A 41774-nucleotide genomic window follows, 5' to 3' on the forward strand; every position below is an offset into this window, starting at 1 on the left:
AGAGCGCACCGAACCTCATTCGGCCCAGCCACATTTCGAGCGGCGGGCCCACGACGTACAGCGCCCACATGTTGAGCAGCAGATGGGTCGCCCCGTAATGCAGGAACATCGACGTCAGCAGCCGATACAGCTCGCCGTCGGCGACCGCCGGTGGCCACAGCGCCAGCTGCTTTTCCAGCCCCCCCGACGCCAGCTGCACCACGAAGGCCACCACATTGATCGCGATCAGCGCGTAGGTGACCACCGGCGTGTCCGATCGTTGCGGCGCGCCGAAGCGGGTCCGAGGCTGCCGGATCGTGCGGGCGCCCGCCTGCACGCACTCCACACACTGGTGACCGACCGCGGCGGCGCGCATGCAGTCCGCGCAGATGTAGCGTTCGCAGCGGTTGCAGCGGAGGTAGGTGCGACGACCGGGATGCCGGTAGCAAATCGGGGCATCGGCCGGTGACTCCGGGGCGCTGGGTGCGCTCATCGCATCATTCTCGCCCGTGTCGCCGCGTTGCTCGACATTTTCTGGGCCGCCCCCGTGCCTTACTGTGTTTTCCGTGGAGTCACCGAGGTGACCGGCGCCGGCGTTGTCGAGCGCTACCTGGACTGCCTGGCCGGACACGACTGGGACGGCCTGGCCGCGACGATCGCCGACGAGGGCCTGGTCCGTGAGGGCCCGTTCTGCGACGTCGTCGAGGGCAAGCAGCGCTACGTCGCCTTTCTGCGCAAGGTATGCACCGACCTGAAGGGCCACCGGCTGGAGGTGCGGCGGGTTTCGCACGTGGACTCCCGGGTGTCGTACGCCGAATTGACGGAGGCGTTCGAGATCGACGGGGTCACCGCGACGTGGCCCGAATGCATCCTCTTCGAGCAGGGCGACGACGGGCTGATCCGTCACGTCAGCGTGTTCTTCAAACAGCCCGGCGCCGGCGCGGGTCAGTAGGCCGAGCGTCGACTTGTTGTCGTGATTTCGGCTCTATTCGTCAAACAACTCGACGTTCGACCTGCGAAGTGTTCCTTCCCTGATCCACCGAATTGACCTAACGTGTCATGGATGGAGGCAGACGGAACACCGGAGTCGGTGCCGGTCGAGAAATTGCACTCGGGCGACCCGATCACCGATTGTGGTCAGCGATACATAGTCCTCGAATCGAAAACCGTTGGCGACGGCTGCGTGGTTCTCGAGCTCGAATCCAGGGTGGACCACCAGCTGCAGGTCATCGAGAAGTCCTTCCCGACCGGCTACCAGGTCGGTAGGGCGAACCACCGGATTTTATAGCCGAATTCCCGACGCCAGAAATGCGCGAGTAGCCGGTCGACGGCTACCGCGCATTTGTGTTTTAAGGGCGTGTCACACGAGGTAGTAGTAGCGCTGGCGATCCCCGTTGCCCGACACGGCGCCGGCGGGCAGCGACTCACCCGGTTCGTGGATGCCTAGTTCGGCGTGCGCGTAGCGGACGGCCTTCAGGGTCGCCGAGAATTCCTCGTCCTCTTCGGGGAAGACGTGCTCGCTGGAGAACCACCTGTCGAGTCCGACGTTCTTCAGCACGGTCCACATGTCGGGCTGCACGCCGGCCAGCAGAACCGTGACGCCTTGCGCGGTTTCCTCGCGCAGGAAGTGCTCGATCCGCTCGACCACGACGGCATCGGGGTGGCGCACCCGCTTGAGCCGCAGCACCACGAAGCTGATGCCGTCCTGTTTGACCCTGTCCCGCAGCGCATCCAGGTAGCGGTCGAGTTCCGGTGCGGCACCGAAGAACAGCTCGCCTTCGAGGTCGTAGATGATCGTCGAGGGATCCACCGGATCACCGGGGACGCGCTCGCGGACCACCCGTTCGGGCGTGACGATCAGCTCCTTGGCCTTCAGCTTCGCCGCGCGCGGAACGAACAGCAGGATCGACAACGCGACGCCCAGCAGCACGGCGGTGTCCAAGTCGATCAACACCCCCGTCAGCGCCGTGACGATCACCAGTCCCGCGTCGTAGCGCGACGCCTTCAGCATGTAGAACAGCCGCTTGTAGTCGATGAGGCGCGCGGCGGTGATCAGCAGCAGGCCGGCCAGCGCGGCCCGCGGCATGTAGTGCAGGAGCGGTGCGCAGAGCAGCACCACCACGGCGACGCCGGCCGAAGCCACCACCCCGGAGAACCGCGACGCCGCACCGGCCTGGAAGTTGATCGGCGAGCGCGACATCGAGCCCGATCCCGGCACGGACTGAAAGAAGCCGCCGGTCAGGTTCGCCAGGCCCTCGGCGAGGATCTGCCGGTTGTAATCGATCCGCTGGCCGCTCTGGTGGGCGATGGCCTTGGCGATCGACAGCGCCTCGATCAGTCCGATGAAGGCGATGGCGAAGGCGCCTTCCGACAGCTGGCCCACTAAGCCGAGTTGCACATCCGGGATGTGCGGTGTGGGCAGGCTCTGCGGGATTTTCGCGGTCAGGGCCACCGCGGTGTTACCGCCGCGATCGGTGGTGGACCATCCCGCCGCATACGCGATGACTGCCGCGGTGACGAGCACCGCCAGCAGGTCGAGCTGCGGGAGCCCGTACCGCTTGACCAGCCAGCGCAGGATGACCGCCAGCGCGACGGTGACGACGGTGAGGACCAGCGCGCGGTAGTTGACGGCGTCGCCGTGCAGCAGGGTGAGGTAGGTGCGCTTCAGCACCGGCATCCGCCCGGTCCCCTTGTCCTTCACACCGAGCGCGTTACCCAGCTGGCCGAGCGCGATCAGCAGCGCCGCGGCCACCAGGAAGCCGATGATCACCGACTCCGAGATGTACCGGGTCAGGTCGCCGAGCTTGAACACCGCGATGAGGATCTGGAACGCGCCGACGAGCACCCCGAGCAGAAACAACGCGTCGAAAAGGACGGTGCGGTTCTCGGGATCCAGAAAGGCCAGGGAACTGAAGACGAGGAGCGATATGGCGCTCGTCGGGCCGTTGATGAGATGTGAGGAGGATCCGAAGACCGCGGCGACGAAGGTCACCACGATCGCGGAGTACACACCGAATTTGGGATCGACGCCGGCGACGAGTGCGTAGGTGATGCTCTGCGGCAGCGAAACGGCCGCGACGGTGAGCCCGGCGACGACGTCGCGGCGCGCCTTCGTCGTGTCGTAGTTCAGATTCTTCAGGCTTGCCGGAATGCTCATGGCCGCTTGGCCTTTCGTCGCGGATGCGCGGACGCGGCCCTGGCTTGCCCTGGCGATGAGACCGTGTCGTAGATGCCGTTGTCGCCGAAGAACTTTTGTCGCGCGTCGTTCCAGTCGCTGGCGATCGCGTTGATCGGGAACAGGTTGATGTCCGGCAACTTGTCGGCGTGCCTGTCGAGGATTTCCCGTTTCACCGGCCGGTAGCCCAGTTGGGCGATGATTTCCTGCGCCGCGTCGCTGTAGAGGTATTCCAGATAGGCCTTCGCGTATGACGCGGTCCTCTTGTCGGTGACATTCGCGTCGACCCAGGCGACGGCCGGTTCGGCGCGGATGCTGATCGGCGGGTAGACGATCTCGAGTTCGTCCTTGTTCTCGGCGACCTCGCGCAGGGCTTCGTTCTCCCAGGTGAGGTGCACGTCGCCGATCCGCTCGACCGCGAAGCTGATGGCGGCGCCGCGCGCCCCGGAGTCGGCGACGACGACATGGCGGACGAGCGCCCGGACAAAGTCGGACGCCTGGGCGTCGGTACCGCCGCGGGTCGTCACCGAACCCCAGGCCGCGAGGATGCTCAACTTGCCGTTGCCCGAGGAGCGCGGGTTGGGCGACACGATGGCAACACCATCCTTGACCAGATCCGGCCAGTCGCGAATTGCCTTCGGATTGCCCCGATGGACGACGAAGACGATGGTCGATGTGTAGGGGATCGAATTGTTCGGCAGGCGTTTCTGCCAGTCGGGGGCGATCAGCCCGCGCTTGCGCAGTCCGTCGACGTCACTCACCAGCGCGAGCGATACAACGTTGGCCTTCTGCTTGCCCTCGATGACCTCGCCGGCCTGGCGTCCCGAACCACCGTGGGACTGCTTGATTTCCAGCGTCACGCCGGTCTGCCGACGAAACTGCTCTACGAAGGCCTTGTCGACCGCCGCATAAAGCTCCCGGGTGGGGTCGTAGGAAACGTTGAGGATCTGGTTTGGCGACGCTTGGCCGTGCAGGTTCTTCAGCGTGATCAGGCCCGCTGCCAAGACGATGGCGAGGACGCCGACGATATTGAGCCAGGGAACGCGAAATCGAAGCTTGCGGCGGTCCGCCGACACCTGCGGGGGCTCTGTCATCGCCGCCTCCATATCCATCACCGGGCTCGTCGAAGTTGCCAATCACCGCCGGTTCGCTGGAGGCAGACTGTCGACGTCGGATGTTAGCCACCGGGCCGCGGCAAGACAGCGGTGTGAATCAGCCTGATCGCAACGGCCTGCGCAACCGTTGTGCACCAACCGGTTCCCGCCGACGACGTCTGGCCGAGCCCGCCGGACGGCTCACGCCCACCAGGCGAAATACGGCCTCCTGCAGGATGGTTCAGCCGGAGACCCATCCGCGCGGCGGCGACGATGCCGGGACGGATCCAACCGCCGCCAACGGGTAAACCGCCGTGCCGACAACCGGCGCGACGCCGATCCCCGTGCGTCACGCTCACCGCGCTGCGCGACGCGTGACGGCTCTTCCAGGTTTGGTCCGGCGCCAACCCGGTAACCTTTCTGCGAGGAAGCGATTGCACCCCTGGTTACCGAGCGAATCGCGACGCGCCGCGCTCGTCGGTGTCATCGGTGTGCCGTCCGCGCAGCCCAGCTGTGGACAGGCCCCTGACACGCCAGGATCATTAGGCGCGGCAGATGTAGGTGAAGGGTGACGGAATGAGGATTCCGGGCGTGGCCGGCGTCGTCGCCGGCGTGACCGGCGGGGCCGCGCAGGTGGTCCGGGCCGGCGTCTCGACGGCGGCCGGCGCCGCCGGGGCGGTGCAGATGCTCGCCAGCCCGGTGGTGGAACTGGCCGGCCCGGTGGTTCAGTCGATGGCGCAGACGACCGGCCGGGCGGTCGGCATTGGCTCCCCGTCGGACGGCTCGCCGAACGGCGTCGCGCCGCCGGTGCGCTGGCAGAGCGGGCTGCGGGTCCATTTCGATCTCGATCCCTTATTGCCCTTCCCCCGCTGGCACGAGCACGCGGCGGTGGTGGAGGAACCGGTGCGCAGGATTCCCGGGGTGGCCGCCGCCCACGTCGAGGGCGCGCTCGGCCGGTTAGTGGTCGAACTCGAGAGCGACGCCGACGGCGACGCCGTCCTCGACGAGGTGCGGGAAGCGGTTTGTCAGGTGGCCGCCGACCTGAACCTGACCGGCCCGAAGTCCGCGCCCCGGACGGCGCCGTTCGCCGACCCGGGCAACCCGTTGGCGATCCTGGTCCCGATGACGGCGGCGGCGATGGACGTGGCGGCGATCGGCGCGGCGGTCACCGGCTGGCTGGGCCGGCTGCCCGTCGCGCCGCGCAGCGCCCGCGCGGCGGCCGCGCTGCTCAATCATCAGCCGCGGGTGGTGGCCGTGCTGGAGTCCCGGCTCGGTCGCGTCGGCACCGACATCGCGCTGAGCGCCTCGACGGCGGTGGCCAACGGGCTCACCCATGCCGTCGGGACACCGCTGATCGACCTGGCGCAGCGCAGCCTGCAGATCTCGGAGGCATCGGCGCATCGGCAGCGCTGGCGAGAGCGCGAGCCCGAGCTCGCATCCCCGAAGCGGCCGCAGGCCCCGGTGGTTCCCGTCATCTCCTCGGCGGGTCCGAAATCGCAGGCGCCCCGGCACAATTGGGCCGCCGCGGCCGCGGGTGAGGTGTCCCACGTCGTCGTCGGCGGGGCCATCGACGCGGCGATCGACACGGCAAAGGGGTCGATGGCCGGACCTGTCGAGGAGTATGTCGACCAGTCGGCCAACGCTTCGTTGATCGCCGCGGCCGGCGCGCTGCTGGCCGGCGGGGGCACCGAGGACGCGGCCGGCGCGCTGCTGGCCGGCGTGCCGCGGGCCGCCCACGCGGGCCGGCAGGCGTTCGCCGCCGTGCTGGGCCGCGGGCTGGCCAACGCCGGGCAGCTGGTCCTCGATCCGGGCGCGCTGCGCCGGATGGATCGGGTGAAGGTGGTGGTCATCGACGGGGCGGCGCTGCGGGGCGACAACCGCGCGGTGCTGCGCGCGCAGGGAGACATCCCCGGCTGGGACGAGGATCGCGTCTACGAGGTCGCCGACGCGCTGCTGCACGGCGAGGAGGCACCCGAGCCGGACCCCGACGAGTTGCCGGCCACCGGGGCGCGCCTGCACTGGATCCGGGCGCAGGACCCGGCGGCGCCCGCGCAGGGACTCGAGCACGCCGACCTCATCGTCGACGGCGAACGCGTCGGCAGCGTCGACGTGGGGTGGGAGGTCGACCCCTTCGCGATCCCGCTGCTGCAGACCGCCGCCCGTACCGGGGCACGGGTGGTGCTGCGCCACGTCGCCGGCACCGAGGACCTGACCGCCAGCGTCGCGGTGAGCCACCCGCCGGGAACCCCGTTGCTGCAGGTGGTTCGCGACCTCCGCACGGATCGCGGGCCGGTGTTGCTGATCACCGCCCTGCACCGGGATTTCGCGTCGACGGACACGTTGGCGGCGCTCGCCATCGCCGACGTCGCGGTGGCGCTCGACGATCCGCAGGCGGCGACGCCCTGGACCGCGGACATCATCACCGGCACCGATCTGGCCGCGGCGGTGCGGATCCTTTCGGCGCTGCCGGTGGCGCGGCAGGCCACGGAATCCGCGGTGCGCCTTGCCAAGGGCGGCAGCACCCTGGCGGGCCTGCTGCTGGTCACCGGCGAACCCGGCTCGGCGAACCCGGTTGCCTTGCAGCGCTGGCTCAATCCGGTCAACGCCGCTGCCGCGGCGGCGTTGATCCAGGGAACCTTCTCGGCCAGCAGGGTCTTGCGGCTGGCGGACCCCACGCCCCAGCCGCTGACCGCCTGGCATGCGCTGGACCCCGAGATCGTCTACTCCCGCCTGACCAGCCGCACGCGGCCGCTGGCCGTCGAGCCCGGCACCGCGCCCTGGCGGCAGATGCTGGACGACCTGTCCTACAACCCGGTCATCGCACCGCTGCGGGGTCCGGCGACCCGGGTGGGGCGGCTGCTGTCGGCGACGCGGGCCGAGCTCGCCGACCCGCTGACGCCGATCCTCGCGGTGGGGGCGGCGGCGTCGGCGATCGTCGGCAGCAATGTCGACGCGCTGCTGGTGGCCGGCGTGATGACCGCCAACGCGATCGCCGGCGGCGTGCAGCGCCTGCGCGCCGAGGCCGCGGTCGCCGAGCTGTTCGCCGAGCAGGAGAAGCACGCGCGGCGCGTCGTGCTGCCCACGGTGGCGACCGCGCACCGGCGGCTCGAGGCGGCGCGCACCACCGAGCGAACGGTCACGGTGAGCGCGAAATCGCTGCGCCCGGGCGACATCATCGACCTCGCCGCCCCGGAGGTGGTGCCGGCGGACGCGCGCCTGCTGGTGGCCGAGGACCTGGAGGTCGACGAGTCCTTCCTCACCGGGGAATCGCTGCCGGTGGACAAGCAGGTCGAGCCCGTCGCAGCCGCCGACTCCGACCGGGCCAGCATGCTGTTCGAGGGCAGCACCATCGTCGCCGGGCGGGCCCGGGCGATCGTCGTCGCCACCGGCGCCGGCACCGCCGCGCAACGCGCGCTGACGGCGATCGCCGACGTCGAGTCCGCCGCCGGCGTGCAGGCCCGGTTGCGGGAGCTGACCAGCAAGGTGCTTCCCCTGACGCTGGCCGGCGGCGCCACAGTGACCGGGCTGGCGCTGGCACACCGCGGGTCGCTGCGGCAAGCGGTCGCCGACGGTGTCGCCATCGCCGTCGCCGCCGTCCCCGAGGGCCTGCCGCTGGTGGCCACCCTGGCCCAGCTCGCCGCCGCCCAGCGGTTGTCGCGACGCGGGGCGCTGGTCCGCACGCCGCGCGCGATCGAGGCGCTGGGGCGCGTCCAGACGGTGTGTTTCGACAAGACCGGCACGCTCACCGAGAACCATCTGCGCGTCGTGTGCAGCGTGCCGCACGAGACGAGTCCGGACGGCCCGTTCCCCGATCCGGCCGATCCCGGGGCCGCCGAGGTGTTGCGGGCCGCCGCCCGCAGCAGCACCCAGCCCCATAACGGCGGAGGACACGCGCACGCCACCGACGAGGCCATCCTCGGCGCAGCCAATGCCCTTGAGGGCCAATGGGTTTCGGGGTGGAACGTGCTCGCGGAGGTCCCGTTCGAGTCCAGCCGCGGCTACTCCGCCGCGATCGGCGCCGACGAGGCGGCGGGCACGATGCTGATGGTGAAAGGCGCCCCCGAGGAGATTTTGCCGCGCTGCCGGTTCACCGATCAGGACGCCGCGCTGGAGCATGCGGACGCGTTGGTGATGCGCCTCGCCGAGCAAGGCCTGCGCGTGCTGGCCGTCGCGCAGCGACGCTGGGACGGCGGCACCAGCGAGGACGACACCGACACCGACAACGTCGACGCCGCGGCGCACGACCTGGAGCTGATCGGCTACGTCGGATTGGCGGACACCGCTCGGGCGTCGGCGCGGCCACTGATCGAGACGCTGGTGGAGGCGGGTCGCAGGGTGGTGCTGATCACCGGCGACCACCCGGTCACGGCCCGCGCGATCGCGCGCCAGCTCGGCCTGCCGTCCGACGCGCGTGAGGTCACCGGCGCCGAGCTCACCGCCCTCGACGAGGACGCCCGGGCCAAACTCGCCGCCGACGTCCAGGTTTTCGCGCGCGTCAGCCCGGAACAGAAGGTGCAGATCGTCGCGGCGCTGCAGCACAGCGGGCAGGCTGTCGCGATGGTCGGCGACGGGGCCAACGATGCCGCCGCCATTCGGATGGCCGACGTCGGCATCGGGGTCAGCGGTCGCGGTTCGTCGGCCGCGCGCGGCGCCGCCGATATCGTCTTGACCGACAACGATCTCGGCGTGCTGGTCGACGCGTTGGTCGAGGGCCGCGGCATGTGGGGCGGGGTGCGGGATGCGGTCAGCATTCTGGTCGGCGGCAACGTGGGTGAGGTGCTGTTCACCATCATCGGCACGGCCCTGGGCACCGGCCGCGCGCCGGTGGGCACGCGCCAGCTGCTGTTGGTGAACCTGCTCACCGACATGTTTCCCGCGCTGGCGGTCGCCGTCACCCCGCAGTACCCCCAGCCCGACGAGTACGAGGAGGCCGCGGACCGCGACGCCGACGAGGTGCAGCGCGCCTTCCAGCTTGCGGCGCTCTCCGAACCCTCGCCGTCGCTCGACGCGCCGCTCATGCGCCAGATCGTCACGCGCGGCGCCGTCACCGCCGCCGGCGCGACGGCGGCCTGGGCCATCGGGCGTTGGACGCCGGGCACCGAACGCCGCACCTCGACAATGGGTCTCACCGCGCTGGTGACCACGCAGCTCGCGCAGACGCTGCTGACGCGCCGCCACAGCCCGCTGGTCATCGCCACGGCGCTGGGCAGCGCCGGCGTCCTGGTCGCCATCGTCCAGACCCCCGGTGTCAGCCAGTTCTTCGGCTGCACACCGCTGGGGCCCGTCGCCTGGTCCGGCGTGATCGGCGCGACGGCCGGCACCACCGCGGTGTCGGTGCTGGCGCCCAATTGGCTGGCCAGGAGGGTCGCAGCTCTGGAACCCAAGCGACTCGAGCCCGGGGACGGCTCAGGTCGATAGCTCCTTGCGCACGACCTTGCCCGCCGGATTGCGCGGAATGCTGCCCACGATGTTGATGTCTCGCGGCTGCTCGAACCGGGAAACCCTGTCCTTCAAGTAATCCCGCAATGCCGGCGGATCGACGCCGCTCCCGGGCTGCGGGACCACGAAGGCGGCCAGCCGATGGCCGAACTGCTCGTCGGGAACGCCGATGACCGCGCTGTCCGCGACGCCGGGGTGCTCGGCGAGCGCGTTCTCCACCGCGCGCGGATAGACGTTCTCTCCCCCGGAGATGATCATGTCGTCCTCACGGCCGACGATGAACAGCCGTCCCGCGTTGTCGAGGTAGCCCATGTCCCCGGTGCTGGTCATGTTCTCGACGACGGCCTTGGCCTCCCCGGAGCCCTCCGTGTAGCCCTCGCTCGCCAGCTCGCCGCCGACGAAGATGCGTCCGGTGACCCGCGGGCCGACGGGCCGGTTCTTCTTGTCGAAGATCCGCACCGGGCAGCCGGCGACCGGTTTCCCGACCGTCTCCGGGGCCTCCCGCAGGTCGGCCGGTGTGGCCAGCGCGCCGATGCCGACTTCGGTTGAGCCGTAACCGTTGTAGAGGACGTCGCCGTAGGCATCCATGAACCGCTGCCCCAGGCTCGGATCCAGCCGATCCCCGCTGGACAACACCACGCGCAGGTAGGGCAACGGGTTTCGTGCCCGCACCCGCTGCGGCAGGTCCAGGATGCGCGCCAGCACGACCGGCACCGCGGTGAACGCGTCGGCGCGGTGCAGCGACGCCTGCGCCAGCGCGGCTTCGGCGTCGAAGTGGCGATGCGTGAGCACGGTGCCGCCCAGGGCCACCGTCAGCATCAGCATGCCGAGGCCCAGCCCGTGAAACATGGGCATCGCCACCGAGATCCGCGAACCGGCGCGCAGGCCGGTGCGGTCGAGGATCGTCACCCAGACGCCCACCGCCGAACGCAGCTGCGGGGTCCGGGGCACGCCCTTGGGTTTGCCGGTGGTGCCCGACGTCAGCAGCACGATGCGGCCGGGCGCGGTCACTCCGGGGCGGGGGGCTCGCGGCCGGCGGTCGCGCGCGTCGACCGTCGCCGGATCGACGACGGTGACCGGCGCCTGGGCTTCAGCGGCGGCGCGCACCCGCTCCGTGAACTCGTCGTCGGCGACGACCGTGGTGATCCGGTGCGCGCTCAAGGCGACGGCCAGCGCATCGGTGCGGAAGTCCGTGTTGACGAGGACGACGTCGGCGCCGACCAGGGCCGCTGCGAAGAACGCCTTGACGAATCCCCGGCCGTTGCGGCACATGACCCCGACCGCGCGACCGGGTCCCGCCCCGGCGGCGGACAGCTCGCGGGCCAGCGCCTCGGCCTCTGACCGCAGGTCCCGGTAGGTGAGGGCGCCGTCGTCGTCGACGACCGCCGCCCGGTTGGGCCACCGGGCCGCGGTGACGCCCAACAGGGTGTAGGGATTCGTGCCGCCGCGGCGCGCCTCGTGCAGCACCCGCACCACCGCGGCCGGCGAGGGCGGGCCGAGCAGCCCGGACCGCAGCAGCGCCCGCGCCGCGGTGGCGACCACACCGTCCCGGGACACCAGCGGGCTCATCGCCGGGCCTCGCGCGCACCGGAATTGGCGAAGAACCAGCGGTGCCACAACCGGGCCGCGCGCTCGGCCGGCCCGGCCAGCAGCACCGACGCCAGTTCGGCCGGCCACACCCACGGCGGTTCGTTGGTGCGGGGCCGCTCGATGACCGCCTTGGCGATCGCGTCGGCGGCCTCGTCCGCGGACATGCCGGGAAGCCGGCCCAGGATCGGTGTGGGCGCGATCATCCGGGTGCGCACCAGCGCGAAGTAGACCGTCGTGACGTCCACGCCGTCCATGTGCAATTCCGGTGCCACGCTGCGCAGCCAGCGGTCGAAGGCACCCTTGGACGCCTGGTAGGCGCCCCACTGCGGCCCGGGAACGACCCGGACCCCGACGCTCGACACGTTCACGATGTGCCCGCAGCCGCGCTCGCGCATGGCCGGCAGCAGCCCGAGCAGCAGCCAGATCGGTCCCAGGTAATTGATGTCGATGGTGCGCTGGAAGTCGTGCGGGCGGTCGTACTGGTCGTGCAGCGAACGGCGCAACGACTTGCCGGCGTTGCTCACCACGATGTCGATCGCGCCGTGGTTCTCGGTGACCTCCTTGGTCAACGCGCCGACGGCGGCCTCGTCGGTGAGGTCGGTCGGGTAGGCGACCGCCCGGCCGCCGCCCGCGTTGATCGCCGCCGCAAGGTCCTCCAGCCGTTCCGCCGACCGGGCGACGACCAGCACCGTCGCTCCCGCCGCGGCCAGCCGGCGGGCCGTGGCCTCGCCGATGCCGTAGGACGCGCCGGTCACCAACACCGTCCTGCCCGAAACGATGTCGCGCAGCTTGTCGGGGTCGTCGACCCGCGCCGGGTTGGCCACTCGGTCGGTGGCCGCCGCCAGGGCTCGCTGGAAGGGCTGTGCTATCACGTTCAGGTTCACGTTCGCCGCCGCATTCGCTCCGAACTGCGCGCGAGGGTGCGGCTCTGGCTTAACCGTAGGCCTCGACTCGGGTTACAGCTAGCAGACCACACCGGGGTCTGTCGCCGCCGTCCGGCCCGGCGTTCAGGCTGTTCGGCCGCGCGCGGGCCGGCCGGAGCGTGGCCGACGGGACGTTTTACGATTCCGAAACATTTGCCAGAGAATTCTCTGTTTAGGCAACGGTTTACAAGGGCACAATTGCGGCATGATCGCACGTCACCTCGCTCGTTTCCTTGGTCCCGCGGTAGTCGCGGCGTCGGGGCTCAGCGCCTCGGTCCTCGCGCCTGCCCTCCCCTTCGCCTCCGCCCAATGCCCGGACGTGCAAGTGGTTTACGCCCGCGGCACCGGTGAGCCCCCGGGGGTCGGCCCGACCGGGCAGGCGTTCGTCGACGACCTGCGCTCGCGCATCGGCGGCAAGTCGCTCGACGTCTACCCGGTCAACTACCCCGCCAGCAACGACTGGGACACCGGCCTCGACGGCATCCGCGACGCCGGCGCCCACGTCGTGTCCATGGCCCACGACTGCCCCAACACCAAGATGGTGCTCAGCGGCTACTCCCAGGGCGCGGCCGTGATGGGCTTCGTCACCTCCGCCGCCGTGCCCGACGGCGTCGACCCCAACACCGTGCCCAAGCCCATGGACCCCTCGGTCGCCGACCACGTGTCCTCGGTCGTGCTCTTCGGCATGCCCAACGTCCGCGCGATGAACTTCCTCAACGAGCCCCCGGTCGCCATCGGCCCGCTGTATCAGCCCAAGACGATCAAGGTCTGCGCCCCCGAGGATCCGGTGTGCTCAGACGGCATGAACTTCGCCGCGCACGACACCTACGCCTCCGACGGCCAGATGATCGACAAGGGCGCGGCCTTCGCGGCCAGCCACCTCGGCGGGAGCGGCGCCACGACGGTCGGGGCGCCCGGCGGGGGCTTCGGCAGCTGACCGGGTCGCGCCGCGCTAGTCGCTGATGAAGCCCTTGTTGCACATCAGGTGATCCGCGAGGAAGCCGCTGTGCGGGATCTCGGGCGCCGCGTAAAAGGTCGGGTGCCGGCCGCGGTACACGTTGGTGATCGTCGGTTCGGCGAGCAGGTCGTCGACCAGCAGGTCGTCGCCGGTGATCGCGGTGACGACCAGTGATCGCCGCAGCGGCTCCGTACCGGCGGCGCGCGTCCACGGCGACACCCACACGCACGGGAACGGCAACTCGACGTTGAGCTTGTCGACATCGGCCTCGGCCAGCAGGTGCACGGCCGGGCGCAGCGCGGCGTAGCTGGTCGGGCCATCCCCGAACGGCGCGACCACCTGGTCGGCGCCGAGCAGCGCCGTCGTCCCGGCGGCCTTGGCCGCCAGGTATTGCGCCAGCGCCCGCGCCTGCCCGAGGGGCTGGGTGGGCAGTACCGCGCACTCGTCGTCGGTGGGCAGCGGGGGGATCGTCGCCAGCCGCTCGGCGATCGCGTGTGCCAGCGGGGCCGGGTCGCCCTCGTAGAGCACCGCGGTGGTGTTGACGCACGCCATCCCGCCCAGGTTGGCGATCGAGTCTACGACGAGGTCGATGTGGTCACGCCAGTCCTGGTCCGCCGTGATCAGGATCTTGGTGCGCCCGGGCCCGTTCACCACCACCCCGGGGTCACCGGCGTACTTGTCCACCACGTCTTGCCCGCCATAGACCATGGCGAAATCGGCGCACCGGATGATCTCGTCCGCGCCGCCATGGTCGGTGGGCAGATACACCGCGTCTTCGGGGCGAAATCCCGCCTGCCGCAGGGCATTCACCAGCCGGTGTGCGGTCAGCGGCTCGCGGCGCGACGGCCGCACCGCCACGCGGTATCCCAGCGCGAGCGCCTGAGGCCACAGGCCGTGCACGCCCGGGCCGTTTCCGGCCGCGTGCACGGCGAACACCTCCCCGCGCCGCGCCCACACCGCGCCGCCGCCGCGGGCGGGCTCCTCCCTCCAGTCGAGCGCGGCGCCCGCGGGTCGGGCCGGTCGCACGGCGTCGAAGGCGGTGGCGACGGCGCGGGCCACGCCGCGCGCCCCGGCCCGCGTCACGGCGATCGGGAGCCCGGATATGCCGCTGGCCAGGCGCACGTAGTCGTCGAAGCCGAGGCCGCCGATGGTCGCGGTGGCGAAGACGTCGGCCGCATCGCCCAGCGCCGCCTCGCGCCGCGCGATCGGCAGCGGCCGGGTTTTGCGCTGCGCTCCGATGGTGCGCGAAACATACAGCGGCGGAACAATGCTGAGCTCGGCGACCGCGACGCCGGTGGTGCTCGTGATGACCTCGCGGTTGCGGGTGCGGTAATCGCCACCAGCGCCGAGCGCGTCGATGCACACCAACTCGGTTGCGGCGCCGGCTCCTTCGCCCACCACGCTCAGTACACGCCCTCGATGACGGCCTCGCCGTCGAAGGTGGTCACGGGCCGCACCTCGCTGACCGAATCACTGAGTTGCCCCGCCGGGCCGGGCAGCCGGATCGCCAGATCGCGCTCCAAATTGTTGGGTATGAACATGCCCTTGCTGATGTGGTTCATCACCACCTGGCCCCGCTGCCCGTAGGGCACTCGTTCCCCGGTGTCGGGATCGACCACCCAGAACACGACATACGGCGTCCGCGGATCGAACACGAACGAGTCGCCGTCCGTTCGGGTGACCGCCTGCGAGAGCACCATGGTGCTGCCGAAGGCCATCGTGATCGTCGTGTTCGGGAAGATCTCGCGAAGCACGTCGAGCGTGTCGGCGTCCACGTGCGCACCGCTGAGCAACAGGTAGCGGATCTTGTCGTTCACCAGCCCCGCCACCCGGTCGTCGCGGGCGATGGCCTCGATCAGCGGCGGGGTCGTGTGCAGGTTGGCGACGTTCTGCGTCCGCAGGACGAACACCGCTTGCTCGATGACATGGTCGACGTAGGCGGCCACCTCGGCGGCCGCGTTGCGGGCGGCGACCTTCTTCACCCAGCGCGGGTCGAGGTCGACCGCATGGAAGACCGCGCCCAGCCGCTCGGAGACCAGGCGGGAGAAGTAGCCGACGCCGTGCGGGCCGCCGGGCATCAGGCACAGGAAGCCCCGCCCCCGGACAAAGCCGCCCGTGGCGAAATCCTCGGTCTGCCACTGCACGACCTGCGCGATCCAGTCCGGCATCTGCACCGTCCGCTTCGGCGCCCCGGTGGTACCGCCGGACTCGAAAATCTGGGGCGTCGGCGGTGACGATCCGTAACCGCGCGGAACGAGATCCTCCACGGGCACGGCGCGCAACTCGTTGACCAGATTGGGGAACAGGCGCAGGTCCGCAAAGCCTTTGACATCGGTCAGCGGGTCGAAGTCCAGCGTCCGGGCGGTCCGCAGCCAGAACGCGGAACCGGTGTCCTCGCCGAAGTGCCAGGCCATCGCGGCGGCCAGATAGGCTTCGGGGTCTTCGACCGGGACGGACCGGGGAACGTCCAGCAGCGAAAAATCGCCCATGCCACCGATCCTGTCACAGGACCGGTCCGGTAACCGCGCGCGCCGGAACGCCGGGCACACGGGCGGTGAACGTTGCCCCACGGCGCGGGGAACGCTTGGTGGCCAACCGGTTTCAGCCGTCGCGCGCCTGGCGGACGGCTTCGGTGATCGCCTCGTTGAAGGCGGGGTACATCTCCTCGTAGCGGCCGTCGCGTTCGGCATACCGGAACGGCTTGACCCGCTCCACCAGGATCTCCCCGGCCTCCGGCTGCGCCTGCAGGAGGGCCATCGTCTCGGTGATGTACTCGTCCAGCGGCATCGCCCGCGGGTCGCTGGCGTCGAATCCCCGCCCACGCTGCAGCCCCGTCTGCACGTGCGGCGGAACGATCTCGATCACCTGCACCGCGGCGCCGCGGAGCTGAAAACGCAGCGACTCGGTGTAGGAATGCAGCGCCGCCTTGGTCGCGCAATACGTCGGCGTGACGGCGCTGGGCATGAAGGCCAGGCCAGACGTGACGTTGAGGATCGCCGCCCGCGGCTTCTTCAGCAGCGACGGCAGCAGCGCCGCCGTGAGCCGGATCGGGCCCAGCAGATTGATCGCGACCGTCAGCTCCGCCACGCTGGGGCCGGTCGTGGTGAGGTCCTCGAAGCGCTGGACGCCGGCGTTGTTGACGAGGACGTTGAGGTCCGGGTAGTGGTCGGTCGCCTCGGTGGCGAAGCGGCGGATGTCGGCGGGGTCGCCCTGATCCAGCGACAGCACCTGGATGCCGGGGTTGGCCTTCGCGACGTCGGCCAGCGGCTCACGCCGCCGGCCCGCGATGACGACCGTGTTGCCGAGCCGATGGAACGCCTCCGCCAGGCCGCGGCCGATCCCGCTGCCGCCTCCGGTCACCAGCACCGTGTTGCCCGTCATCTGCATGGCCGCTCCCCTCGTCGGATCCAGTCCTGTGTAACCGCCGATCAGTCGTACCAACCCCCCACTTTCGTCCCTTCGGCGACCGCTGGGTAGAGCCGGGGCCATACCGCGCGTCGCCGGTCGTCGATGCGCAGCAGGGGATACGGACTGTTCATTTCCCACAGGCGCGGGTGCGGCGCACAGTCGAAGGCGACAGCGACGATGACGGCGGTAACGACAGTGAGGACGGCCGATGCGCTACATCGCTTTGGAGGAAGCGTTTTTCATTCCGGAGTTGGCCGACCTGCTGCCCGCCCATCGGCAGCTGATGCGGCTGTTGAGGCCCGACGTCGCCGAGCGGTATGAACGCCGGCTGCCCGATTTCACCGAATACCGGCTGGCGGAGATGGACGACGCGGGCGTCGACATCCAGGTTCTCTCGCTGACCTCGCCCGGCCTGCAGGTGGAGCTCGACGCCGAGCGGGCGGTCAACAATGCGCGGCTCGCCAACGACCACCTGGTGAAGATCATCGCCCGGCATCCCGATCGGTTCCGCGGGTTCGCCGCCTTGCCGCTGCAGGATCCCGCCGCCGCCGCGAAGGAACTCGAGCGCGCCGTCACCGAGGGCGGACTTTGCGGAGGGCTGGTCAACGACTGCATCAGCGGGCCGGGCGGGCGCTATCTGGACGCGCCCGCATACGACGAACTGTGGTCTGCGGTGGAATCCCTGGGCGTCCCGTTGTACCTGCATCCCGGGTCGCCGCCCGCTGATCGCTGGCGCGTCCTCGACGGCCGCCCGGAACTTTACGGGGCGACCTGGAGTTGGGCGGCCGAGGTCAGCGGGCACGCGCTGCGGCTGTTGTTCGGCGGCGTGTTCGACCGTCATCCGGGAGCGACGCTGATCTTGGGGCACATGGGCGAGTTCTTGCCGTTTCAGCGCAGCCGGCTGGATTCCCGCTACGCCACCATCGCTCCCGCCGCGCCGCTGCGGCGCGCGCCCTCGGCGTACCTGGGCACCAACATCGTCTTCACCAACAGCGGGGTGTTCTCGCCTGCGGTCATGCTGGGGGCGGTGCTCGAGTGCGGCGCCGACGCGGTGATGTTCTCGGTCGACTATCCCTACGAGTCCTCCCGCGAGGCGGTCGACGGATTCGAGCGGACGACGCTGTCGGCCACCGACCGGGAGAAAATCGCCCACGGCAACGCCGAACGGCTGCTGCGCATCGGCTGAGCCGGGTGGTTGTGCAGCCCGCGCGGGTCGACGCCCGCCCGCCGCCACGCCTCGGCCGCCCAGGGCAGGTAGACGAACGCCAGCGGCAGCCGGTTGATGAGAGGGTTCAGCGCGCGCACCGCGGCGGCGAACCGCTGAAACCGCTTCTCCTTCTTCGCATTCCACTCCAGTCCGCACACGTCGCGCATCTGCTGGGGCAGGGTTCCGACGAGAACGAGTCGGGTGTAGGCGTTGAGCGGTGCGGACAGTATCTTCCAGACCGGCCTGGGAATCCACCGCGGGCCCGGTATCCCTTTTCGGATGTAGCCGGTGCCGTACAGGACGGTTTTGTGCGGGACGAACCGCTCGAGCATCTCGTCCCAGTAGGTGAGGAACTCGTCATAGGTCTGCGGCTGCCCGCGGTCGCTGACACCGTAGAGCCCGAACCAGACCTTGCCCTCGTTGAAGATCTGCTCCTTCTCCGCGCGCGACAGCCGGCGGATGAAGGTGTCGGCGGTGTAGAGGACCTGGTCGACGAACGTGGCGTGCGCCCAATAGAACAACTCCGGATTGAGCGCGTGATACCGGGAGCCGTCGCTGATGGTGCCCTTGATCGGCTTGTGGAAATCCCGGACCTTGCGACCCCACTCGTGCGGGTCGTCGGAGTAGACGGTCTTCATCAGCGGCGGTGCGGTCCGCTTGGCCCGCCCCAACGTGTCGCTGAAGATCACCGAGTGATCGAGCACGCCCTGGGCCAGTTGCTCGATGCAGTTCTCCACGCCGGCCGTGCGCTGGAACCCGAAGAACTGGGTGCGATGGTCGCCGTAGAACTTCCAGATCAACGACTCGGGCCCCAGCCGCGCACCGTCCGTTCCGTCGCCGGGTATCGGCACCGCTTCCCGGACGCCGGTGTCGAAATCGTGGCGCGCCGGCCGCGCTGTCATATCTCCCCCAACCCGCTTGTGGTGCAAAGAAACAAAATCGTATCTTTGTGTCATGTTAGCAGTGGTGCGCCGAGATCGCCGAGGGGGGTCCGCCATTCATGCAGAATCGCAACCTTGACGGCGATCTGGACGACAAGATCCTGGACACCGCGCGGGCGGTGTTCGAGACCTACGGTGTGCGTCGCGCCAACATCGAAGACGTGGCCGTCCGCGCGGGCGTCAGCCGCAGCACGATCTATCGGCGGTTTCCCAGCAAGGACGCCCTGTTCGAGCGCGTGGTGCGCCGCGAGGCCGAACTGTTCTTCAGAACGCTCGACCAGGCCACCGCGGGCCGCGACCCGCAACAGGCCGTGATCGAGGCGTTCGCCCTCGGGGTGCGCCTGGTCCACGACTCGCCGCTGTACTCCCGCATCGCCGAGAGCGAGCCGGAGCTGCTGGGCCTGTTCTCCCGGTCGCAGGCGTTCCCCATTCGCCAATTCGCCGACGGGATCGCGCATACCCTGCGCCGCTGCGGGGCCGACGCCGCGGACGCCGACCTGGCCAACATCGCCGACATCCTGTTGCGCGTCGCCCTGGGGATCATCGTGTTTCCCACCGACCGGCTCGACATTTCGAACGAGGCGGCCGTGCGTGCCTACGCGGCGCGCTACCTGGTCCCGATCATCGGTCGCTAGCGGCTTCGGCTCGGCGCCGCCGTTCAGCGACGTGTCACAGCGCTGAATTAGCCTGATAGCCGTGGCGGGGTTTTCTGGCGCACCGCGAACCCGATACGCCAGTTGCGGCGACACGGACATCGCTTACCAGGTGTTCGGCGATGGAGCGATCGACCTGGTGCTGCTGCCGGGACCGTCGATACCGATCGACTCGGTCGACGCCGAGCCGTCGATGTACCGCTTTCATCGGAGGCTCGCGTCGTACGCCCGGGTAATCCGGCTCGACCAGCGCGGCATCGGGCTGTCGTCCCGCGTCCCCTCGACAGACGTGATCGGGCCGGAATTCTGGGCGAAGGACGTCGTCTCGGTGATGGACGCGGTGGGATGCGAGCGGGCGACGATCGTGGCGCCGGGCTTCACCTCGATGACCGCCCTCGTGCTGGCCGCCGAGTATCCCGAGCGCGTCTGCAGCCTCGTGATCATCAACGGCGCGGCCCGCACCCTGTATGCGCCGGACTACCCGATGGGCGCCAAGATCGAGACCCTCGATCCCTACACGACCCTGGCGACCGACCCGGACGCCGTCGACCAGGGCTTCGACATGCTCGGCATCATCGCTCCCAGCGTCGCGCGCGACGACGCCTTCCGGGCCTGGTGGGACGCCGCCGGCAACCGGGCTGCCTCGCCCAGCATGGCGCGCGCGATGATCATCGCCGTCCGCCAGGCCGACGTGCGCGACACGCTGCCGCGCGTCTCGGCGCCGACGCTGATCCTGCACCGCACCGGCTCCGAGTTCACCCCCGTAGCGCACGGCCGGTACCTCGCCGAGCACATCGCCGGTTCACGCTTCGTGGAGCTACCGGGCGACGACACCCTGTACTGGGTCGGCAACACCGGGCCGATGCTCGACGAGATCGAGGAGTTCATCACCGGCATGCGGGGCGGTTCGGACGCCGAGCGCCTGCTGACCACGATCGTGTTCACCGACATCGTCGGCTCCACCGAACGGGCCGCCGAGCTGGGCGACGGCCGGTGGCGCGACGTGCTGGACAACCACGACACCATCATTCGCCACGAACTGCAGCGGTTCGGGGGGCGAGAAGTCAACACCGCGGGTGACGGATTCGTCGCCACGTTCTCCAGCCCCAGCGCCGCGCTCGCCTGCGCTGACGACATCGTCGACGCGGTGCGGGTGCTCGGCGTCGAGGTGCGGGTGGGCGTTCACGCCGGCGAGGTCGAGGTGCGCGGCGCCCTGAAGAACGACATCGCCGGGATGGCCGTGCACATCGGCGCGCGGGTGGCCGCGCTCGCCGAGCCGAGCGAGGTGCTGGTCTCCTCGACGGTGCGCGACATCGTCACCGGCTCGCGGCACCGGTTCGCCGACCGCGGCGAGAGCGCGCTCAAAGGGGTGCCGGGTCACTGGCGCCTGCACTCGCTGGTGCGCGAGCGCGCCGCCGTGCGGCGGTAACCGACGGCTCGGCGTAGGCTGCCACCGGGAGCGTGCCGAAGCCGGAGGGCATCCGGCCGCATCGATTCCTGTTGTCCGGCTTGACTTTTGACCGAAGGAGCATGCGTGACCGACGTGCACGTCTCGATGTCGCCCGCGTTGCGCCGAGCGCTGGATCTGCTCACCGATCCGCCGGCGGATCCGTACGTGAGCAAGGGCTACCTGGATCTGCTCGGCGCCCGGCCTGCCGTGGACGACGTCCCGAGGAACACCGGTCCGATCCAGGCGGCCTGGGCCTCACCGCTCGGGTCGATGCTCTACGACAACGCACAAGCCCTGTCGCGCCGGCTGATCAGCGCATGGCAGGTGCCCGTCGAGTGGTTGGACATCCCGCCCGGCGGCGTGGCGCTGGACGTCGGCTCGGGGCCCGGCAACGTCACCGCGTCGCTGGCACGCGCGGCCGGTCCCGACGGTCTGGCCCTGGGCGTCGACATCTCCGAGCCGATGCTGGCCCGTGCGGTGCGCAACGAGGCGGGGCCGCAGGTCGGGTTCATCAAGGCCGACGCGCAGCGGCTGCCGCTGCGCGACAACACCGTTGACGCGGTGATCTCGACCGCCGCGCTGCAGCTGGTGCCGAATCCGGCGGCGGCCCTCGCCGAGATGGCGCGGGTACTGAGGCCGGGCGGCCGGCTGGCCATCATGGTTCCGACCGTCGGCCGGGCGGCGCGGTTCTGGCAGAAGCTGCCGAACGTCGGGGCGCACGTGTTCGATGACGACGAAATCGGCGACATCCTGGAAAGCAACGGATTCGTCAGCGTGCGAGTCAAGAACTACGGCACGTTTCAGTGGGTGCGGGGCAAGAACGGCTGAGTCAGTTCCGTTTCAGCGCCGGGTGGCCACGGGCGAGCACCGGCAGCAGCAGTTCGGGCGGCGCGACCCGGAACAACGCCGACGCGACCCGGTTGACGCGACCCGGGACGACGACGGCCTTGCCCGCCGCGAGCCCGTCGATCCCGGCACGCGCGACCTTGGCCGCGGGCACCCACATCACCCGCGGGAGGGCAGATTCGGCCTCCTCCTTGGAGAAGCCGGCCGCCTCGCCGAAACCCGTGTCGACCGGACCGGGGCACAGCGCGGTCGCGCTGACCCCGGTGCCTCGCAGCTCGCCGCGCAGGCTGTGGGTGTAGGACAACACGAACGCCTTGGCGGCGCCGTACGCCGCCTGTCCCGGTAGCGGACCGAACCCGGCCACCGACGCCACGTTCAGGACGGCGCCGCGATGGCGGTCAACCATGCCCGGCAGGAACCGGCTGCACAGGTCCACCACGGCGGCCACGTCGACCTCGACGAGGTTGACCTCCTGCTCCGGAACGGATTTTGCGACGAGGCCCAGCGTCGAGAACCCGGCGTTGTTGATCAGGATGTCCGGAACCAGGCCGAGTGCGGCCACGCCGTCGGGCAACGCCGCCCGTGCGGCTCGGTCGGACAGGTCGGCCGGCAGCGGGTGAGCCTGCGGGCCCAGCCGTCCGGCGAGCGCTTCGAGGCGCTCGGCGCTGCGGGCCACCAGCACCACCTGATAGCCGCGCCGGGCAAGGATCTCGGCGAACTGTTCGCCGATGCCTGACGATGCCCCGGTGACGATGGCGGCACGGTCGTTGGCAGGGGGCGGCAGGGCCATGTCACCCCTCGCCGGCCTGGGCGAGCGTGGCGAGCCGGTCGATCGACTCGCGCAGCATCCCGGGCGTGGTCGAACTGGCCCTGGCCACCCGGGCGCTGTCGGTCAGCGCCGTCCAGTCATAGGTGTGGGTCACGCTGGTCAGGCCGGCGTTGATCGGGTGGAGCTCCCAGCGCCACAGGTGGCCGGGCGGCAGCTTTTTCGGTTCCGCCGGCTGCCACGCGATCGTGCTGCCCTCGATGAATTCCACCACGTGGTTCTCGCGCACGGCGCCGTTCGTCAGCGTCGTCTTGAACACGTCACCCACCTGCCGGACGCGCTGCCCCGGCGCGGCCGATGCGAGGTTGTTGTTGCCGTCCCAGCTCGGCTGCTGGGCGGGATCGGCGATCAGCTCGAAGATCCGCTCGGCGCTCGCCGAGATCACGCGGGTGGCGCTCACGATGCGTTCCGGTTCCATGTCGCTATCCAAACACGCCCGCCGATGCCGCGGGATGTGACTTTCGGCGGGCCCGGCGGGGACCTTCGGCCGTCGAAGCGCCCGCCGGCCGGGCGCGATGATGGTCTCGCCGGGTTCGCCCGGCGGCCTGTCCGAAGTGCAGCAAGCCCATTTTTGGGTGAGGCCCCCACGGCCTGCTTGACCTACCGTCACGAGACGGGGATCTGCCTTCGGACAGGCCATTCAACGTCGGTCGGTCCGTCATCCCACCCGAAGCGCCTCGACCGGCCCGGACAGCGCCGACTTCATGTAGCGGGTGTCGTCGTCGGCGAGCACCTCGGTGTCGCCCCGCTCGATGCCGTCCACGATCTGCCGCGCCACGTCCTGCGGGGTGTTCTTCGGCACGTCGAAACCCGACGCCATTTCCGTGTCCGTGAAGCTCAGGTGCACGCCGGTGACCAGGGTGCCCTGCTTTTCCAGCTCCACGCGCAACGAGTTCGTCGCCGACCACAGGGCCGCCTTCGAGTCGCCGTAGCCGCCGAAGCCGGCCACCCAGGACAGGATCGAGGCGATGTCGACCAGCGCCCCGCCGCCGTTGTCGGCCAGGATCGGGGCGAACGCCTGGGCGACGCGAAGTGCGCCGAAGTAGTTCGTCTCGAACACCGCCCGGACTTCCTCGATGTCGCTGCCCAGCAGCGTGCGCCCACTGATGATGCCGGCATTGTTGACGACGATGCCGGCGTCGGTCGCCGTAGCAGCCAGCGCGGCAACGGAATCCGGCTTGGTGACGTCGAGCTCGACGCTCACCACGCGCGGATCCTCGCTGGGCCTTGGCGACCGCGCCGTGGCGTACACCTTGGCCGCCCCCCGCCGCAGGAATTCGTCCACGATGGCCTTGCCGAGCCCGCGCTGCCCTCCGGTGACGACGACCGTCGAACCCTTGATGTTGACCATGATGATCCTTTCTGACGTAGTCAAAACTTCTTTGCCTCTGTCACCGTAGTTGACTGTCACGACATAAGCAAGTATCGTTTGAATATGTCTTCACCATGGCGTGCGTCACAGCGGTACCAGCTCGTCCCGGCCCCCGGCGGCCTGGCCCTGGTTCAGGATTTCCTCAATACGGCGGGCATCGAGGGCTACGGGCCGGACCTGTTGTCCGAGGGCGCGCTCACCGACGACTGGGTCGCCGGGGCGGTGCGGGCGTGGTCAGCCGCGCGCGGGCTGGACGCGCAGCCACCGCCGCTCGGTGACGCGGACCTGTCCAAGCTTCGGGCGCTGCGCGAGACGATCGCCCAGCTCGTCGCCGGGGAACCGCCGACGGGGCGCGGCCCGGGTGCAGTCGCGGCTTCCCTGACGCTGTCAAACAAAGGTGAGATGCACCTGGAACCCACCGGCTCGGGCTGGCGCTGGCTTGCGTCGGCGCTGTGGGGTGAGATTCTGCTCAGCCAGCGCGACGGCACCTGGCGGCGGATCAAGCGATGCCACAACCCCCAGTGCGCGTCCACCTTCTACGACCGCTCGAAGAACAACAGCGGGGTGTGGCACGACGTGAAGACATGCGGCAACGCCGCCAACCTGCGGGCTTCCCGCGCCCGTCGACGCGAACGCGCGGCGCGCGGATAGGCACCCGGCCCGGTGCGCCGGCCGTCAGCAGCGCTCGACGCCCCTGGGCATGATCCGGGGGCCGGAGGCCCCTTGCCGTCGGGCGCCTTTCAGCACGGCCTGTAGGGCGTCGCACGCGCGTGCCGCGATCGGGGCGACCATGTCGCGGTTGATGGGGCGCGGACCAATCCGGTCCTGCAGTGTTGGCACGGTTCTAAAATCCCTTGTCCGTTCGGCCGGTTCGCCGATTCATTGAATTGCACCCCGGCCGTTTTACGGCCGCGCCGCGCCGGGGTAAACGTCACGAAAAGGCATCTTGTGGCCTCACCCACATTCGCGGCGCCACGCGCGGCTCGTCACACCTTGCCCCGGAAACGGCGCAGATAGCCGAACAGCCGGTGCGCGGGCACCGGCTTGGGCCAGTCGTCGGCACGGAAGTACGCGTCGGTGCCGCCGTCGACGAAAATCAGGCTCCCGCAAAGGAAGTCGGCGGAATCCGACAGCATGAAACACATCCACTCGGCCAGCTGTCGGGCGTCGCCGAAGCCGCCCACCGGGACCGGGAACGACCGGACCGCCTTGGCCTGCCTGGGATCGGCCAGCTGTTCTTCCAGCAACGGCGTCATGATGGCGCCCGGCGCGATGGCGTTCAGGCGCACCCCCGAACCGGCCCACTCGGGCAGCACCGCATTCCGCCGCACCCAGCGGGCGACGGCGATCTTTGAGGCCGCGTACATCATCGTCGGCGCGGCCGGTCCGAACGGCCGCACGGACCGCAGCGCCCTGTCGGCATCGTGCGCGAGTAGCGCGCGCACGGTCCGCCGGGGCACCGCGGGCACCGTCGTCGTCGAATTGCTGGAGACGACCACCACTTTGGCGCGTTCGGCCGTGACCAGCGCCGGTCGCAAGGCGGCGAGTAGATCCACCACCCCGAGATAGTTGACCTGAGCGATCTGGCGGGGTCGATCGCGGCCGGGGCTCGGGCCCAGACCGGCGGCCAGCACCGCGCCCTCCAGCCTGCCGCCGCAGGCCGCCAGGATGCCGTCGGCGGCGGCCGTGCGGCCGTGCGGCGTCGACAGGTCCGCGACGATGTCGGCGTCTTTGACGTCGACGCCAATCACGGTGTGCCCCTCGGCCCGCAGCCGCTGCGCGGTTTCGCGGCCCATCCCGGACGCGGACCCGCTTATCGCGTAGGTGCCCATCGAAGACCTCCGTTCCTCGTCGGGCAGTATGCCTGTCAGCCGGCGGCGGCGCGCTCGACGTCGAGCAACTGCTCGCCGCGGCGCTCCTCGTCGTAGGCCTTGCGGCCACCGCGCAGGCCGAACAGGCGCTTCGATATCAGCAGGTAGATCACGGCGGCCACGTTGATCGTGAAGGTCACCAGCCGGGTCATCGTGATGCCCTTGGCCAGGTCGTAAATTTCCAACGGCAGGAACACCGAGGTTGCGATGACCGCGAAGTACTCGCCCCAACGCTTCAGCAACCACAGGCCGACGCCCTCGACCACCTCGATCAGCGCGTAGCCGACCAGCATCGCGGTCAGCAGGGCCAGCGTGGATGGTTTGGCGGCGAGCGCCTTCTCCAGCTCGTGCACGAGCGTCATCTGATCGACCTTGAAACCCGCCGCGCGAAAGATGGGCAGGTCGCGGTCCAGCGTGGCCTGGATCGCCCCGCGCGCGCCGCGGAACTTCCACACGGCATACGCCGCCAGCCCGATCACCACCGCGCGGAACAGCCGTTCCACCGCGAGCGCGCGGATGATGATGGCCTGACGTAAGGCCTTGCCGCGCATGACCATCGGCGCGTCCTCGGCGCGGCCCCGCCCGTGTGGCGCACCGACGGTGAATTCGGCGCACCGCAGGCAGCGCCAGACCTCACCCAGCCCGGTGGTGCCGCTGAGCCGGTCGGCGAGCGGTTCCTCGTCCGGCGCGTACGTGACGTGTCCCGCCACAGCGCAGGTGACAAGTTCCCAGCGGTTGTTCCCGCGACGTTTGCCCATGGCCGATCTTTGAATGCCGAAGGCGAACGATGCAAGGCGGCGCGCACAGCAGGGGTCGGTGGGCCTCAGAAGCGCGCCGCGCCGCGCGGGCGCCGGGCGGTGGGGCTCACCGCGCCGAGCAGGGCGGCGAACTCGGCGACGGGCATCTCGTCCAGGTGGTCGACCGCGGCGACGATGTCGTCGCGCAACGGTTCCGCGCAGAAGGGCTCGGCGAGCCAGCCGAACTTGTCGACGACGCGATCCCACGACATCGGGCGGGTCGGTGAACCCTCGTAATCGCTTTGCTCGCAACTGAATTCGCGTCCGTCGCGGGTCAGCAGGTGCACCCGGGCGGCCGTCCGCTGCGGGTAGTCCGCGGTCAGGTCGGCCGCGGCACGGACATCGACGCGCTGCAGCAGGTCCTGCACGTCGGCGCGCAACACCCGTTCGGTCTCGAGTTGCTCGGGACCGACGCCGCCGTCGAGCAACGCCACCGCACTCAGATATTTCAGGTTGTAGTCGGCCTGCTCCTTGGTCAGCGGGTGATCCTTGCCGCCGTAGGCCCCGCCGCCGGCGAAGTCGTACGCGCCCTGGAAGACCTCGAGGCTGACCCGGGCGACGTCCTCGCCACGCAGGCCGTTGTCGCCGCGAAGCGCCAACACCGCGTCGATGACGACCTGCCCGTGGATCAGCGAGCAGTATTGCTTCAGATAGGTCTGTTCCACACTGGCGAGGGCCCGGTCGGCGGTGCGGAAATCGATGGGCTGATCGAAGAGTTGGACCAGTCCGTGCGGGCCTTCGAACAACGACTTGGGCCCGGTGATCCCGCGGGCGGCCAACATCGTCGTGTAGACCGCGCGCATGCCGGTGACCGCCGGCGAGACGCCCTTCCAGTTCGACACCGGTTCGGCGTGCACGGTCGCCAGGGAGACGTTGTCGGCCGCGGCGGCGGCGATGGCGTTCGCGGTCTGTTCGGTGTCGAGGCCCAGCAGCTTGGCCGATCCGGCCGCGACCGACATCGCCAGTTGCAGAGCGTGATTGAGCCCCCGCGCCATGACCGGAACCTGGGCGCTGAACCGGCATTGCACCTCGTATGCGACCGCGAGGGCCAGCAGGAAGTCCGCCCCTGAAGCGCCGACGTGCTCGGCTACCGCCAGGATCGCGCCGAAGTTGTCGGCCGGATGGCACAGCCCGCCCATCGTCAGGTAGGTGTCGAGCAGATCGGGGTAGCGCACCAGCACCGCGTTGAAGAACGCGGCCTGATCGACCGACGCCCGCCCCCCTCCGACCAGGGTGGCGGTGGGAAAACCGCTGAACTGATCGGTGTGTTCGCGAATCGTGCCGATCAGCTCACCGTCGAGGGAGCCGACGGCGCACGCGACGCTGTCCAGCACGTTGCGCTTCAGCAATGCGCGCGGCGACCCGCTCAGGTCGGCAGGCCGCGCGCCGACGACGAAGCCGGCGAGCTCGTCCACAACGTAGGTGTGTGCCATGAACTGTGGTCCCTTCAGCGGCGTTGCGACCAGCTAAGCGCCGCAGCGCACCCGGCGTCCAGGACCGGTTGCCTACCTGTGCTCGACGAGACTTCCTACCGCTGCTCCGTGCCGTCGAGCACGCCTCTGCTGGGGTCGTCTGACGGGATCCACCACCCGCGGGCGGGGGGCGTCCGCCAATCGCGGTTGCGCGCCAGCTCCAGCAGTGATTCCACGACGCGCCGCACGCCGACCCGGTCGTCGGTTTGGCGGTGTACCAGCGACCAGGTCCAGAGCGGCACCGGGTCGGCGACGGGCCGCCGGCCCAGTCTTGGCGGAGTTACCGCGGTGTGCCGCTTGGGCGAAGCCAGCACCGGGGCGCCGATGCGGTGGACGTGTGCGTAGAACGCGTCGCCGGTGATGCCGCCGTCGTCGATCCGGACCACCCGTGCGCCGGTATCGGCCGCGAACTGGCCGGCAAAGCGGTTCCAGGAAGACCAGGCCGACTCGTCGGCGTCGAGCAATACGACAATGTCCGCTGCCGCAACGGGTTCCGCTGAGCTCGCACCGGGCAGGACCGCGTGCAACGGCTCGGCGCGCAACAACTGCGTCGTGAGGTCCCGCTCCCTCGCCTGCGGTGCGGTGACCCACGTCAGCGCCACGTCCAGCGTGCCCTCTGCGACGCGATCGACCTGGACGTGCGACGGCAGCACCCACTCATCGAGTCGCAGCGACACGGCAGGCGTCACCACGCGGGTGATGTCGTCGGGCAGCCAACTGACGTAACCCAGCCGGACCGGGAAACTCTCGGCGGCCGCCCGCTGCAACCGACGTTTGGCGTCGTCGGCCAGGCCCAATATCCGGCGCGCATCGGGCAGCAAGGTGAGTCCCGCCTCGCTCAATCGGACGCTGCGCCTGTCGCGCGCGAAAAGCTCCGCCCCGAGCTCGCGTTCGAGAGCGATGATCTGTTGCGAGAGCGCCGGCCCGGAGATGTGCACCCGATTGGCGGCTCGCCCGAAGTGCAGCTCCTCGGCAACCGCCACGAAGTAGCGCAGCTGCCGCAGTTCCATAGGGCGAGCTTAGGGGGCTCTACCTGCGGTAGGAAGAAGCACCTACTACTGGTCGGAAGCCGGTTGTGGACGCGCTGTCCTACTCGCGATTGGCTGGACTGGACCACCGCGATCTCGTAAGGAGCGACTCGATGCGACTGCCGCTGTTGCCGCCGACCAGTTTGACCGCCGCGCAGCAAGTTCTGTACGGCGACATGCGGGCCGTAATCGACAGCGGCTTTGGTGAACTCGTCGCCTACCGCAGCGACGGCGCACTGGTCGGGCCGTTCAACGGTTGGCTGCATTTCCCCCAATTCGGTTCGCCGGCTTGGGCGTTCAACAGATCGCTGTGGGAGCATGCCCTGCTGCCCGCCGGTGTCCATCAGCTGGTCATTCTGGTCACCGCCGCCAAATTCGGGGCGCGTTACGAGATCTACGGGCACGAGTACTTCGCGGCACGGGCCGGGCTGCCCGATGACAAGATCGCAACGATCGCCGCCGGTGAGCGCCCCGCCGATCTGACCGACGACGAACGGGTCGCCTACGACATGGCGGCCGCTCTCAACCGCGGCGGCGTTCTCGCCGAGACCACCTATCGGGCCGCCGTCGCGCGGTTCGGCGAGCACGGGGCTGCCGAGATCGTGTTTCTGGTGGGCTGCTTCTCCATGGTTGCCGTGACGCTCAACGCCTTCGACGCTGGAGTGCCGGGCCGCGAGGAGGCATAACGTCTCGCCTCCCGGGGTGGTTTGGTCCGCGGGCAGCGCTTGTCAGCACCTCAACATCCCGCGGTCACCCCCCAATCCGTACGGCTAACTTAAACGGCGCGATCCACGGTATGCCGCTGGGCTTTCGTGATCGCCTCGGTTTCCGCCGTGAGCTTCTCCCCGATGACCCGGATCTGCCTGGCGCTGAGTGGGCACAGCGGATGCACCGCCAGCATCAGGGCGGGTCGTCCCCGATGGTCGAGAACCGGGGCGGCGATGGTGACCACCGGTTGCTTGCGGCGTCCGGGGTTGTCGTCGGAGAGAAAGCCGATGGTGCTGAATTCGACGAGCAGCTGGTCCAGGATGTGCCGCACCGGCGTCGGCATCTCGTGGCTGTCGAGCGTGCCGACGACTTGGACGGCCTGCGCCAACGCGGGCGTCGTCCAGTCGACGTCGTAGCCACGCCGCCGCGTGTGCTCCAGGACGCGTTCGAGTCGTCGGATCCGGTCGGTGTTGTCGCCCGCGCCGCGACGGACCCACGCCCGTTGTTCCTCCTCGGTGTCCCAGGCGGCGAGCGCGACGCCGAACGGCGGGGCGTAGGGGATCCGGTCGCCCGGAATGCCCGCCGGCTGCGTGGCGGGGTCACCCTCGAAGGCGGTGACCACCAACGAGTCACCGAATCGCTCGACGACCGAGCCGGCGTAGCCCACCTCGCGGGCGAGTCGCAGCGCCGCCGAGCGCGCGGCATGCGCGATCGGGCGCGCGGTGTCGGTCCGCGCGGCCACCACGGCCAGCGCGGGACCCAGGGTGAAGGTCTTGGCGACGGGATCGCGACTGGCCCAACCTCGGTCACACAGCGTCTTCAGGATCGCGTGTGCGGTCGCCTGGGTGAGGCCGAGCTCGCGGACGATGTCCGAGAACCGCAGCCGGGTGTGCGCGGACCGCGCCAGGAGCTCGACCACGTCGAGCACGCGGGCGGTCGGCGCCGACGACGATCCCCGGATGGCTTGACTCCCTTGCGGCGAGGTTCCTACAGTAACGGCGAGATTCGAGATCATATATCGATTATTCGAGAAAATAAATGAGGTCGATCGTTGGTCCCGACGCGCTCGAGCCGGCCGGCAGATCCGACGGCCCGCCGCGCATCGTGGTACATCCGAACGGAGCCGTCGCATGACCGAACGAGAAGACCGCCAGGATATTTCGGATCTGCTGGTGCGTTACGCCACCGGAATCGACCGGCGTGACTGGGCGCTGTTCCGGACGGTGTTCACCGATGACTGCGAACTCGACTACGGCGTGATCGGCGCGTGGAAGGGTGTCGACGCCGTCACCGACTTCATGGCGCAGGTGCACGGGCTGGCCGGACACACCATGCACCAGCTGAGCAACCACGCCGTCACGGTCGACGGCGACAGGGCCGCGGCCCGCACATACATCGACGGACTAATCATGTCGGCCGACAACACATCCGGCGTCAACGCGATCGGGTTCTACGACGACGAGCTCGTCCGCACAGAAGACGGATGGCGCATCGCGCGCCGCCGGTACACCCAGGTTCGACTGACCACCGTGGGGAGCACTTAGGTGACGTTCGCAACCAAATACGGACCGTGGGCCCTCGTCGCCGGCGCGTCCGACGGGCTAGGCGCCGCGTTCGCCGCGGGAATCGCCGAGCGCGGAGTCAACGTGGTGCTGCTGGCGCGCCGCCAGTCGGCCCTGGACCACGTTGCGGCGCAGATCAGCTCGCAACACTGCGTCGAAACGCGCACGCTGGCTTTAGATCTCGCGGAGCCGGGCGCGGCGCAAGCGGTCACGGCGGCGACCGGCGACCTCGAGATCGGGTTCCTGGTGTACTGCGCCGGCGCCGACCCGAATTTCAAGCCGTTCCTTGCCAGCCCGATCGAGGCCGCCGAGGCGATCGTGCAGCGCAACTGCATGGTGCCGACGCAGCTGTGCCACCACTTCGGCGCGGCGATGGTCGAGCGAGGCCGCGGCGGGATCGTCATCTTCGGTTCCGGCGCCGGCCTGGCCGGCGGCCCGAAGATGGTCGCCTACGGCGCCTCCAAAGCGTTCGACATGGTCTTCGCCGAAGCGCTGTGGGCCGAACTGCACGACAAGGGCGTTGACGTCCTGGGCCTCATCCTCGGCAAGACCGACACGCCCGCGTTGCGACAGCTGGAGCACAGTCGCGGACAGATCAGCTCGCCCGACGACGCGCCGCCGGGCGCCGCGGCCGTCGACGACGTCATCGCGGAGGCCTTCGAGAACCTCACCAACGGCCCGACCTGGATGGTCGGGGACATGCGCGCCGCGGCGCAGATGATGTCGTCCCTGACCCGCAATCAGATCGTCGAACTGATGACGCGCGCGAGCGCCGCGGCGATGGGACCGCCGGGTTGACCGGTCGCGCGCCGGGAGATCGGCGCCCTGCCGTGAAGCTGCCTCAGCTCGGCGGAACCCCGGAGGCCGGCGGCGCGTCGTAGCGGATGTTGACGTGGTTGTCCGTCGGGCGCGCGCACCCGAAACCGACCGGGCCGGTGTGCGCGCTCAAGCTTTGCCAAAGTTTTGGATTAGCTGGCCCTAACTTTGAAGGTAGATCGTGTCAGCCAGCAAAGACGGCGTGCGGGGTGTCGGCGCGTCACCGGTCGAGAACGTTGCTGGCCTCCGGGATCGCGGGTAGGTTTGAGCGGGCGGGTCAAGTCACGGCCGCGAGCCCGAGCCATCGATGATCGGCACCCCTCTCTGAGTTGAAGGATGACGATGCTCGCCACAGACCGGCCCGCCGCAGTGACGCCGGCACGCGCGCGGCGGCGGACGCTGATCCGCTCGGCGCTGATCACCGCGACGTTCATCGCGCCGGCGGCGGTGGTCCGCATCGTCGGCCTGCACCTGGATCCGGTCGCCGCGCTGCTGACCTATGGCGCCGCGGTGGTGGCGGCCAGCTTCCTGCTGGCGTGGGCCGCCGAAGCCGCGCAGATCGACGTCGCCGGCGGGCTTGCGATCGCCGCCCTCGCTCTGGTCGCGGTGTTGCCCGAATACGCCGTTGACCTGTACTACGCCTACGTGTCCGGACGCAACCCGGAATACGCCCAGTACGCCGCCGCCAACATGACCGGCTCCAACCGGCTCCTGATGGGGCTGGGCTGGCCGGTCGTGGTGCTGGTCAGCATCGTCGTCGCCCGCAAGGCGGGCTCCGGCAAACCCGGACCCAGGACCGCCGCGGTGGCACTCGAGCCCGCCAACCGCGTCGAACTCGGGTTCCTGCTGATCGCCGGCGTGGTGGCGTTCGTGATGCCGGCGACCGGGCAGATCCACCTGGCGCTCGGGCTGACGCTGCTGGCCTGGTTCGGCTTCTACCTGTACAAGATCGGCCATGGCGACGTGGAGGAGCCCGACCTCATCGGTACCGCCGCGGCGCTCGGGGAGCTGCCCGATCGCACCCGGCGCATCGCCGTGATCGGGATGTTCCTGGCATCGGGCGCGGTGATCGTGCTCTGCGCCAAGCCTTTTGCGGACAATCTGGTCGCGGCCGGCGCGGAGCTGGGCATCGACCGGTTCCTGCTCGTTCAATGGCTGGCCCCGCTGGCCTCCGAGGCGCCCGAGTTCATCATCGCGGTCATCTTCGCCACCCGCGGCAAGGGCACGGCGGCGATCGCCACACTGATCTCCTCGAAGGTCAACCAGTGGACGCTGCTGATCGGCTCGTTGCCCCTGGCCCACATTCTCGGCGGCGGCGGACCTTCCCTTGCGCTCGATTCCCGCCAGGTCGAGGAGGTGCTGCTGACCGCCACCCAAACCCTGATGGGGGTCGCCCTGATCCTCGGGCTGCGGTTCAGCCGCGCCTCGGCCGCCGCGCTGCTGACGCTGTTCGTGGTGCAATTCCCGATCGTTTCGACGCCGGGGCGGCTGGCGCTCTGCGCCATCTACACCGTCGTGGCGGTCGTCGGGCTGATCGTCAACCGGCGCTACGTGGCGAGCACCATCAAGGCGCCGTTTGTCGGGAGGGCCATCCGGCACAGCGGCCACCCCCACCACGCCGAGGACGGTCACGGCCTCTAACATCGCCGCTTGACACAACTACCTATGGGAGCGCCGTGGCTCGCGAAGTGTTGACCGTCATCGGTGTGGGCGGCATGGGGCAGGCGATCGCCCGACGGCTGGGCTCCGGCAAGACGCTGCTGTTGGCCGACTACAACGAGGCGACGCTGTCATCGGTCAGCGAATCGTTGGCGGCCGACGGCCACCAAGTCGAGAGCCGCGGCGTCGACGTCGCGTCGGCCGAATCGGTGCGCGCGCTGGCCGAACACGCCGCTGCACTGGGTCCCGTCACACAGGTGGCACACACCGCGGGCCTGTCCCCATCGCAGGCGCCGGCCGAGGCGATCCTGGCCGTGGACCTGCTGGGTACCGCGCTGGTGCTGCAGGAATTCGGCGACGTCGTCGCGCCGGGCGGCGCGGGCGTCGTCATCGCCAGCATGGCGGGACACATGTTTCCGCCGCTTCCGGCCGAGCAGGAGCGGGCACTGGCCCACCACCCGCCCGGCGAATTGTTGCAGCTGGAGTTCATCAGCAGCATCACGGACCCCAACTTTGCCTATCCAATCGCCAAGCAGGCCAACCACATTCGCGTCCGCGCCGCCAGCGGCCACTGGGGGCGGCGGGGGGCGCGCATCAATTCCATCAGCCCCGGCATCATCTCCACGCCCATGGGTCAGCAGGAACTGGCATCCCCGGTCGGTGAAGGCATGCGCGCGATGGTCGCCATGTCCGCCACCGGCCGCCTGGGAACTCCCGACGACATCGCCGCGGCCACCGCCTTCCTGCTCGGTCCCGACGCGTCGTTCATCACCGGCACCGACGTCCTCGTCGACGGCGGCGTCATCGCGGCCATCAAGGCCGGCAGCCCCGCGAACGAATGACACGCCTCGTGGTTGGCGCGGGCCTATGCTGATCGGATGCCGCAACGGGCGTTGCGCGATCGCCTGATCGAACTCGAGGTCCCCAGCGAGGATGTGGCGCGCGGCCGGGCGCTGCGGCAAACCGTCCCGCGGCGCGCCCTCGCCCAGCTGACTCCGGCCAGCCGAACGGCGACGGAAATTCTCGTCGCCCAAAACGCGGGCCGGCTAAGCGAACTCGTCCCGCTGCGGTTCGCCCGGATGCTCGCCGACCCGTTCTCCTTCTACCGGGGTTCGGCCGCGGTCATGGCCGCCGACCTCGGCGCCGGCCCCTCGACCGGCATCGAAATCCTGTGCTGCGGCGACGCCCACGTTGTGAATTTCGGCCTGTACGCCGCGCCGGACCGATCGATCGTCTTCGACCTGAACGACTTCGACGAAGCGGGCGTTGCCCCCGCGGAGTGGGACGTCAAACGCCTGATCACCAGCGCCATCGTCGGTGGGCGCCATGCCGGCTATCCCGACGACGCCATCCGCCGTTGCGTCGAGGAGGCCGTGACCGGCTACCAGAAGAGCCTGCAGGCCATGCTCGAGGAGATGGACGTCCTGGACCGCTACTACCTCCGGGTGGAACCCGAGCACTACACCGGGAAGGTGTCCAAGGGGCTGCAGGCGGTCATCCAAAAAACCATATCCCGGGCGCGCAGCCGAACGTCGGCGCGAGTCTTCAGGAAAATCACCGAGGTCGGGCGCGACGGAACCCCGCGCCTGCGGGAGGATCCCCCCGTGCTGCAGCACGTCGACGAGGAGACCGAGGCGCCGTTGGTGGAGGCGGTCAGGGAGTACCTGACCGCCGTCCCGTCCGACGTCGCGCTGTTGTTGTCGCACTTTCGCATCACGGATGTCGCGCTGCGGGTGGTCGGCGTGGGCAGCGTCGGGACCCGTTGCTACCTGGTCATATTGGTGGGGCCCAACGGCACGCCGCTGATCCTGCAGATCAAGGAGGCCACCCGGTCGGTGCTCGACGAATACGGCGGTTGGGCGCAGCCGGAGAGCCTCAAGGCGGCCGTCGAGGCGCACGGCCAGGGGGTGCGGGTCATCGACGGTCAGGTGATTCTGCAGGCGATGTCCGATGTGTTCCTCGGGGCCACGCGCAAGGACGGCCGCGACTACTACGTCCGCCAGTTCCATGACATGAAGGGCAGCATCGACGTGGCAGGGATGTCGGCGTCCACGTTCGGCGAATACGTCGTGGCGTGCGCGGTGTTGCTGGCGAGGGCGCATTCGCAGAGCGCCAATGCCTCGATCCTGCGCGGGTACGTCGGGACCAACGACACGGTGCACCAGGCGATCGCGGAGTGGTCCTATGCTTACGCCGACAAGTCGCTCGACGACTTTCACCAACTGCGCGCGGCGGCGGCGGCCGGCGACATCGAGGTGGCCGGCGACCCGCGCCGATAGCGGCTGGGACCTCACGCGGGAGTCAGTCGGACCGCCAGGCGCGTGGGGCCGCGCAGCAGGCTGTTGGTAGACCAGCGGGGTGCACCGACCACGGATATCCGGTCGACCCGCGTGACGAGCTCACGCAGCACCGCCTGGGCCTCCATGCGAGTCAATTGCGCTCCGATACACAGGTGCGCGCCGAACCCAAAAGTCATGTGCTGGGTGGGATTTCGATGCACCCGAAACGCGTCGGGTTCGTCGAACGCCAGCGGATCCCGATTGGCGGCCCCAATCGACAGCATGATCCGGGAACGCGCTGGAATCGTGGCGTCCCCGACCCGGTAGTCGTTGAGTGCGGTGCGATACACGTTCTGCGCCGGTGACAGATAGCGCAGCAATTCCTCGACCGCCATCGGTACCGAGTCGGGGTCGGCGCGTAGCAGCTCATACTGCTCCGGGTGGGCGGCCAGGGTGTCGAACATGCCGCCGAGAAGATTGGTGGTGGTCTCATTGCCGGCCAACAGCAGAAGCATCGCGAAATAGAACAGCTCGCGGTCGGGCAGGGAGCCGGCCGCGTTCTCAGCCAGCAGCCGGCCCAGGATCGTGTCGGAGCCCTTCAGTCCGCCCACGGCGAACTGCCCGGTGAAATAGCGGTGCATCGCCCAGGAGCCGCGCAACGAGCCGGCGAGCTTGCGGGCGCCGCGCACCGACAGGTCGAGATCGGTGATCTGTACCGACGCTTCCGACCACCGCCGAAAATCGTCGACGTCGGTGTCGGGAACACCCAGCAATTGGGCGATCAGCCGCACCGGCATCGGGATCGCCAGCCGTTGCACCACGTCGCAACCCGGGTTGGCCAACACGTCGCGGACCGTCTCCGCGGCCAACCGGTCGATGATCGGACGCCAGCTGTCAAGCGCGGCCCTGGTGAAGGCCGGCAGCACCTGACGCCGCTGCCGGGAGTGTTTCTCGCCGTCGAGCGAGACCAGGATGGGCGTGCGTATCCGGGTCAACATCGGCCCTTCGGCACTGGACAGGTTGGCGTCGTCGCGAGCGGCGGCCCGGACATCGTCCAAACGGCTCAGGACAAACACCCTGCGCTTCGGGTTGTACTGCACTCGAGGGCCGGCGTGCAATCGGCGGTAGGCCGAGTGTGGTTGGGCCGCCGTCGCCGCGTCCAGCGGGTCGTATGCCGTGATGGCCGCATCGATCGGCGCGCGCCGGCGGGCGCCCGCCGCATTGGCCAACACGGCGCCGGCCAGCGTGCGCGCCGCAGAGCCGGTGAAGCGAACCCCGTCAGTGAGCGTCATCGATCACCTGTCCTGTATTGTTACGTAACGGACCGTAACGTAAATCTCCGTAATCGACAATGGGTTACCTGCTGTGGACATGACAATCGACGAGCTCGCGCGCCGCGTCGATATGACGGCGCGAAACATTCGCGAGTGGCAAACCAACGGCCTGGTGCCACCGCCACAGCGCCGCGGTCGGATCGGGATTTACAACGACGACCACATCTCACACATTGAACGCATCAAATCGCTTCGAGCACAAGGATTTCCGCTCGACGTCATCCGGCGGGTTCTGGACCAGTCCGGTGAATCGGCACCCGAGTTACGCCGGCTGACCTCGCAAGCGCTCGGCCCCGCCAACCTCACCGGGTCGATGGAGATGAAACGGGTCGACCTGGCCGAACAGTTCGGCGCCGACGCGGAGCGATACCTGGCAGAGTGCGGGCTGATCGAGGTGGTCAACGACGAGTTGCTCGTCATCACCGACACCAGAACGTTCGACTACGTCGAGAAGCTCGTCGCCACCGGCCTGCCGTTGGAGAAGGTCGCCGGCGCGCTCGCCCACATGACCAATCACCAGATCGCGAGCATGCAGGCGTTCGTCGACCTCTATCGCGACGAAATCTGGGAGCCGTTCCTGCACGACGGGCTACCCATCGACGACTGGCCCGCGATCGCCGAAAAGACCGTCCAATTACGTTCCCTGGGAATCGGTCTCGGCATGCAGGCGTTCCGCAGGGCGATCGACAATGTGGCAGGGAGAATCGCTACCGAGGAAGCCGCGAAGATCGACGTTCCGAGGACGCCCCGAAAGCGGCGGAGCACCTCTTGAGTGGTGCGACCAGTCTCGTGGCCGCAGGCGCCAGGTACGCCGGGCGTATTCCAGCTCGGTGTAGGGCCATTGGGTGACGATGCGGCCCGAGGGCGAGCGGAAGTAGCTGTCGCACCGGGTCCAGATGGTGCGCTCGAGGTCCGCGGAAAGCCGCTCGTTGTAACGCTTTTCGGCCTCCGGACGCACGTCGACGTAGCCACCGCGGCGTGCCACCCGACTCACCGCGCTGGCCACCAGGCGCGCGCCGGCCTCGAGGATGTAGACGATCGAGTTGCCACCCTGGTTGGTGTTGGGACCGTAGAGCATGAAGAAGTTCGGGAAGCCCGCGACGGCCACGCCCAGGTATGCGCTCGGGTCCGCGCCCCAGCGCTCGTGCAGGCGCTTTCCGCCGATCCCGATGACGTCGATCCCCGAGAGATAACGGGACGTCTCGAAGCCGGTGGCCAGCACGATCACGTCGGCGTCGACGGCCCGGCCGGCCTTGGTGACAACCGACTTCTCGGTGACGTGGTCGATGGGGTCGGTGACCAGGTCGACATGGTCTTGCTGCAAAGCCCGGTAGTAGTCGTCCCCGAGCAGCACCCGCTTACAGCGAAATGGGTAGTTCGGCGTCAGTGCCCGCCGAAGCCGCTCGTCGGCCACGGTGCGCTCCAGAAACGACGTCGCGATCTGGCTGCGCGCGGTGACGACGGGGTCGTCGGCGAAGGTCGCGGTGTTGTCGTGCTGAAATTTCCAGATCTGCCAGCGGGTGCGGCGGGTAGCCAGCGGGTTGCGCCGAAATTGCGCCAATTCGGTTGGGCTGTAGGGGCGGTCGTCCTTGGGGACCATCCACGGCGGGGTGCGCTGGAACACCGTCACGCGGTCGGCGATCTTGGCCAGCTCGGGAACGGCTTGCACGCCGCTGGCTCCCGTGCCGATCACCGCCACCTTCTTGCCGACCAACTCGAGGTTGTGATCCCACTGCGCGGTGTGCATGAGCGTGCCGCTGAAGTCGCGCAGGCCGGCGATGTCGGGCAGCTTGAGCGACCCGAACAAACCCACGGCGCAGACGATGACGTCGGCGGACAATGTGGCGGTGCGCCCGGAGCGCTCCAGCCGACAGTCCCACTGCCACGTATCCGAGTTCCAGCGGACAATGTCGACCCTGGTGTCGAGCATGAGGTGGCGACGCAGATCGAAGTCGTCGGCCACCGACTCCAGGTAGGCCAGGATCTCGGGCTGCCGCGCGTAGGTGCGGCTCCAGGACTTGTTGGGCGCGAACGAAAACGAATACAGGTGACTCTGGATGTCGCAGGCGGCCCCGGGATAGGTGTTGCGCCGCCAGGTGCCCCCGACCCCGTCGCCGGCCTCGATGATCACCAGGTCGTCGATGCCAGCGCGGCGCAGCGCCACCGCCGCGCCGAGACCACCGAAGCCGGCGCCGATGATCGCCACCTTCGGCGAGGGCCGACGCCGCGTCGCCGCCCGGGCGCGTCCGAGGACGTACTTCACCGACCTGCCCCGCGAATCTCGAGGCCTTCCATCTCCCCTTTCGCCCGCCACGCCTGAAGGATGTCGGCGTACTCGGTCGGTGCTCCGATGAAGAAACTGCCCTGCCGAGTCTTGGCGTCGGCCTTGCCTTCCCGGTTGTAGTAGCCCGGGGTGCAGGTCCGTGCCCGTTCCGCGGTCGCGGCCGAGCGGGCCACGACCATGTCGACCCAGGCGGCCTCGGCCGCGGGGGACGCCTCGATCTCGGTGACGCCACGGGCCAGCGCCCACGCGATGATCCACGCGGCGTGGCCGGCCTGCACGTCCAGCAGGTACGGGAAGTTCACCGTCAGCCCGGCCTGCGCGATGCTCTCGATGAAGCAATTCGGAAAACCGTTGGCGCACAGGCCCTGAAACGTGCGGACGCCGTCGCTCCAGCGCTCGGTCAGTGTCACCCCGTCGCGGCCGATCAGCTCAAATCCCGTGCGCCGGCAGTAGTCCGTGCCCACCTCGAAGCCGGTGGCGAAAATGAGGCAATCCAGTTCATAGGCCACCCCGTCGACGACCACGCCGTTCTCGGTGATGCGCTCCACCCCGCGGCCCCGCGTGTCGACCAGGGTGACATTGTCGCGGTTGAACGTCTGCAGGTACTCGTCGTGGAAGCAGGGCCGCTTGCAGAAATAGCCGTACCAGGGTTTGAGTGCGTCGGCCGTGGCGGGGTCGCTCACGATCTGGTCGACCCGCGCCCGGATCTCCTCCATCTTGGCGAAGTCGGCCAGCTCGATGTTGGGGGCCGGCGAGCCGTCGCCGTCATGGCGCATGACCGGGAGCTTGCGGGTGATGCTCGTCCACGCGTCGGCGACGAGGTCTTCGTCGGCCTGCCCGCCGGCCGTCAGCACCTGGAAGTTGCGGATGCGTTCGCGCTGCCAGCCCGGCCGTAACGCGTTGGCCCACTGGGCATCCGTGGGCCGATTGGCTCGCACGTCGACGGAGGACGGGGTGCGCTGAAAAACGAAAAGGTGCCCCGCCGCGGCGGCGAGGTGCGGGACGCACTGGACCGCCGTGGCGCCGGTGCCGATGATGCCGACCCGCTTCCCGGCCAGGTTCTCCAGCGTGTCGCCGGTGTAGCCGTAGTCCCACCGGCTGGTGTGGAAGGCCTTGCCGCGAAAGCGGCCCAGGCCGTCGATCCCGGGCAGCTTCGGCTTGGCCTGGTACCCGTTGGCCATGGACACGAACCTGGCCCGCATCTCGTCGCCGTGGTTCGTCCGGATCACCCAGCGGGAAGCCGGTGAATCCCAACGTATCTCGTGCACCTCGGTTCGCAGGCACGCGTCGCGGTAAAGGTCGTAGCGCTCGGCGATGCGCCGGCAGTGGGCGAAGATCTCCGAGCCCCTGGCGTACTTGTCGGTCGGGATGTAGCCGAGCTCCTCCAGCAGCGGCATGTACACGTACGATTCGACGTCGCAGGCGATCCCCGGGTACCGGTTCCAGTACCAGGTGCCGCCCACGTCGGCCGCCCGGTCGATCAACCGCACGCTGTCGACACCGAGCTCCCGCAGCCGGGCACCCGTCAACAGCCCGCCGAATCCGGCGCCGATGACCGCGACGTCCACCTCGTCCGCGAGCGGCTCGCGGGTGAAGTTGCCGTCCACCCACGGGTCTTCGGCGAATCGGGCGAAGGCGCCCGACGTCTCCACGTATTGCGCGATGCCATCCGGGCGCAGCCGCCGGGCCCGTTCCTCGGCGTACCTGCGCCGCAGCGCGTCGACGTCGAACGTCACGCCGACGGTCTCGGTCACGGCACCGGCCTTTTCATCGTGGCCCCGACTATATAATCAATCAATTGATCATATCAATGGGGCCGTCAGGGCCTCGGGCCCAACAGCGTGCCCCGGATCAGCCGCTTGGCGGAGCGCAGGGCCGCCTGGTAGTCGTCCGGCGGCAGCGAGGCGCCCAGCTCGGTGAGGCCGTAGATGAGCGAATAGACCGCCTCGGACGCGCCCCTCGAGGCGCCGTCAGGGCCGCCCTCGAGGATGCCGTCGATGATGGCGCGGAACGCCTGAAACCCCGCGCCGCCGTCGATTTGGGATTCGAGCAGGCTTTCGGCCCGGATCGCCCACTCGAAAGCCGCGAGGTCCGGGAACTCGC

34 protein-coding genes and 3 pseudogenes (1 of these 37 cut by a window edge) are annotated in these 41774 nt (G+C 69.4%); 16 read left to right on the plus strand and 21 right to left on the minus strand.

Annotation, left to right across the window (positions count from 1 at the left end; all coding sequences use genetic code 11):
• Nucleotides 1–472: the 5' portion of a rhomboid family intramembrane serine protease gene (locus A5696_RS26320; RefSeq protein WP_067884126.1), read on the minus strand. 395 nt of this gene lie to the left of the window's left edge; the window shows 472 of its 867 coding nt (coding positions 1–472); its start codon is at nucleotides 470–472; the stop codon falls past the left edge of the window.
• Nucleotides 473–559: 87 nt separating this feature from the next.
• Here A5696_RS26320 and A5696_RS26325 point away from each other — a divergent pair, with 87 nt between their 5' ends.
• A complete protein-coding gene (locus tag A5696_RS26325) occupies nucleotides 560–931 on the plus strand; it encodes a nuclear transport factor 2 family protein (protein WP_067884263.1) in 372 nt (123 codons plus the stop codon).
• Nucleotides 932–1042: 111 nt separating this feature from the next.
• Nucleotides 1043–1267 carry a hypothetical protein gene (locus A5696_RS26330; protein WP_067884129.1) on the plus strand — a complete coding sequence of 75 codons (225 nt, stop codon included), beginning with the start codon at nucleotides 1043–1045 and terminating at the stop codon, nucleotides 1265–1267.
• Nucleotides 1268–1339: 72 nt separating this feature from the next.
• Here A5696_RS26330 and A5696_RS26335 read toward each other — a convergent pair whose 3' ends face one another.
• Together A5696_RS26335 and A5696_RS26340 are read right to left on the minus strand one after the other, a co-directional pair.
• On the minus strand, nucleotides 1340–3136 hold the full coding sequence (locus A5696_RS26335) for a SulP family inorganic anion transporter (RefSeq protein ID WP_067884131.1): 1797 nt from the start codon (nucleotides 3134–3136) through the stop codon (nucleotides 1340–1342).
• Entirely contained in the window at nucleotides 3133–4260 is a 1128-nt protein-coding gene (locus tag A5696_RS26340; RefSeq protein ID WP_197517087.1) for a sulfate ABC transporter substrate-binding protein, read from the minus strand. Before A5696_RS26340 ends, A5696_RS26335 begins: the two co-directional genes overlap by 4 nt.
• 564 nt (nucleotides 4261–4824) lie before the next feature.
• On the opposite strand from A5696_RS26340, the gene A5696_RS26345 reads away from it, so the two are divergent.
• Nucleotides 4825–9666, plus strand: a complete 4842-nt coding sequence (locus A5696_RS26345) for a cation-translocating P-type ATPase (protein WP_067884134.1) — start codon at nucleotides 4825–4827, stop codon at nucleotides 9664–9666.
• Here the strand turns inward: A5696_RS26345 and A5696_RS26350 are convergent.
• A complete protein-coding gene (locus A5696_RS26350; RefSeq protein ID WP_369803396.1) occupies nucleotides 9655–11256 on the minus strand; it encodes an AMP-binding protein in 1602 nt (533 codons plus the stop codon). The genes A5696_RS26345 and A5696_RS26350 overlap by 12 nt on opposite strands.
• The gene (locus tag A5696_RS26355) at nucleotides 11253–12155 is read right to left on the minus strand and encodes an SDR family NAD(P)-dependent oxidoreductase (protein ID WP_067884272.1); all 903 of its coding nucleotides are present in this window, start codon (nucleotides 12153–12155) and stop codon (nucleotides 11253–11255) included. The genes A5696_RS26350 and A5696_RS26355 overlap by 4 nt, the downstream gene beginning before the upstream one ends.
• Before the next feature lie 250 nt (nucleotides 12156–12405).
• On the opposite strand from A5696_RS26355, the gene A5696_RS26360 reads away from it, so the two are divergent.
• The gene (locus A5696_RS26360; RefSeq protein ID WP_067884136.1) at nucleotides 12406–13137 is read left to right on the plus strand and encodes a cutinase family protein; all 732 of its coding nucleotides are present in this window, start codon (nucleotides 12406–12408) and stop codon (nucleotides 13135–13137) included.
• 15 nt (nucleotides 13138–13152) lie between these two features.
• On the opposite strand, the gene A5696_RS26365 is transcribed toward A5696_RS26360, so the two are convergent.
• The 3 genes from A5696_RS26365 to A5696_RS26375 form a co-directional block, all read right to left on the minus strand.
• A complete protein-coding gene (locus A5696_RS26365) occupies nucleotides 13153–14526 on the minus strand; it encodes an aldehyde dehydrogenase family protein (RefSeq protein WP_067884275.1) in 1374 nt (457 codons plus the stop codon).
• Between the two features lie 35 nt (nucleotides 14527–14561).
• Nucleotides 14562–15647 (minus strand): AMP-binding protein, encoded by a 1086-nt coding sequence (locus tag A5696_RS26370; protein ID WP_067884138.1) that lies wholly within the window; start codon nucleotides 15645–15647, stop codon nucleotides 14562–14564.
• Between the two features lie 112 nt (nucleotides 15648–15759).
• On the minus strand, nucleotides 15760–16545 hold the full coding sequence (locus A5696_RS26375; RefSeq protein WP_067884147.1) for an SDR family oxidoreductase: 786 nt from the start codon (nucleotides 16543–16545) through the stop codon (nucleotides 15760–15762).
• Between the two features lie 229 nt (nucleotides 16546–16774).
• Here A5696_RS26375 and A5696_RS26380 point away from each other — a divergent pair, with 229 nt between their 5' ends.
• Nucleotides 16775–17752, plus strand: a complete 978-nt coding sequence (locus A5696_RS26380) for an amidohydrolase family protein (protein WP_067884164.1) — start codon at nucleotides 16775–16777, stop codon at nucleotides 17750–17752.
• Here the strand turns inward: A5696_RS26380 and A5696_RS26385 are convergent.
• A pseudogene (locus A5696_RS26385) lies at nucleotides 17752–18675 on the minus strand (oxygenase MpaB family protein); the annotation flags it as partial. The gene A5696_RS26380 and the pseudogene A5696_RS26385 overlap by 1 nt on opposite strands.
• A gap of 98 nt (nucleotides 18676–18773) precedes the next feature.
• On the opposite strand from A5696_RS26385, the gene A5696_RS26390 reads away from it, so the two are divergent.
• The 3 genes from A5696_RS26390 to A5696_RS26400 all read left to right on the plus strand — a co-directional run bounded on the left by A5696_RS26390 (nucleotide 18774) and on the right by A5696_RS26400 (nucleotide 21645).
• Complete coding sequence (locus tag A5696_RS26390; protein ID WP_067884168.1) at nucleotides 18774–19349, plus strand: TetR/AcrR family transcriptional regulator; 576 nt, start codon at nucleotides 18774–18776, stop codon at nucleotides 19347–19349.
• Nucleotides 19350–19410: 61 nt separating this feature from the next.
• Nucleotides 19411–20796: an adenylate/guanylate cyclase domain-containing protein gene (locus A5696_RS26395; RefSeq protein WP_067884171.1), complete on the plus strand. Its 1386-nt coding sequence runs from the start codon at nucleotides 19411–19413 to the stop codon at nucleotides 20794–20796.
• Between the two features lie 105 nt (nucleotides 20797–20901).
• Nucleotides 20902–21645, plus strand: coding sequence for a class I SAM-dependent methyltransferase (locus A5696_RS26400; RefSeq protein ID WP_082969146.1), 744 nt, complete (start codon nucleotides 20902–20904; stop codon nucleotides 21643–21645).
• A 1-nt stretch (nucleotide 21646) separates the two neighbouring features.
• Here the strand turns inward: A5696_RS26400 and A5696_RS26405 are convergent, their stop codons facing one another.
• From A5696_RS26405 to A5696_RS26415, 3 genes are all read right to left on the minus strand, one after another.
• Nucleotides 21647–22453: an SDR family oxidoreductase gene (locus tag A5696_RS26405; RefSeq protein WP_067884173.1), complete on the minus strand. Its 807-nt coding sequence runs from the start codon at nucleotides 22451–22453 to the stop codon at nucleotides 21647–21649.
• 1 nt (nucleotide 22454) lies between these two features.
• The gene (locus A5696_RS26410) at nucleotides 22455–22907 is read right to left on the minus strand and encodes an SRPBCC family protein (protein ID WP_067884174.1); all 453 of its coding nucleotides are present in this window, start codon (nucleotides 22905–22907) and stop codon (nucleotides 22455–22457) included.
• A gap of 240 nt (nucleotides 22908–23147) precedes the next feature.
• Nucleotides 23148–23840: an SDR family oxidoreductase gene (locus A5696_RS26415; RefSeq protein ID WP_067884177.1), complete on the minus strand. Its 693-nt coding sequence runs from the start codon at nucleotides 23838–23840 to the stop codon at nucleotides 23148–23150.
• 84 nt (nucleotides 23841–23924) lie between these two features.
• Here A5696_RS26415 and A5696_RS26420 point away from each other — a divergent pair, with 84 nt between their 5' ends.
• A complete protein-coding gene (locus tag A5696_RS26420) occupies nucleotides 23925–24512 on the plus strand; it encodes a CGNR zinc finger domain-containing protein (RefSeq protein ID WP_067884180.1) in 588 nt (195 codons plus the stop codon).
• A gap of 335 nt (nucleotides 24513–24847) precedes the next feature.
• Here the strand turns inward: A5696_RS26420 and A5696_RS26425 are convergent, their stop codons facing one another.
• From A5696_RS26425 to A5696_RS26440, 4 genes are all read right to left on the minus strand, one after another.
• Nucleotides 24848–25693 (minus strand): SDR family oxidoreductase, encoded by an 846-nt coding sequence (locus A5696_RS26425; RefSeq protein WP_067884183.1) that lies wholly within the window; start codon nucleotides 25691–25693, stop codon nucleotides 24848–24850.
• 35 nt (nucleotides 25694–25728) lie between these two features.
• Nucleotides 25729–26490 carry a DUF2127 domain-containing protein gene (locus tag A5696_RS26430; protein ID WP_067884184.1) on the minus strand — a complete coding sequence of 254 codons (762 nt, stop codon included), beginning with the start codon at nucleotides 26488–26490 and terminating at the stop codon, nucleotides 25729–25731.
• Nucleotides 26491–26555: 65 nt separating this feature from the next.
• Nucleotides 26556–27944 (minus strand): MmgE/PrpD family protein, encoded by a 1389-nt coding sequence (locus A5696_RS26435; protein ID WP_082969154.1) that lies wholly within the window; start codon nucleotides 27942–27944, stop codon nucleotides 26556–26558.
• Between the two features lie 113 nt (nucleotides 27945–28057).
• Complete coding sequence (locus A5696_RS26440; protein ID WP_067884189.1) at nucleotides 28058–29011, minus strand: LysR family transcriptional regulator; 954 nt, start codon at nucleotides 29009–29011, stop codon at nucleotides 28058–28060.
• A gap of 131 nt (nucleotides 29012–29142) precedes the next feature.
• Between A5696_RS26440 and A5696_RS26445 the strand changes: the two genes are divergently transcribed.
• Nucleotides 29143–29715, plus strand: coding sequence for a carboxymuconolactone decarboxylase family protein (locus A5696_RS26445; RefSeq protein ID WP_067884192.1), 573 nt, complete (start codon nucleotides 29143–29145; stop codon nucleotides 29713–29715).
• Between the two features lie 89 nt (nucleotides 29716–29804).
• Here A5696_RS26445 and A5696_RS26450 read toward each other — a convergent pair whose 3' ends face one another.
• Nucleotides 29805–30665 carry a helix-turn-helix domain-containing protein gene (locus A5696_RS26450; RefSeq protein WP_067884193.1) on the minus strand — a complete coding sequence of 287 codons (861 nt, stop codon included), beginning with the start codon at nucleotides 30663–30665 and terminating at the stop codon, nucleotides 29805–29807.
• Nucleotides 30666–30867: 202 nt separating this feature from the next.
• On the opposite strand from A5696_RS26450, the gene A5696_RS26455 reads away from it, so the two are divergent.
• The 5 genes from A5696_RS26455 to A5696_RS26475 all read left to right on the plus strand — a co-directional run bounded on the left by A5696_RS26455 (nucleotide 30868) and on the right by A5696_RS26475 (nucleotide 36053).
• Nucleotides 30868–31281, plus strand: coding sequence for a nuclear transport factor 2 family protein (locus A5696_RS26455; RefSeq protein WP_067884196.1), 414 nt, complete (start codon nucleotides 30868–30870; stop codon nucleotides 31279–31281).
• Nucleotides 31282–32097 (plus strand): SDR family NAD(P)-dependent oxidoreductase, encoded by an 816-nt coding sequence (locus A5696_RS26460; RefSeq protein ID WP_067884197.1) that lies wholly within the window; start codon nucleotides 31282–31284, stop codon nucleotides 32095–32097.
• A 354-nt stretch (nucleotides 32098–32451) separates the two neighbouring features.
• The gene (locus tag A5696_RS26465; RefSeq protein WP_067884200.1) at nucleotides 32452–33756 is read left to right on the plus strand and encodes a sodium:proton exchanger; all 1305 of its coding nucleotides are present in this window, start codon (nucleotides 32452–32454) and stop codon (nucleotides 33754–33756) included.
• Between the two features lie 35 nt (nucleotides 33757–33791).
• Nucleotides 33792–34616 (plus strand): SDR family oxidoreductase, encoded by an 825-nt coding sequence (locus tag A5696_RS26470; RefSeq protein ID WP_067884201.1) that lies wholly within the window; start codon nucleotides 33792–33794, stop codon nucleotides 34614–34616.
• A 36-nt stretch (nucleotides 34617–34652) separates the two neighbouring features.
• Nucleotides 34653–36053, plus strand: coding sequence for a DUF2252 domain-containing protein (locus A5696_RS26475; RefSeq protein WP_067884202.1), 1401 nt, complete (start codon nucleotides 34653–34655; stop codon nucleotides 36051–36053).
• An 11-nt stretch (nucleotides 36054–36064) separates the two neighbouring features.
• Here the strand turns inward: A5696_RS26475 and A5696_RS26480 are convergent, their stop codons facing one another.
• Nucleotides 36065–37345 (minus strand): cytochrome P450, encoded by a 1281-nt coding sequence (locus A5696_RS26480; RefSeq protein ID WP_082969147.1) that lies wholly within the window; start codon nucleotides 37343–37345, stop codon nucleotides 36065–36067.
• A 79-nt stretch (nucleotides 37346–37424) separates the two neighbouring features.
• On the opposite strand from A5696_RS26480, the pseudogene A5696_RS28760 reads away from it, so the two are divergent.
• Nucleotides 37425–37616 (plus strand): annotated as a pseudogene (locus A5696_RS28760) (helix-turn-helix domain-containing protein); the annotation flags it as partial.
• 405 nt (nucleotides 37617–38021) lie between these two features.
• Here the strand turns inward: A5696_RS28760 and A5696_RS26485 are convergent.
• The 3 genes and pseudogenes from A5696_RS26485 to A5696_RS28135 all read right to left on the minus strand — a co-directional run.
• Nucleotides 38022–39593, minus strand: a complete 1572-nt coding sequence (locus A5696_RS26485) for an NAD(P)/FAD-dependent oxidoreductase (protein WP_082969156.1) — start codon at nucleotides 39591–39593, stop codon at nucleotides 38022–38024.
• A 53-nt stretch (nucleotides 39594–39646) separates the two neighbouring features.
• A complete protein-coding gene (locus tag A5696_RS26490; protein ID WP_067884206.1) occupies nucleotides 39647–41425 on the minus strand; it encodes an NAD(P)/FAD-dependent oxidoreductase in 1779 nt (592 codons plus the stop codon).
• Between the two features lie 65 nt (nucleotides 41426–41490).
• Nucleotides 41491–41774: pseudogene (locus A5696_RS28135) on the minus strand (TetR/AcrR family transcriptional regulator); the annotation flags it as partial.

It is taken from the genome of Mycobacterium sp. E2699, from assembly GCF_001666745.1.
Taxonomy (GTDB): Bacteria; Actinomycetota; Actinomycetes; order Mycobacteriales; family Mycobacteriaceae; genus Mycobacterium.

What these genes read in the sequence shown, in the direction of transcription:
- A5696_RS26465 (WP_067884200.1), top strand. Translation starts at nt 32,452, where the DNA reads ATGACGATGCTCGCCACAGACCGGCCCGCCGCAGTGACGCCGGCACGC.
- A5696_RS26415 (WP_067884177.1), bottom strand. Translation starts at nt 23,840, where the DNA reads ATGGTCAACATCAAGGGTTCGACGGTCGTCGTCACCGGAGGGCAGCGC.
- A5696_RS26420 (WP_067884180.1), top strand. Translation starts at nt 23,925, where the DNA reads ATGTCTTCACCATGGCGTGCGTCACAGCGGTACCAGCTCGTCCCGGCC.
- A5696_RS26440 (WP_067884189.1), bottom strand. Translation starts at nt 29,011, where the DNA reads ATGGAACTGCGGCAGCTGCGCTACTTCGTGGCGGTTGCCGAGGAGCTG.
- A5696_RS26330 (WP_067884129.1), top strand. Translation starts at nt 1,043, where the DNA reads ATGGAGGCAGACGGAACACCGGAGTCGGTGCCGGTCGAGAAATTGCAC.
- A5696_RS26345 (WP_067884134.1), top strand. Translation starts at nt 4,825, where the DNA reads ATGAGGATTCCGGGCGTGGCCGGCGTCGTCGCCGGCGTGACCGGCGGG.
- A5696_RS26480 (WP_082969147.1), bottom strand. Translation starts at nt 37,345, where the DNA reads ATGACGCTCACTGACGGGGTTCGCTTCACCGGCTCTGCGGCGCGCACG.
- A5696_RS26405 (WP_067884173.1), bottom strand. Translation starts at nt 22,453, where the DNA reads ATGGCCCTGCCGCCCCCTGCCAACGACCGTGCCGCCATCGTCACCGGG.
- A5696_RS26380 (WP_067884164.1), top strand. Translation starts at nt 16,775, where the DNA reads ATGCGCTACATCGCTTTGGAGGAAGCGTTTTTCATTCCGGAGTTGGCC.
- A5696_RS26445 (WP_067884192.1), top strand. Translation starts at nt 29,143, where the DNA reads ATGCGACTGCCGCTGTTGCCGCCGACCAGTTTGACCGCCGCGCAGCAA.
- A5696_RS26370 (WP_067884138.1), bottom strand. Translation starts at nt 15,647, where the DNA reads ATGGGCGATTTTTCGCTGCTGGACGTTCCCCGGTCCGTCCCGGTCGAA.
- A5696_RS26425 (WP_067884183.1), bottom strand. Translation starts at nt 25,693, where the DNA reads ATGGGCACCTACGCGATAAGCGGGTCCGCGTCCGGGATGGGCCGCGAA.
- A5696_RS26410 (WP_067884174.1), bottom strand. Translation starts at nt 22,907, where the DNA reads ATGGAACCGGAACGCATCGTGAGCGCCACCCGCGTGATCTCGGCGAGC.
- A5696_RS26375 (WP_067884147.1), bottom strand. Translation starts at nt 16,545, where the DNA reads ATGCAGATGACGGGCAACACGGTGCTGGTGACCGGAGGCGGCAGCGGG.
- A5696_RS26335 (WP_067884131.1), bottom strand. Translation starts at nt 3,136, where the DNA reads ATGAGCATTCCGGCAAGCCTGAAGAATCTGAACTACGACACGACGAAG.
- A5696_RS26390 (WP_067884168.1), top strand. Translation starts at nt 18,774, where the DNA reads ATGCAGAATCGCAACCTTGACGGCGATCTGGACGACAAGATCCTGGAC.
- A5696_RS26350 (WP_369803396.1), bottom strand. Translation starts at nt 11,256, where the DNA reads ATGAGCCCGCTGGTGTCCCGGGACGGTGTGGTCGCCACCGCGGCGCGG.
- A5696_RS26475 (WP_067884202.1), top strand. Translation starts at nt 34,653, where the DNA reads ATGCCGCAACGGGCGTTGCGCGATCGCCTGATCGAACTCGAGGTCCCC.
- A5696_RS26430 (WP_067884184.1), bottom strand. Translation starts at nt 26,490, where the DNA reads ATGGGCAAACGTCGCGGGAACAACCGCTGGGAACTTGTCACCTGCGCT.
- A5696_RS26340 (WP_197517087.1), bottom strand. Translation starts at nt 4,260, where the DNA reads ATGGAGGCGGCGATGACAGAGCCCCCGCAGGTGTCGGCGGACCGCCGC.
- A5696_RS26360 (WP_067884136.1), top strand. Translation starts at nt 12,406, where the DNA reads ATGATCGCACGTCACCTCGCTCGTTTCCTTGGTCCCGCGGTAGTCGCG.
- A5696_RS26455 (WP_067884196.1), top strand. Translation starts at nt 30,868, where the DNA reads ATGACCGAACGAGAAGACCGCCAGGATATTTCGGATCTGCTGGTGCGT.